52 protein-coding genes and 5 pseudogenes (2 of these 57 cut by a window edge) are annotated in these 56,243 nt (G+C 74.9%); 35 read left to right on the top strand and 22 right to left on the bottom strand.

Annotated elements, in window-relative coordinates; genetic code table 11:
* A protein-coding gene (gene dhaL, locus HUT16_RS33855) for a dihydroxyacetone kinase subunit DhaL (RefSeq protein WP_176191818.1) crosses the window boundary here: on the bottom strand, positions 1-168 show its start. It extends 477 nt beyond the left edge of the window; the window shows 168 of its 645 coding nt (coding positions 1-168); it begins with the start codon at positions 166-168; the stop codon falls past the left edge of the window.
* Positions 169-265: 97 nt separating this feature from the next.
* Positions 266-1,255, bottom strand: coding sequence for a dihydroxyacetone kinase subunit DhaK (gene dhaK / locus HUT16_RS33850; protein WP_176191817.1), 990 nt, complete (start codon positions 1,253-1,255; stop codon positions 266-268).
* 120 nt (positions 1,256-1,375) lie between these two features.
* On the opposite strand from dhaK, the gene dhaM reads away from it, so the two are divergent.
* Complete coding sequence (dhaM, locus tag HUT16_RS33845) at positions 1,376-1,768, top strand: dihydroxyacetone kinase phosphoryl donor subunit DhaM (protein ID WP_176191816.1); 393 nt, start codon at positions 1,376-1,378, stop codon at positions 1,766-1,768.
* Between the two features lie 15 nt (positions 1,769-1,783).
* Here the strand turns inward: dhaM and HUT16_RS33840 are convergent.
* From HUT16_RS33840 to HUT16_RS33830, 3 genes and pseudogenes are all read right to left on the bottom strand, one after another.
* Positions 1,784-2,622 (bottom strand): annotated as a pseudogene (locus HUT16_RS33840) (IS5 family transposase).
* Positions 2,619-2,813: a hypothetical protein gene (locus HUT16_RS33835; protein ID WP_176191815.1), complete on the bottom strand. Its 195-nt coding sequence runs from the start codon at positions 2,811-2,813 to the stop codon at positions 2,619-2,621. Before HUT16_RS33835 ends, HUT16_RS33840 begins: the two are co-directional and overlap by 4 nt.
* A gap of 138 nt (positions 2,814-2,951) precedes the next feature.
* Positions 2,952-3,557 carry a TetR/AcrR family transcriptional regulator gene (locus tag HUT16_RS33830; protein WP_176191814.1) on the bottom strand — a complete coding sequence of 202 codons (606 nt, stop codon included), beginning with the start codon at positions 3,555-3,557 and terminating at the stop codon, positions 2,952-2,954.
* Between the two features lie 159 nt (positions 3,558-3,716).
* On the opposite strand from HUT16_RS33830, the gene HUT16_RS33825 reads away from it, so the two are divergent.
* A complete protein-coding gene (locus HUT16_RS33825; protein ID WP_176191813.1) occupies positions 3,717-4,226 on the top strand; it encodes a hypothetical protein in 510 nt (169 codons plus the stop codon).
* A gap of 66 nt (positions 4,227-4,292) precedes the next feature.
* Here the strand turns inward: HUT16_RS33825 and HUT16_RS37470 are convergent, their stop codons facing one another.
* A complete protein-coding gene (locus tag HUT16_RS37470) occupies positions 4,293-4,790 on the bottom strand; it encodes a GNAT family N-acetyltransferase (protein ID WP_217712201.1) in 498 nt (165 codons plus the stop codon).
* A 216-nt stretch (positions 4,791-5,006) separates the two neighbouring features.
* Between HUT16_RS37470 and HUT16_RS37465 the strand changes: the two genes are divergently transcribed.
* A complete protein-coding gene (locus tag HUT16_RS37465; RefSeq protein WP_217712132.1) occupies positions 5,007-5,549 on the top strand; it encodes a hypothetical protein in 543 nt (180 codons plus the stop codon).
* A gap of 169 nt (positions 5,550-5,718) precedes the next feature.
* On the opposite strand, the gene HUT16_RS33815 is transcribed toward HUT16_RS37465, so the two are convergent.
* Positions 5,719-6,432 carry a hypothetical protein gene (locus HUT16_RS33815; RefSeq protein ID WP_176191811.1) on the bottom strand — a complete coding sequence of 238 codons (714 nt, stop codon included), beginning with the start codon at positions 6,430-6,432 and terminating at the stop codon, positions 5,719-5,721.
* 129 nt (positions 6,433-6,561) lie between these two features.
* On the opposite strand from HUT16_RS33815, the gene HUT16_RS33810 reads away from it, so the two are divergent.
* The gene (locus tag HUT16_RS33810; protein WP_176191810.1) at positions 6,562-7,683 is read left to right on the top strand and encodes an NADAR family protein; all 1,122 of its coding nucleotides are present in this window, start codon (positions 6,562-6,564) and stop codon (positions 7,681-7,683) included.
* Between the two features lie 173 nt (positions 7,684-7,856).
* Entirely contained in the window at positions 7,857-8,297 is a 441-nt protein-coding gene (locus HUT16_RS33805) for a hypothetical protein (protein WP_176191809.1), read from the top strand.
* A 22-nt stretch (positions 8,298-8,319) separates the two neighbouring features.
* On the opposite strand, the gene HUT16_RS33800 is transcribed toward HUT16_RS33805, so the two are convergent.
* The 3 genes from HUT16_RS33800 to HUT16_RS33790 form a co-directional block, all read right to left on the bottom strand.
* Positions 8,320-8,853 (bottom strand): hypothetical protein, encoded by a 534-nt coding sequence (locus HUT16_RS33800; protein WP_176191808.1) that lies wholly within the window; start codon positions 8,851-8,853, stop codon positions 8,320-8,322.
* Between the two features lie 403 nt (positions 8,854-9,256).
* Positions 9,257-9,601, bottom strand: a complete 345-nt coding sequence (locus HUT16_RS33795) for a hypothetical protein (RefSeq protein WP_176191807.1) — start codon at positions 9,599-9,601, stop codon at positions 9,257-9,259.
* A gap of 13 nt (positions 9,602-9,614) precedes the next feature.
* Complete coding sequence (locus HUT16_RS33790) at positions 9,615-11,093, bottom strand: lipopolysaccharide assembly protein LapB (RefSeq protein ID WP_176191806.1); 1,479 nt, start codon at positions 11,091-11,093, stop codon at positions 9,615-9,617.
* Between the two features lie 294 nt (positions 11,094-11,387).
* Between HUT16_RS33790 and HUT16_RS33785 the strand changes: the two genes are divergently transcribed.
* Positions 11,388-12,338: a beta-ketoacyl-ACP synthase III gene (locus HUT16_RS33785; RefSeq protein WP_176191805.1), complete on the top strand. Its 951-nt coding sequence runs from the start codon at positions 11,388-11,390 to the stop codon at positions 12,336-12,338.
* Positions 12,339-12,417: 79 nt separating this feature from the next.
* Here HUT16_RS33785 and HUT16_RS33780 read toward each other — a convergent pair whose 3' ends face one another.
* Positions 12,418-12,777, bottom strand: coding sequence for a hypothetical protein (locus tag HUT16_RS33780; protein ID WP_176184182.1), 360 nt, complete (start codon positions 12,775-12,777; stop codon positions 12,418-12,420).
* Positions 12,778-12,959: 182 nt separating this feature from the next.
* On the opposite strand from HUT16_RS33780, the gene HUT16_RS33775 reads away from it, so the two are divergent.
* Entirely contained in the window at positions 12,960-15,470 is a 2,511-nt protein-coding gene (locus HUT16_RS33775; protein WP_176191804.1) for an RNA helicase, read from the top strand.
* A 10-nt stretch (positions 15,471-15,480) separates the two neighbouring features.
* Here HUT16_RS33775 and HUT16_RS33770 read toward each other — a convergent pair whose 3' ends face one another.
* Positions 15,481-16,149 (bottom strand): hypothetical protein, encoded by a 669-nt coding sequence (locus HUT16_RS33770; protein WP_254898122.1) that lies wholly within the window; start codon positions 16,147-16,149, stop codon positions 15,481-15,483.
* Between the two features lie 90 nt (positions 16,150-16,239).
* On the opposite strand from HUT16_RS33770, the gene HUT16_RS33765 reads away from it, so the two are divergent.
* Positions 16,240-17,028, top strand: a complete 789-nt coding sequence (locus tag HUT16_RS33765) for an aminoglycoside phosphotransferase family protein (RefSeq protein ID WP_176191802.1) — start codon at positions 16,240-16,242, stop codon at positions 17,026-17,028.
* A 14-nt stretch (positions 17,029-17,042) separates the two neighbouring features.
* Here the strand turns inward: HUT16_RS33765 and HUT16_RS33760 are convergent, their stop codons facing one another.
* On the bottom strand, positions 17,043-18,530 hold the full coding sequence (locus HUT16_RS33760; protein ID WP_176191801.1) for a multicopper oxidase family protein: 1,488 nt from the start codon (positions 18,528-18,530) through the stop codon (positions 17,043-17,045).
* A 54-nt stretch (positions 18,531-18,584) separates the two neighbouring features.
* On the bottom strand, positions 18,585-19,448 hold the full coding sequence (locus HUT16_RS33755; RefSeq protein WP_176191800.1) for a helix-turn-helix transcriptional regulator: 864 nt from the start codon (positions 19,446-19,448) through the stop codon (positions 18,585-18,587).
* 180 nt (positions 19,449-19,628) lie between these two features.
* Between HUT16_RS33755 and HUT16_RS33750 the strand changes: the two genes are divergently transcribed.
* Entirely contained in the window at positions 19,629-20,402 is a 774-nt protein-coding gene (locus tag HUT16_RS33750) for an SDR family NAD(P)-dependent oxidoreductase (protein WP_176191799.1), read from the top strand.
* A gap of 137 nt (positions 20,403-20,539) precedes the next feature.
* Here HUT16_RS33750 and HUT16_RS38895 read toward each other — a convergent pair.
* The 3 genes and pseudogenes from HUT16_RS38895 to HUT16_RS33740 all read right to left on the bottom strand — a co-directional run.
* Positions 20,540-20,746 (bottom strand): annotated as a pseudogene (locus tag HUT16_RS38895) (chemotaxis protein); the annotation flags it as partial.
* Positions 20,747-20,877: 131 nt separating this feature from the next.
* Positions 20,878-20,943 (bottom strand): annotated as a pseudogene (locus HUT16_RS38890) (hypothetical protein); the annotation flags it as partial.
* A 45-nt stretch (positions 20,944-20,988) separates the two neighbouring features.
* Positions 20,989-21,588 carry a TetR-like C-terminal domain-containing protein gene (locus tag HUT16_RS33740; protein ID WP_254898121.1) on the bottom strand — a complete coding sequence of 200 codons (600 nt, stop codon included), beginning with the start codon at positions 21,586-21,588 and terminating at the stop codon, positions 20,989-20,991.
* Positions 21,589-21,734: 146 nt separating this feature from the next.
* Here HUT16_RS33740 and HUT16_RS33735 point away from each other — a divergent pair, with 146 nt between their 5' ends.
* Entirely contained in the window at positions 21,735-22,757 is a 1,023-nt protein-coding gene (locus HUT16_RS33735; protein ID WP_176191797.1) for a zinc-binding dehydrogenase, read from the top strand.
* Between the two features lie 120 nt (positions 22,758-22,877).
* Here HUT16_RS33735 and HUT16_RS33730 read toward each other — a convergent pair whose 3' ends face one another.
* Positions 22,878-24,092: an MFS transporter gene (locus HUT16_RS33730; RefSeq protein ID WP_176191796.1), complete on the bottom strand. Its 1,215-nt coding sequence runs from the start codon at positions 24,090-24,092 to the stop codon at positions 22,878-22,880.
* Between the two features lie 128 nt (positions 24,093-24,220).
* Here HUT16_RS33730 and HUT16_RS33725 point away from each other — a divergent pair, with 128 nt between their 5' ends.
* The 5 genes from HUT16_RS33725 to HUT16_RS39510 all read left to right on the top strand — a co-directional run bounded on the left by HUT16_RS33725 (position 24,221) and on the right by HUT16_RS39510 (position 30,203).
* Positions 24,221-25,204 carry a DUF5937 family protein gene (locus tag HUT16_RS33725; protein WP_176191795.1) on the top strand — a complete coding sequence of 328 codons (984 nt, stop codon included), beginning with the start codon at positions 24,221-24,223 and terminating at the stop codon, positions 25,202-25,204.
* Between the two features lie 137 nt (positions 25,205-25,341).
* Positions 25,342-25,863, top strand: a complete 522-nt coding sequence (locus HUT16_RS33720) for a carboxymuconolactone decarboxylase family protein (RefSeq protein WP_176191794.1) — start codon at positions 25,342-25,344, stop codon at positions 25,861-25,863.
* Between the two features lie 12 nt (positions 25,864-25,875).
* On the top strand, positions 25,876-26,664 hold the full coding sequence (locus HUT16_RS33715; RefSeq protein WP_176191793.1) for a helix-turn-helix domain-containing protein: 789 nt from the start codon (positions 25,876-25,878) through the stop codon (positions 26,662-26,664).
* Between the two features lie 64 nt (positions 26,665-26,728).
* Positions 26,729-27,022: a putative quinol monooxygenase gene (locus HUT16_RS33710; RefSeq protein WP_176191792.1), complete on the top strand. Its 294-nt coding sequence runs from the start codon at positions 26,729-26,731 to the stop codon at positions 27,020-27,022.
* A gap of 232 nt (positions 27,023-27,254) precedes the next feature.
* Positions 27,255-30,203, top strand: coding sequence for a discoidin domain-containing protein (locus HUT16_RS39510; protein ID WP_176191791.1), 2,949 nt, complete (start codon positions 27,255-27,257; stop codon positions 30,201-30,203).
* A 274-nt stretch (positions 30,204-30,477) separates the two neighbouring features.
* Here HUT16_RS39510 and HUT16_RS33700 read toward each other — a convergent pair whose 3' ends face one another.
* On the bottom strand, positions 30,478-31,392 hold the full coding sequence (locus HUT16_RS33700) for a class I SAM-dependent methyltransferase (protein WP_254898120.1): 915 nt from the start codon (positions 31,390-31,392) through the stop codon (positions 30,478-30,480).
* A 22-nt stretch (positions 31,393-31,414) separates the two neighbouring features.
* Here HUT16_RS33700 and HUT16_RS33695 point away from each other — a divergent pair, with 22 nt between their 5' ends.
* The 6 genes and pseudogenes from HUT16_RS33695 (at position 31,415) to HUT16_RS38870 (ending at position 35,479) form a co-directional block, all read left to right on the top strand.
* The gene (locus HUT16_RS33695) at positions 31,415-31,636 is read left to right on the top strand and encodes a hypothetical protein (protein ID WP_176191790.1); all 222 of its coding nucleotides are present in this window, start codon (positions 31,415-31,417) and stop codon (positions 31,634-31,636) included.
* Between the two features lie 308 nt (positions 31,637-31,944).
* Complete coding sequence (locus HUT16_RS33690; protein ID WP_176193007.1) at positions 31,945-32,967, top strand: glycoside hydrolase family 11 protein; 1,023 nt, start codon at positions 31,945-31,947, stop codon at positions 32,965-32,967.
* A 163-nt stretch (positions 32,968-33,130) separates the two neighbouring features.
* Entirely contained in the window at positions 33,131-33,547 is a 417-nt protein-coding gene (locus HUT16_RS33685; protein WP_176191789.1) for a (2Fe-2S) ferredoxin domain-containing protein, read from the top strand.
* Positions 33,548-33,649: 102 nt separating this feature from the next.
* On the top strand, positions 33,650-34,141 hold the full coding sequence (locus HUT16_RS33680; protein WP_176191788.1) for an Rrf2 family transcriptional regulator: 492 nt from the start codon (positions 33,650-33,652) through the stop codon (positions 34,139-34,141).
* 119 nt (positions 34,142-34,260) lie between these two features.
* Positions 34,261-34,587, top strand: a pseudogene (locus HUT16_RS38875) (MFS transporter); the annotation flags it as partial.
* A 121-nt stretch (positions 34,588-34,708) separates the two neighbouring features.
* Positions 34,709-35,479 (top strand): MFS transporter, encoded by a 771-nt coding sequence (locus tag HUT16_RS38870; RefSeq protein ID WP_254898119.1) that lies wholly within the window; start codon positions 34,709-34,711, stop codon positions 35,477-35,479.
* On the opposite strand, the gene HUT16_RS33670 is transcribed toward HUT16_RS38870, so the two are convergent.
* Positions 35,466-36,200, bottom strand: a complete 735-nt coding sequence (locus tag HUT16_RS33670; RefSeq protein ID WP_176191787.1) for a hypothetical protein — start codon at positions 36,198-36,200, stop codon at positions 35,466-35,468. The genes HUT16_RS38870 and HUT16_RS33670 overlap by 14 nt on opposite strands.
* A 252-nt stretch (positions 36,201-36,452) precedes the next feature.
* Between HUT16_RS33670 and bioB the strand changes: the two genes are divergently transcribed.
* The 3 genes from bioB (at position 36,453) to bioD (ending at position 39,815) form a co-directional block, all read left to right on the top strand.
* The gene (gene bioB / locus HUT16_RS33665; RefSeq protein WP_176191786.1) at positions 36,453-37,676 is read left to right on the top strand and encodes a biotin synthase BioB; all 1,224 of its coding nucleotides are present in this window, start codon (positions 36,453-36,455) and stop codon (positions 37,674-37,676) included.
* Positions 37,676-39,019 (top strand): adenosylmethionine--8-amino-7-oxononanoate transaminase, encoded by a 1,344-nt coding sequence (locus tag HUT16_RS33660; protein ID WP_176191785.1) that lies wholly within the window; start codon positions 37,676-37,678, stop codon positions 39,017-39,019. The genes bioB and HUT16_RS33660 overlap by 1 nt, the downstream gene beginning before the upstream one ends.
* Before the next feature lie 67 nt (positions 39,020-39,086).
* Positions 39,087-39,815, top strand: a complete 729-nt coding sequence (bioD, locus tag HUT16_RS33655) for a dethiobiotin synthase (protein ID WP_176191784.1) — start codon at positions 39,087-39,089, stop codon at positions 39,813-39,815.
* A gap of 88 nt (positions 39,816-39,903) precedes the next feature.
* On the opposite strand, the gene HUT16_RS33650 is transcribed toward bioD, so the two are convergent.
* A complete protein-coding gene (locus HUT16_RS33650) occupies positions 39,904-40,500 on the bottom strand; it encodes a Dps family protein (RefSeq protein ID WP_254898118.1) in 597 nt (198 codons plus the stop codon).
* 177 nt (positions 40,501-40,677) lie between these two features.
* Here HUT16_RS33650 and HUT16_RS33645 point away from each other — a divergent pair, with 177 nt between their 5' ends.
* Positions 40,678-42,054, top strand: a complete 1,377-nt coding sequence (locus HUT16_RS33645) for a mycothione reductase (protein ID WP_176191783.1) — start codon at positions 40,678-40,680, stop codon at positions 42,052-42,054.
* Between the two features lie 122 nt (positions 42,055-42,176).
* Here HUT16_RS33645 and HUT16_RS33640 read toward each other — a convergent pair whose 3' ends face one another.
* On the bottom strand, positions 42,177-43,646 hold the full coding sequence (locus HUT16_RS33640; protein ID WP_254898117.1) for a glucose-6-phosphate dehydrogenase: 1,470 nt from the start codon (positions 43,644-43,646) through the stop codon (positions 42,177-42,179).
* A 169-nt stretch (positions 43,647-43,815) separates the two neighbouring features.
* On the opposite strand from HUT16_RS33640, the gene ligA reads away from it, so the two are divergent.
* The 10 genes and pseudogenes from ligA to HUT16_RS33590 all read left to right on the top strand — a co-directional run.
* On the top strand, positions 43,816-45,900 hold the full coding sequence (gene ligA / locus HUT16_RS33635; protein ID WP_254898116.1) for an NAD-dependent DNA ligase LigA: 2,085 nt from the start codon (positions 43,816-43,818) through the stop codon (positions 45,898-45,900).
* A gap of 312 nt (positions 45,901-46,212) precedes the next feature.
* Positions 46,213-48,111 carry an ATP-binding protein gene (locus HUT16_RS33630; protein ID WP_176191780.1) on the top strand — a complete coding sequence of 633 codons (1,899 nt, stop codon included), beginning with the start codon at positions 46,213-46,215 and terminating at the stop codon, positions 48,109-48,111.
* Positions 48,112-48,130: 19 nt separating this feature from the next.
* Positions 48,131-48,775, top strand: a pseudogene (locus HUT16_RS39920) (nucleic acid/nucleotide deaminase domain-containing protein); the annotation flags it as partial.
* A gap of 160 nt (positions 48,776-48,935) precedes the next feature.
* Positions 48,936-49,451, top strand: coding sequence for an SUKH-4 family immunity protein (locus HUT16_RS33620; RefSeq protein WP_176191779.1), 516 nt, complete (start codon positions 48,936-48,938; stop codon positions 49,449-49,451).
* Between the two features lie 737 nt (positions 49,452-50,188).
* Positions 50,189-50,956: a dienelactone hydrolase family protein gene (locus tag HUT16_RS33615; protein ID WP_176191778.1), complete on the top strand. Its 768-nt coding sequence runs from the start codon at positions 50,189-50,191 to the stop codon at positions 50,954-50,956.
* Positions 50,957-51,112: 156 nt separating this feature from the next.
* Complete coding sequence (locus HUT16_RS33610; RefSeq protein WP_176191777.1) at positions 51,113-51,313, top strand: hypothetical protein; 201 nt, start codon at positions 51,113-51,115, stop codon at positions 51,311-51,313.
* A gap of 512 nt (positions 51,314-51,825) precedes the next feature.
* A complete protein-coding gene (locus tag HUT16_RS33605; protein ID WP_254898115.1) occupies positions 51,826-52,815 on the top strand; it encodes a TauD/TfdA family dioxygenase in 990 nt (329 codons plus the stop codon).
* 536 nt (positions 52,816-53,351) lie between these two features.
* The gene (locus HUT16_RS38865; protein ID WP_254898114.1) at positions 53,352-54,098 is read left to right on the top strand and encodes an ROK family protein; all 747 of its coding nucleotides are present in this window, start codon (positions 53,352-53,354) and stop codon (positions 54,096-54,098) included.
* A gap of 71 nt (positions 54,099-54,169) precedes the next feature.
* Positions 54,170-55,780: an ABC transporter substrate-binding protein gene (locus HUT16_RS33595; RefSeq protein ID WP_176191776.1), complete on the top strand. Its 1,611-nt coding sequence runs from the start codon at positions 54,170-54,172 to the stop codon at positions 55,778-55,780.
* A gap of 3 nt (positions 55,781-55,783) precedes the next feature.
* Positions 55,784-56,243, top strand: partial view of an ABC transporter permease gene (locus HUT16_RS33590; RefSeq protein ID WP_176191775.1) — the beginning only. Its footprint extends 485 nt past the window's final position; the window shows 460 of its 945 coding nt (coding positions 1-460); its start codon is at positions 55,784-55,786; its stop codon lies beyond the right edge, outside the window.

The raw sequence follows: 56,243 nt of genomic DNA, 5'->3' as shown, positions 1-56,243 counted from the left end.
GAGCGCGGCGAGGACGGCGGTGAAACCGCGGCGGAGGTTGCTGCCGTGGTCGCCGTCGCCGATCGCCGTGTCGAGTTCGGTGAGCTGCGGCTCGGCCTCCTCGACGGCCGCGGCGGCGGCCCTGATCCAGTCCTCGGCAAGGGCGGTGTCGAGGGTGTCGTGCGCCACGGTGCGTCGCCTCTCTTCCTGTTCTGCCTACCGGCCTGCGGCCTGTGGCCTGCGCCTACTGGCCTGCCCGTCCCAGGGCCTACATGTGGACCAGGGTCTACGCGCGGACCAGGGCGGGCGTGTTCGCGGGGGCGTCCCACAGCTCCAGCATCCGGCGGTCCGCGGCGGTCAGGGTGAGCGAGAAGCCCGCCATGTCGAGGCTGGTGACGTAGGAGCCGACCAGGGTGCGGGCGGGTGTCACCCCGTGCTCGGCGAGACGGGCGGTGACGGCGGCGCACACCACGTACAGCTCGATCAGCGGGGTCGCGCCGAGGCCGTTGACCAGGACGATCGGCCGGTCGCCGGGGCCGGGCCGGTGCCCCTCCAGCACCGCGTCGACCACCGTCGCGGCCAACTCGTTGGCGGGGCGCAGCCGTTCGCGGCGCCGGCCGGGTTCGCCGTGGATGCCGACGCCGACCTCGATCTCGTCCTCGGCGAGGTCGAAGCCGGGGCGGCCGGCCTCCGGGTTGGTCGCGGCGGTGAGCGCGACGGCGAAGGAGCGGGACGCCGCGACGACCCGCTCCCCCAGCTCCCGCACCTCCTCCAGGTCGGCCCCGAGCTCGGCGAGCGCGCCGCAGATCTTGTGCACCATCAGGGTCGCGCCGGTGCCCCGGCGGCCGGTCGCGGAGTCCTGGACGGCGACGTCGTCGTCGACCAGAACGGTGGCCACCCGGTGGCCCTGCTCGGCGGCGAGTTCGGCGGCCAGCCGGAAGTTCAGCACGTCGCCGGTGTAGTTCTTCACCACGAACAGCACGCCCGCGCCGCTGTCGGCGGCCCGGGCGGCGGCCAGGATCCGGTCCGGCGGCGGCGAGGTGAACAGGTCGCCGGGGCAGGCGGCGTCCAGCATGCCCGGGCCCACGAACCCGACGTGCAGCGGCTCGTGGCCGGAACCGCCGCCCGACACCAGCGCCACCTTGGGCCCCGCCGGGCGCACCGCCCGGGTGACCACCCGCAGGCCGAGGTCGACCGCGAGCGCGGGGTGGGCGGCGGCGAGCCCGGCCAGGGCGTCGTCGACGACGCTCCCCGGGCTGTTGATCAGCTTCTTCACGGCGGTCGGGCTCCTTCGTCCGTGTCCGGCCGACGCTACCCCAGCTCCCGCGCGGCACGGCCGAACCGCACCCGCGCGGCGCGCCCGACGCCGGACGCGGCCGCCGGTAGGCTGCGGCGCATGCGCGGTCCGGTCGGCCTGGTCCTGGTCTCCCACAGCGCGCTCCTGGCCCGGGGCGTGCACGAGCTGCTCGCCGAACTGGCGGACGGTGTCCCGGTGTTGCTCGCGGCCGGCACCGAGGACGGCTCGCTCGGCACCAGCTACGACCTGACGGCCGCCGCGGTGCGCACCGCGGCGGAGGGCGGCGCGGGCGTCCTGGTCCTGGCCGACCTCGGCAGCTCCGTCCTGACCGCCACCCTGGTCCTCGCCGACCTCGCCCTCCCGGACACCGCCCTCGCCGACGCCCCGTTCGTCGAGGGCGCGGTCGCCGCCGCCGTCACCGCCTCCACCGGCGCCCCGCTCCCCGAGGTCCTGGCCACCGCCGAGCAGGCCCGCGAGTTCCGCAAGCGCTAGGCAGTTTCGTTTGGATCACCGTGCTGACCGGAGGAAGATGCCCGCGATGTGGAGCCCGGCCAGGTAGACGGTTGCGGTCTTCTCGTAGCGGGTGGCGATGCCCCGCCTCTGCTTCAAGCGGTTGATGCAGCGTTCGACGGTGCTGCGCTGCCTGTATGCCTCGCGGTCGGATGCGGGTGGCCTGCCGCCCCGGCTGCCGCGCCGCAGCCGGTGGCCCCGCTGATCGGCCGGAACGGGAATGACCGCCCGGATACCGCGCTTGCGCAGGTGCTCGCGGATCGCGCGGGAGGAGTAGGCCTTATCGGCCAGGACCACATCCGGCCCGGTGCGGGGCCGGCCTCGCCGTCGAGGGACGCGAAGGCGGGCCATGACGTGAGCGAGAGAGGGTGCGTCACCGGCCTGTCCGGCGGTGAGCACGAAGGCCAGCGGCCGGCAGTGGGCATCGGAGGCCGGGTGGATCTTCGTAGTCAGTCCGCCGCGGGACCGGCCGATGGCATGGTCTGCCGGTTCGCCGGCCGGGGCCCCTTTTTACGGGCTCCGGCCGCGTGTTGGCGTGCGCGCACGATAGTGGAGTCCATCGAGACAGCCCAGTTGAGATCGTCGTCAGCGTCGGCCTGCGCCACCGGCGCGATGAACACCCGCTGCCACGTGCCGTCGACGGCCCACATCCTCAGCCGGTTGTAGACGCCCCGCCAGTTGCCGCACTTCTCCGGGAGGTGGATCCACTGCGATCCTGTCTGGAACTTCCGGGCGATCGCGTCGATCACTTCTCGGTGGTCCCGCCACCGGCCGTCCCGCCGCGGTGTCCGATCCGGGAGTAACGGCTCGATTCGCGCCCACTGCGCCGCTGTCAGACAGTCGGCCCGGTGCGAAGCCGCCGCACGTCCCGCACGAGCGCGTACGAAGCGCTGAGGAAGATCACGACGCCAGCCACGAGCCAGAGCACCGAGGCCCCAGAGCGGTACTCACGAACGGCAAGAACGAGCAGCATCACGCCGGCAAGGACGCCGAAGGCCGAAATCAGAGCGCTGATGCGGTTGGTCACACGGACATCATCAACGACAAGCTCGGCCAACGGAAGTGATCCAAACGAACCGGCCCGGGTGTTACGTCCGGTGCGGTGGGGGGCGCGGCCGGCGGGCGGCTCTTCCCGAAGCCGAAGGGGCTGCGGCGGCGGGGCCGCTCAGGCGGGCAGCAGGCGGTCGAGGGCGCGGCGGGTGCGGGTGGCGGCGAGGGGGTCGCGGAGGAGTTGGAGGGCCTGGTTGAGGGCCAGGTAGATGCCGGTGAGCTCGTGGACGACCTGCTCGGGGTCGGTGTCGGCGGGTAGTTCGCCGGCCTCGACGGCGAGCCGGACCTCGCCGGCCAACCGGCGGCGCCAGACCATCAGCAGCCGGGCGACGTTGCGGCGGACCGGTCCGTCGTGGGCGTCGAACTCGACCGAGGCGGTGGTGAACAGGCAGCCGCCGGGGAAGACCTCGCGGGCGTGGTCGAGGTAGTCGATCCAGTTCTGGCAGACCGCGCGCAGGCGGCGCAGGCCGGGTTCGACGGCGGCCGCCGGGTCCCACACCAGAGCGGTGAAGAGGGCGGAGGCCCGTTCCAGGGTGGCCAGTTGGAGGGCTTCCTTGGTGCCGAAGTGGCCGAGCACGCCGGCCTTGGACAGCCCGAGGTCGCCGGCCAGCCGCCCGATGGTGAGCCCTTCCAGCCCGTCCACCGAGGCCAGGGCGACACTCCGGTCGATGATCCGGGCCCGGGTCCGGCGGGCCTCGGCCACGGTGCTGCGCGGACTCATCGCCCCTCCTCGGTGCTCCCTCTCGCCCGAAATCCTACGTGCTGCACCCCCGGGGCGCGGTGGATCGCACCCGCCCTGCTTTTCGTCCAGCCGACGAGAAGTGTTATCGTCCATCTGACGCTAATCGCTGCCCGGCACCCGCCCCCAGGAGGACGCCACATGGAGGACGCCATGGAGGAACACCCGGAGGAGCACACAGAGGAGCACGCGCGGGCGGAACTGCCCTGCCGCGCCGTCTTCACGCCCGGCTGCGACCGGATGCTTCGCGCGCCCGACTGGCAGCACCCCGATGCGCGGACCGCCGACCGGCACCGGTGCGCCGACCGGCACCGGCGCACCGGCCACGACCTGCGGGAGGACCTGCCGGAGCACCTGCTGCGCACGCTGGCGAGCAGCGAGGACGCCGAGATCCTCGTCGCGCTGCTCAACCACCCGCGGGTGCCGTCCGACCTGGTGGACGGGATGCTCGACGACCCGTCGGAGGACATCCGGCGCGCCGCCACCTACCGGACCGGGGACGTCGACGCGCTGTGGCGGGCGACGGAGGACGTCTGGACCGTCCGCCTGGCCGTGGCCTCGAACCCGCGTACCCCCGCCGACCTGCGCCGTCGCCTCGGCGCGAGCATCGCCCCGGGCCCGGCCGCCTTCGTCGGCGACCCGGTGTTCTGAACCCGAGCGCCGACGGGCGGACAGCGACACGCCACGCCACGCCACGGCACGACAGGGCACGACACGTCACGTCACCGGGCGGTACTCCAGCAGCAGTTCCCCGTCTCCGCCCCCGCCCGCCACCCGCCGGAAGCCGGCCTTCTCCCAGGCGCGCACGGCCCGGACGTTCGCCGCCGCCGGGTCGACCGTCACCCGGCGCCATCCCGACTCCCCGCACAGGTGGGCGAGCAGGGCCCGGGCGGCGTCCGGCCCCAGGCCCCGGCCCCGGGCGGCCGGGAGCAGGACCAGGTCGATGCCGCCACCGTCCGGCCCGGCCCGCCAGTACTGGGCGTAGCCCACCGGCACTCCCCCGGCGAGCACCAGGAAGGACTCCACCTCCGGACGGCGCCGTCCCAGGTACTTCGCGGCGACCTCCGCGCGCGGCAGCGGCGCCCCGCCCCAGTGCTCGACGAACGCGGGGTCGGCGAACCACCCGGCCAGCAGGTCGAGGTCGTCCTCGCGGGTCGGGACGAGCCGGGTCAGCTCCCCCGCCAACTCCGGTTCCCCGCAAGGCTTCCCGTCCAGCCCCCTGTCCAGTCCCCCGTCCAGTTCCCCGTCCGATGCGAAGCCGTCGCTCACGGGCCCTCCTCCGTCGCGGTGTTGCGCCCCGGGCCCCGGCCGTGGGCGGCCCGGTCGGTACACTGCCCGAACTTTCGCACAGGGGGTCGCGATGCGCGCGGACAGGACCGGCACCGCGCCCCGGACCGGCGTGCCCGGGCCGGGCCGGACGGGGTGCGACCGTTGAGCGCCCGCAAGCCCCACCGCCCGCCGGACGTCGGCTGGCGGCCGCGCGGCGGGGGCGCCCCGACCCGCACGGTGCGCCGCCCACGGGTGCGGGCGGTGCTGCGCGCGCTGCTGTGGTGGCTGATCCTGCTGCTGGGCCTCCTGCCGGCCTGTGCCGCCGCGGGGGTTCCGGAACCGTCGGCGCCGGTCCGGTCCGCGCTGGCCGTCGGGATGGTGCTGCTGTTCGCGCTGCCGCTCCGGTCGGAGCTGCGGACCTCGGTCGGACTCCGGAACCGCGAGCTGGTGGTGACCAACGCGTTCACCCGGCGCACCCTCAGCTCCGAGGACATCCGGTCCGTCAAGTACGCCTCCGGGCTGCATCAGCGCGAACGCCTTGAGCTTTCCCTCGTCAGCGGCCGGTGGGTCACCCTGTGCGTCAGCGTCGGTCTGTCCCCGCAGCGCCGCACCGAGCTCTGCGACCTCCTGCACGACTGGGCCCGCGCCAACCGCGTGCACACGGACTTCCGGGTGCTCGGCCCGAAGCACCGCTGGTCCGACTGAGCCCGTCCCGGCCCCTGCACAACAGGCCACCGGGACGGCCGGGGCGGGGGCCCGTCCGGCAGCAGGCCGACGCGGCGGGCCGTCAGCAGCGCCCAGCCGCCGATGTTGCCGGTCGGCCGAGCCAGCAGCTCCGGCGCACCTGCACTCCGGCGCTCCGGCAGCAAAGGCTTCAGCAGTCGAGGTTCCAGTGGCAGGGCCTGACGTCCCGGACGCCGGGCAGGGCGGCGATCAGACCGCGCAGGGCCTCGGTCTCGGCGGGGGTGGCGAAGCGGTAGTAGACGGTGAGCACCCGGCCGGGCCGTCCGGACGGCTCGTCGAGGACGACGACCGTGGCGCCGTGGCCGAGGCCCGACCCGTCGTACCGCAGCGCGGGGGGTTCCGGGTCGGTGCGCAGCAGCGGGCTGTCCTCCCGGACGGTGGCGGTGAACGCGTCGGGCTGCGGGGCGGACGCGCGGTCCCCCCACTCGTCGAGGAGGAACCAGCCCGTGAGGCAGCAGGTCGCGACGGTGACCAGGACGCCGATGGCGAGCGGGACGAGGCGCGACCGGTCGGAGCGCCGCCCGGGGCGGGCCCGGCCGCCCGCGGCGACGAGCACGAGCGCGGCCGGGGTCAGGGTGAACATCCCGAGGATGGCGCCCCACAGCGAGAGCCCGAACACGAGCCAGCCGATGGTCAGGCAGAGCGTCCGGAACGTCCCCGCGTCCCGGAGGAACAGCGGCACGGCGATCAGCAGCACACAGACCAGTACCAGGAACCCGACACCGTTCGCCGCCCCGAACGTGAGGACCCCCCACCCCACCGCAGGCGCACTGCACAGAACCGCCAGCCGGGCCAGCACCCGCGCCGCCCCGGGCACCGGGCGCTCCTCCTCGGAGTCCGCCACTCCCCCACCCCCACATTGAACGCGTTCAAATATGACGGGAAGAACGTACCAGAACCATCCACCGCGCACCGGCGGCCGGCCGGAGGAAAATCGCGGTCCGCGCGGTGGGCGCTGCGGCACAATCCCAGGATGATCGGCAACCGGATCACCCATCGCACGGCGGACGGCGTCCGCGTACCCGGCACCTGGCGCCACGCCTTCATCCGCAACGGCGGCCACTACTTCCTCACCGACCTGTTCGTCTATGCCGACGGGCTCATCGACTGCTGGGGTCTGGTCACCGTCGAGGAGTTCGAGGAGAAGCTGCGCACCGGCTGGGTGGCCACCGGCTTCCCCGAGGGCGGTGAGGCCTCCGCGCACGAGCTCGCGGACTGGAAGTTCGGCGAGCCGGAGAGCTGGATCACGCCCGAGTCGCTGGTCGCCGAAGTCCGGGACACCATCGACCGGTTGAACGGCCGACCCGATTCGACCGGCCGCTGCCTGGCCGCCGTCGAGGTCTTCCTCGCCGACCGGACCGAGGAGAACCGGTCCGCGGCCCGCGCCGCCTTCCTCGCGATCCCGGAGACGCAGCGCCGCTACGCGCTGGGCGACATGGACAGCAAGGACCGGCCGCTACGGGTCCTGGTGGCCGGCCCCGGCGGCCGGACCTACCTGCCGTTCGACGGCACCGTCACGCAGGAGGCCTACGACGGCGCCCTCGCGTACTTCGCGGAACGGGCCCGGTGGACGGCCGAGCGGTCCGAACGCGTCCCCGCGGACGGACCGGCGACCCCGCACGCCCCGGCGGTCCACCTCGCGCAGACGTTCTCCGCGGAGCCGGTGGACGATCCCGGCCGGCGCGGCCTGCGTCACGACTACCCGGCCCCGATCACGGTCGCCGGGGCGGACTACCCCTCCGTCGCCCACGCCTACTGGGCCCGGTCGGTCGCCGACCCCGAGGCCCGGCACGCGATCGCGACGGCGCGGACCGCCGCCGCGGCGCGCACGCTCGCGGCCGGGGCCCCTCGCCGCGCGGGCTGGGAGCACGCCCGCACCGCCGTCATGGCCGAGCTGCTGCGCGCCAAGTACGACCAGCACCCCGAACTGGCCGAAGTCCTGCTGGCGACGGACGACGCCACCGTGATCTACGACGACATGGACTCGCTCTTCTGGGGCGACAACGCGGGCCGGGGCCGCAACTGGTCCGGGCGCCTCCTCGAACTCGTCCGCTCCGAACTGCACGCCCGACGCACCGGCACGGCCGGAGCATGAGCGCACCGCGGGCGCGGTCGCGCCGACACCGGTCCCGCCGAAAACGCGTGCGTCCCTCGCCCCCCGTACGGGCACGATCGGCCGGCGGACCTCCCCCTGCTGCCGGCCGCCGCCGGACTCGCCCTCCGAAATTCTCGTGCCCTCCCGCCGGGTCGTCTGCCATCCTCGGGCGCGTGCCAGCTCGTAACCGCCGCCTGCCGCGGCACCTGTCATGGCCGCTCACCTCGACGGACATCGCTTCCGCCCTCGGCGAGCCGCCGTCCGACGCCCTCCGGCTCAGCTTCTTCGACCACCACTGGACGGACGGGACGCTCCTCAAGGCGGACTGGGTGCCGCCGATCGGCTCGAACCACGGCGCCGGACTGCCTCCCGACTGGTGGTCCAGCGTCTTCATCACCGTTGCCCCCGTCCCGGGCGGCGAACGAGCCACCACCCGCCGGATCCTGCGCGAGCAGGCGCTCCCCGAACTCCGGCGGTGGATCGACGACGCCCGCCACCGGTCGCAGGCGTGGGCGCTGAGCAGGCACAGCATCTCCTGGCGGCTCGCCGGCCGGTCCCTGCACCTCAGCCACGACGGACGGCCCTACCGGCCGGTCGAGCCCCTCGGCCCGTGATGCGGTCGACGGTCGGCCCGCCTCAGCTGCCGGGCGTGCACATGAGACGGGCGGCCTGCTGCTGGGCCGCGCCCTGGGGATCGGCGCAGTTCACCGTGCCGCCCAGGGGGAAGTCCGGCCAGAAGCTGGTGACGGTGCCCACGGCGTCGCGCCCTGCGGCCGGGCCGGGGCAGCTGCGGACGAAGGAACTGGTGACGACCTGGTTGGCGGCGTAGCGGACGTACCGGCCGGGTGGGACATTGAGCCGCTCGACCGAGTCCTGGTAGGGCGTCAACGCCGTGCCGTACTGCGGCAGGCCGGCGCGGGCGGTCGGCTGGGCGAGGAACGCGGCGTACGCCCGGCGGGCGTCCACCTCGCCCGCGCTCGATGCCGCGGTCGCGGTGAGCGGTTGGACGGGCAGTGCGGCGGGGTACTCCAGCCGCCCTCCCCCGGGGGCCGTGACGGTGGCGGACGGGGTGACGTACGTGAGCGCCTCCGTCTCCACGGCCGGGGTGAAGGTGTAGACGCAGTCGCTCGGCCCAGCCGTCGACGCGGCGGGGGACGGCGCGGGCGGCACCGCCCCGCGATCCGGCGCACTGCAACCGGCCGCGGCCAGTGCCAACACGACGGCCCCCGCACACCGGACGAGACGGTTGTTCTCCAACTCTCCCCCTTGGATCCCCACTTCGGTCCACCGGAGCATGACGCAACACCGATGCGGCGGACAGCCCCCGTGATCATGTCGGTACCGAACACGAACAGCCCGGTCGCAAACGACCCCGACGGCAGGACCGGGCAGGCGAGCGGGCAGAGCCGGACGTCTCAGGGCGCGGTGGCCGAACTTCGATGAGCCGGGTCGGACTTCGGCGAGACGGGTCAACTGACCTTTGACAGGTGGCCTTGACCGATTGCCGAGTGATCTTGACCGGTCGAGCCGATCTGCGACCTGGTTGCGCATCAGGGCGTCGCGACAGGGTCGGTCAGGGCTGCCGAATTGCCGTCTCGCGCCGTTCGAGCCACTCCAGGTACCAGGTGCCGAAGGTGCGGCGGCGTCCGTGCCCGTCAACGTACGGCTCGAAAGCAGGATGGACGGCGCAGTCACGGCCCCGGAGCTCTCCGCGGTGCGGGCCGACCACGATGAGCCAGCCGGTCGTGCCGCATCCGTTGTCGCTGATGTGGATCGCGCCCCGCCCGCGTTCCAGGTGCCAGATCTCGTCGCCGGAGTCGCCGGATGCCCCACGGTAGTCTCCGAGGTAGTCGTGGTCATCGTCGCGGACGGTGGGCTCGCGGCCTGCGGCGCGGATGGTCGCCATCTGCCGTTCCACCCAGTCCTCCGTCTCAGCGAAGTTCGACCGTGGCGCTCTGACTAGAACGGGGCTCCACACTGAACCCGTCCGTAGTGGCCCAGGGATCGTCCGGCTCCCGCCGCTCCGCCGCCTCCCGTTCGCGTTCCCTCTCCCGGCGTTCGGCGGCGGCGCGGCTCTCGGCGATCGTGGGGATGGCGTCGAGGGCCTCGGCCGGGCGGCCGTGCCTGATCAGCATGTCGGGCAAGTCGTGGTGGACCAGGTAGTGGGTGGAGGAGCGGAGCAGTGCGAGGGCTTCCTCAAGCCGTCCGTCGCGCTCCAGCAGTCGCGCCAGCGCGGGGTCCCACATGCCGGGCTCGCGCTCGTTGAGGGCGGTGGCCTCCGCGATGCCCTCCTTGTAGCGGCCGGCCTCACCCAGCAGCCAGAGCCGCAGGGAGCGGACGTGGTCCGGGTGCTCCCTGACGTATTCGTCGGTGCGCTCGTCAAGGAGTTCGAGTGCCCGGTCGGGTCGGCCGTCTTCGACGAGCAGTTCCAGTGCCCACTGGAGGAAGTTCCAGCAGTCGTAGTACTCGTAGGTGGGCCGGCCGATCTCGACGGCTTCGTCGACCCGCCCCTGGCGGACGAGCAGGCACATCAGCGCCGCCCGGTCCTTCGGGTGGTCGTGGGCCTCGATCCCGTCGCGCAGCACGGTCTCCGCCTCGTCTGCCCGCTCCGCGTCCTCCAGCGCCTTCGCGTACACGTCGAGGGCCGAGCGGTGGTCCTCGGCGGCCAGGGCCCCGAGTTCGTCGATCAGGCCCTGCCGGGCGAGGAGTTCCGCGTACTCCTTCGGGAAGTTGCCGGGGTGCCGCCGGCCCGAGGCCCTCGCGGCGCGCAGGACCTCGACGGCTTCGTCCGTGCGCCCGGTCCGCTCCAGCACCCGGGAGATCAGCAGCAGCACGTCCCACCGGTCCATCGGACCCGTTCCGCAGATCTCGCCGCACCGCTCGCACCCCGCGCTCTCGATGCGCTCCAGGCGCTCCTCCTCCCGCGTGAGCACGTCCAGGACCAGGTCGTCGCGTCCCTGCCCCTCGGTGATCTCGACCAGAAGGGAGCGGAGCCAGTACTTCCCGAGGTGGGGCGTGAGCACGTCGACAGCCTCCTCGACCCGGCCGACCTTCGCCAGGAGTTCGGAGTAGGGGGCGCACACGTGGCCGTCGCGCAGCTCGGCCGGATCCGGGCGCACCCTCGCGAGTGCCTCGTCGCCCTCGCCCCGGTGGATCATGATTTCGGCGGTGAGCCACTCGGCGGGCCGCCAGCCGATCTCCGTGAACGGACCCACCAGCGCCAGCGCCCGATCGCACTCCCCGGCCGCGCACAACTCCCGGGCCGCCGCCTGCGCGCAGTTCCAGTCCTCGCGCTCCCGTGCCGCCCGGGCCAGCAGCTCAACCTGCCCCAGGTCGAGGAGGGTCCGCACCATCCGCGGGTAGACGCCACCGTGGTGCCACGCCTGCCAGGAAAGATCGTCGATGTTCACGCGGGCACCCTGCGAACCGCCGCCGACAGCCTCCGCCCAACTGAAGCCAAGACGCTCCCGGCAGGTATCTGACCTACGACCTCAAGTTGCGATGAGACAAGTTCGCACCAGTCAAACTTCGTTGAGACAGATCAACCTTCGTTGAGACAGATCAGCCTTCGTTGAGACAGGTCAGGCCTTCCTCGCCGGCCGTGTCCGCCCTTCGGGCCGCCGTATAGCTTCCGATCGGTCGGTTGCTATATTCCAGGCCGTCGCCCCGGCACCGGCCGGGTGCCGTCGCGGAAGGGGAACGCCATGCCCGGAGTCCGGATCGCCGCTCTCGGCCACCACCAGCCCAGCCGGGTGCTCGGCAACGACGAGCTGGCGACGATGGTGGACACCAATGACGAGTGGATCCGGCGGCGCACCGGGATCGTGACCCGGCGGATCGCGGGGCCGGACGAGTCGGTGACCGACCTGGCGGCGGGGGCGGCCGCGAAGGCGCTGGCCGCGTCCGGGCTGGACCCGGCGGACATCGGGCAGGTCACGGTGGCGACCTGCAGCGCGGTGGACCGCTGCCCGTCGATCGCCGCGCAGGTCGCGGGCCGGCTGGGCATCCCGTCCGCCGTGGCGTTCGACCTGAACAACGGCTGCGCGGGCTTCTGCACCGCGCTGTCGGTAGCGAGCCACTCGCTGCTGGCGGGCGGGGCGAAGCACGCGCTGGTGATCGGCGCGGAGAAGATGTCGGACCTGGTCGACTGGACGGACCGGCGCAGCTGCATCCTGCTGGGCGACGGCGCGGGCGCGGCGGTGCTGTCGGCCACCGAGGGCGCGGAGAGCGGCATCGGCCCGGTGGTCTGGGGCTCGGACCCGTCGCGTTCCGGCGCGGTGCGGCTGCTGGACGCGTGGCACCCGCAGTTCGAGCAGGACGGTCAGGCGGTGTTCCGCTGGGCCACCACCGAGCTGCCCGCGCTGGCCGAGCAGGCGTGCCGGGCGGCCGGGCTGAGCCCGGCGGAGCTGGACGGGGTGGTGACCCACCAGGCGAACCTGCGGATCATCGAGTCGCTGGTGCAGAAGCTGGGCCTGTCCGAGGACGCGGTGATCGCCCGGGACGTGGTGGACTCCGGCAACACCTCGGCGGCCTCCGTCCCGCTGGCGCTGGCGAAGCTGGTGGAGCGCGGCGAGCTGCGTTCCGGTGCCCGGGTGCTGCTGTTCGCGTTCGGCGGCGGCCTGTCCTGGGCCGGCCAGGTGGTCACCTGCCCGTGAGGCCGGGCGGCCGTCCGGACCGGCGGCCACCCGGACCGGCGGCCACCCGTCCGGCCCGGTCGGCCGGGCCGGGGGCGCGTCAGCAGTCGCGGTGGCAGACCACGGTGATCGCGATGCTCTCCGGCGGCGGCGGGGAGTCGAGGTAGGGGGCGATCCAACCGGCCGCGCCGTTGAGGACGCCGTCCTCGAAGACGCCGGTCATGTGCCAGCGCTGGTCGGGGGCGAGCGGGCTGCCGTCCCCGTCGGTGATCCTGGCGCCGTCGGCCGTCCACCCGTGCGGGCAGCGCACCTCGACGCCGCTCGGGGAGCCGACGGCGGTGACCGTCTCGGTGTCGGCGTCGACGGCGGCCGCCGGGGCCGCCGTCACCGCCGCCAGAGCCGCCAGGGCTGCCGTCAGGGCCGCCGCCGCCAGGGCGGTGCCCGCCGGTCGTCCGCGCATGGGAGTCCTTCCGTCGCTCGCGCCCCCGTCCGTACGGGGACGATCGACCCGGATCATCTCCGTCACGCAGCGTGGTGTCACGGGCGCGCGGGGCGACCACTCGTTCGGCCGGAGCGCGGGAGCGAACCGCGGTGCGCGCCCGAGCTTTGCCCGCGGTGATCGAGTACGGGCAAGATAGCGGGGTGACCCTCCTGGACCTGATGCCGAAGCCCGCCACGCCCGACTCGCTGTTCGAGACCTTCGCCGAGTGGGCGTCGGAGCGCGGCATCACCCTCTACCCCGCCCAGGAGGAGGCGCTGATCGAGCTGGTCTCCGGGAACAACGTGATCCTGGCGACGCCGACCGGGTCGGGCAAGTCCCTGGTCGCGGCGGGCGCGCACTTCGCCGCGCTGGCCGAGGGCAAGCGGACGTTCTACACCGCGCCGATCAAGGCCCTGGTGTCGGAGAAGTTCTTCGACCTGTGCAAGATCTTCGGCACCGAGCAGGTCGGCATGATGACCGGCGACGCCTCGGTGAACCCGACCGCGCCGATCATCTGCTGCACCGCCGAGGTGCTGGCGCAGATCGCCCTGCACGACGGCCCGCGCGCCGACATCGGCCAGGTCGTGATGGACGAGTTCCACTTCTACGCCGAGCCGGACCGCGGCTGGGCCTGGCAGATCCCGATCCTCGAACTCCCGCAGGTGCAGTTCCTGCTGATGTCGGCGACGCTCGGCGACGTCCGCCGCTTCGAGGAGGACCTGACCCGCCGCACCGGCCGCCCGACCACGGCGGTGCGCTCGGCGACGCGTCCGGTGCCGCTGTTCTACGAGTACCGGCGCACCAACCTGCACGACACGCTGGAGGAGCTGCTGACCACCGGCCAGGCGCCGGTGTACGTCGTGCACTTCACCCAGAAGGAGGCGGTGGAGCGGGCGCAGTCGCTGATGAGCATCAACATGTGCTCGAAGCAGGAGAAGGACGCGATCGCCTCGCTGATCGGCAACTTCCGCTTCACCACCAAGTTCGGCCGCAACCTGTCCCGGTACGTGCGGCACGGCATCGGCGTGCACCACGCGGGCATGCTGCCCAAGTACCGCCGCCTGGTGGAGCGGCTGGCGCAGGCCGGCCTGCTGAAGGTGATCTGCGGCACCGACACCCTCGGCGTGGGCGTCAACGTGCCGATCCGCACCGTGCTGTTCACCGCGCTGTCCAAGTACGACGGGCAGCGGGTGCGCATCCTGCGGGCCCGCGAGTTCCACCAGATCGCCGGGCGGGCGGGCCGGGCCGGGTTCGACACCGTCGGCCAGGTGGTGGCGCAGGCGCCGGAGCACGTGGTGGAGAACGACCGGGCGCTGGCCAAGGCCGGGGACGACCCGAAGAAGCGCAAGAAGGTGGTCCGCAAGAAGGCCCCGGACGGCTTCGTGTCCTGGACCGAGGAGACCTTCGAGCGCCTGATCGGGGCCGACCCGGAGCCGCTGGTCTCCCGCTTCAAGGTCAGCCACGCGATGCTGCTGTCGGTGATCGGCCGCCCGGGCAACGCCTTCGAGGCGATGCGCAAGCTGCTGACCGACAACCACGAGGACCGCGCCGCCCAGCGCCGCCACATCCGCACCGCGATCGCCATCTACCGCTCGCTGCGGGAGGGCGGCGTGGTCGAGCAGTTCGACGAGCCGGACGCCGAGGGCCGGATCGCCCGGCTGACCCTCGACCTCCAGGAGAACTTCGCGCTCAACCAGCCGCTGTCCACCTTCGCGCTGGCCGCCTTCGAGCTGCTCGACCCGGAGTCGCCCTCGTACGCCCTCGACGTGGTCTCGGTGGTGGAGGCCACCCTCGACGACCCGCGGCAGATCCTCGCCTCGCAGGAGAACAAGGCCCGCGGCGAGGCCGTGGCCGAGATGAAGCGCGACGGGATCGAGTACGAGGAGCGGATGAACCGGCTCCAGGAGATCAGCTACCCGAAGCCGCTGGAGGAGGAGCTCGGCAACGCCTACGAGGTGTACCGCCGGGCGCACCCGTGGATCGGCGACCACCCGCTGCGGCCGAAGTCCGTGGTGCGCGACCTGTACGAGCGCGCGATGACCTTCACCGACTACGTGGGCTTCTACGAGCTGGCCCGCACCGAGGGCATCGTGCTGCGCTACCTGGCGGGCGCGTTCAAGGCGCTGGAGCAGACCGTCCCGGACGACATCAAGACCGACGACCTGAAGGACGTCATCGCCTGGCTGGGCGAACTGGTCCGCCAGGTCGACTCCTCGCTGCTGGACGAGTGGGAGGCGCTGGCCAACCCGACCGAGCCGGAGGCCGCCGAAGTCCGCCTGGACGACAAGCCCGCCCCCGTCACGGCCAACGCCCGGGCCTTCCGCGTCCTGGTCCGCAACGAGCTCTTCCGCCGGGTCGAGCTGTGCGCCCTGGAGCACTACGACGCGCTGGCCGAGCTCGACGGCGAGGACGGCTGGAACGCCGACCGCTGGGCCGACGCCATGGACGGCTACTGGGAGGAGTACGACGACCTCTTCACCGGCCCGAACGCGCGCGGCCCCAAGATGCTGCTGATCGAGGAGGTCGAGGACGAGGGCCTGTGGCGCGTCCGCCAGATCTTCGACGACCCGAACGGCGACCACGACTGGGGCATCTCCGCCGAGGTCGACCTCTACGGCTCCGACGAGGAGGGCCGCGCCGTCGTCAAGGTCACCTCGGTGGGCGCGCACTGACGGCAGGCGTTCAGGCCCCCGGCTGCTGCTCCGCGTAGTGCGCGAGGTACGCCAGCAGCCGGGGGTCCTGCGGCTCGTCGCCGTCCAGGTAGGCCCGGCAGATCCGGCTCTCCACCCAGTAGCGGTGGGCGAACTCCTCGAACGAGCGGGCGCACCAGTGGATCGCCGCCGGGTCGGACAGCTCCTCCCGCGGTTCCTCGCCGTCCTCGATCCACTCGAACTCGGACTCGTAGTCGAGCCACGAGTGGACCACGAAGACCTCGCCGCCCGGCCGCAGGTACAGGTACCAGATCACGCAGTCCTGCTGGTCGCGGAAGAAGCGGACCAGGTGGGCGCCGGGCTCGACCGGGCTGGGCAGCGGCGCCGAGAAGTCCTGCCAACCGCCGGTCGGTGACACGCTGTCGAGTTCCCGGAGCAGCCGCGCGTCGCGGTGGTAGGTCAGGAAGTCCGCCGGCAGCGCCAGCCCGAGGGCGGCCACCGCCCGTTCCAGGCCGGCGAGTTCGGCCGCCTGCCCGGACGGCTCGCCGCTCGGGCCGCCCAGCCAGTCGAACGCCCCGGTGAACAGCGCGGCGTCGAGCGGAGGCACGCTGTCGTACGGGTAGCGCTCGTAGGTGTAGGCGCAGTCCCGGTACGGGCCGAGATCGGTGTTGCACCAACTGGCTTCGAAGCGGACGGTCATCGGGGCCTCTGCGGTTCGGCGGGGTGTCGGTGTCCCGCGCAGGCTAGCGGCCCGCACCGACACCCCGGTGCGTGCCCGTACGATGGGGCGGTGGAGGAGTGGGAGCGGGTGCCGTCGGGGGTTCGGGAGCGGTTCGGCGTTCGGTTCGGGGCGCAGGTGGCCGGGTGGTGGGACGAACTTCCCGGCCTGGTGGGTGAGTTGGCCGGGCGGTGGGGGCTGGAGGTGGTCTCGGCGGGTGGGGGCGGTACCTCGCGGGTGTTCCGGTGCGTGCGGGGTGGTGCGGTGGTGTGGCTGAAGCTGACGCCGGAGCCCGCGATCGCCCGGGAGGAGGCCGAGGCGCTGCGGCGCTGGGCGGCGGTGCCGTCGGTCGTCGCGCTGCTCGCGGCGGACCTCCCGGCCGGGGCCCTGCTGCTGGCGGACGTCCGGCCCGGTACGACGCTGCGGGAGCTGGGCTGGAGCCTGCCGGAGGTCGCCGCCCTGCTGCGGGACCTGCGCGTCCCCGGCGGCCCGGGGGCGGACTCGGTGCTGCGGCCGCTCGCGCACCGGGTCGGTTTCGTCTTCGACCTGGCCGAGCGCCGGGGCCGGACCGGTCTGGCCGAACACCGGGCGGCGGCACTGGAGTTGGCCGCCTCCGGCCCGGTCGGGCTGGTGCACGGGGACCTGCACCCGTCGAACGTGCTGGCCGGCCCGGGCGGCCGCCCGGTGGCGATCGACCCGCGGCCGTCCTGGGGCGACCCGGACTTCGACGCGGTCGACTGGGTGCTGACCGGCCCGGGCGGCCTGGAGCGGCGGATCGCCGACCTGGCCGCGCTCGTCCCCGGCCTCTCCCCCGAGCGTCTGCACGCCTGGTGCCGGGCCCTGGCGCCGCTCACCGGCTGAGGCCGGCTCACGGCTCAGTGCCGGTGCCCGGCCGTCCCGGGCAGGGTGCGCGGGACGGTGTCCTCGGTGCCCGGTTCGACCAGGACGAACTGGCCCATCATGCCGGAGTCCTCGTGCCGCAGGATGTGGCAGTGGTACATGTACGGCGTGGTCGGGTCGGTGGTGGTGCCGAAGCGGACGGCGAGCCGGACGGTGCTCCTGCCCGGGACGAACACGGTGTCCTTGGGGCCGCCCGCGTACCCGGGCGCCGGTCTGCCGTCGGCGCCCAGGAGCTGGAACCCGGCTTCGTGCAGGTGGAAGTTGTGGGAGTAGACGTTGTTGCGGACCTCCCAGATCTCGACGGCCCCGGCCGGGACGACCTCGTCGATCCGGGACAGGTCCATCGGCTCGCCGTTGATCGCGTCGTGCCCGTTCAGCGTGAAGCGGCGCACCTTCGCCCCGGCCGGGACGGCGATCGGGGTGAACGCCGAGAGGACGGCGGGCAGGGCCGGGGAGGGGGCGGGCCGGGCGGTGGCGACGAAGCGGATCAGGTCGAGGTCGCCCGCGGCGAGGTCCGTGCCGTCGTCCAGGGTGCGCAGCAGGACGTCCTCGCCGGGGGCGAAGGCGACCACGACCTCGGCGCGTTCGCCGGGGCTCAGCGGGAGGAGGTCGGTCTCGACCGGCGCGGCGAGCAGTCCGCCGTCGGTGCCCACCACGTGGAAGCGGCGGCGGTCGGCGAAGGCCAGGCGGTACAGGCGGGCGTTGGAGCCGTTCAGCACCCGCAGCCGGACGCGTTCGGTGCCGACGTCGAAGCGCGGGTTGTGGGTGCCGTTGACCAGGACGTGGTCGCCGAGGATGCCGAAGGTGCCCTTGAGCGGGTCGCCGTCGAGCGCGCCGTCGGCGGTGAACTTCTTGTCCTGGAGGATCAGCGGGACGTCGTCCACGCCGTAGGCGGCGGGCAGTCCGGCGTCGTGGTCGTCGTCGAGGAGGAACAGCCCGGCCAGGCCGCGGTAGACGTGCCGGGCAGTGGCCCCGTGCGGGTGCGGGTGGTACCAGGTGGTGGCGGCGGGCTGGTCGACCGTCCAGGCCGGGGACCAGGCCCCGCCGGGGGCGATCGGCTGGTGCGGGCCGCCGTCCATCGCGGCGGGCAGCCGCATGCCGTGCCAGTGCACGGTGCTGGCCTCCGGGAGGGTGTTGCGGACGGTCACCGCGACCCGGTCGCCGCGGCTCGCCCGCAGGGTGGGGCCGAGGAAGGGCCCGTTGAAGCCCCAGGTGTCGGTCGGCTTCCCGGGCAGCAGTTCGGAGCGGCCCGCCAGCATGGTCAGTTCGTAGCGCCGCACGCCGTCGGCGTCCGGCTCGGGGTGCAGCAGCGGCGGGATGCGCAGCGGGACGGACGGGCCGAGCGGCGGCGCCGGGCGCCGGTCGGGGCCCGATCCGGCGCCGGAACCGCAGCCGGAGAGCAGGCCCGCGGTGCCGGCCAGGCCGGAGAGGGCCGTGAGGGTGAGGAAGGCTCGTCGGTTCACGATCCGTCACCGTAGCCGCGCGGCACCGCCGACCCGGCGGTTCTCGGGGGTGGTTCAGGGCCGTCCGGGGGACGGATCGGGGCCGCCCCCGGTGCGGTGCGCGGCGGCGAAGGCGCGGCGGGCCCGGCTGCCGGGCGGGGCCAGGCAGGCGAAGACGTACCGGCCGGGTTCGGGGAGCGCGAGGACGGTGTACTCCAGCACCTCGGTGTCCAGCTCGGGGTGGCGCACGTGCAGGCGGCCGGGGCGCGGCGGGCCGGCCCGGTGCTGCGACCAGAGCGCGGCGAAGGCCGGGCTGGCCGCGGAGAACCGGCCGACCAGGTCGGCCAGCGCCCGGTCGGCGGGGCGGTCGGCGTGGTGGGCCCGCAGCGAGGCGACCAGGTCGGCGCCGATCGACCGCTCGGGGGCGTGGTTGTCGGCGCTGCGCGAGCCGTACGGGCAGCAGAACACCTGCCAGAGCAGGTTCCGCTCGTGCGGGGGACGCCGGGCGGGCTCGGCCATCAGCAGGGCGGCGGGGCGGTTCCAGGCCAGCAGGTCGAAGGTCGGGCCGGTGACGAACGCCGGTGCGGCGTCCAGGGTGTCGAGCAGCGCCAGGGTGCTCGCGGAGACCGCCTCCCGCCGGGGGCCGGGCGCGGGCGTCCGGGGGTGGCGGTGGGCGGCCAGCCGGTGCAGGTAGGCCCGTTCGGCGTCGGCGAGGTGCAGGGCGTCGGCGATCCCGTCCAGCACCGGCCCGGTCGGCACCCGCTGGCGCCCCTGCTCCAGCCGGGCGTAGTAGTCCGGCGAGATCCCGGCCCGGGCCGCGACCTCCTCGCGCCGCAGCCCGGGCGTCCGCCGCCGTCCGGCCGCGGCCAGGCCGACGTCGGAGGGCACCAGCCGGGCACGGCGGGCGCGCAGGAACGCCCCCAGCGGAGTCTCGGGCATGCGCGCCACCCTGCCACAGCCGCCACCGCCCAGCCAGGACCTGCCGGGTCCCGGCTGCCGGTCCGCCCCGGCGGCCTCCCGCCCGGCCGGGACCGGCCGGGACCGGCCGGGTCCCGGATCGGCGGTCCCCGGTCGGGGTGGCCGCTGGTGGGGCGGGGCGGGAGCGGCGAGCCTCGGGGCATGGGACTTCTCGAGGACAAGGTCACGATCGTCACCGGCGCGGGACGCGGCATCGGGGCGGCGGCCGCCCGGCTGTTCGCGCGGGAGGGGGCGGCGCTGGTGCTGGCGGCGCGGAGCGGGGACGAGGTGGAGGCGCTGGCCGCCGAGCTGCGGGCGGGCGGGGCGCGGGCGGTGGCCGTGGCGGCGGACCTGACCACGGCGGCGGGCGCGGACCGGGTGGTGGACGTCGCGCTGGACGCGTACGGCCGGCTGGACGCGGCGTTCGACAACGCGGGCAACGGCCTGCCGCCCGCGCCGCTGGGCGAGCGCGCCGAGGAGGACTGGGACGGCGTCCACGCGCTGAACCTGCGCGGCACCTGGCTGTGCCTGCGGGCGCAGCTCGCGGCGCTGGTGGCGGGCGGGCGGGGCGGGTCGATCGTGGTCAACTCGGGGGTGGGGGCGCTGGTCGGCGGGTTCGGGGACGGGGTGCAGCAGGCCGCGAAGCACGGGCTGACCGGTCTGGTGCGGGCGGCGGTGCCGGACTACGCACCGCTCGGCATCCGGGTCAACGCGGTGGCGCCGGGCGTGGTGCGCACCCCGGGCACGGCGGACTTCTTCGCGCTCGGCCCGGCCTTCGCCGACCTGGTGGCCCGCTCGACGCCGCTGGGCCGCCCGGCCCGGGACGAGGAGGTCGCCGAGGCCGCGGCCTGGCTGCTCAGCGACCGCGCCTCGTACGTGACGGGCGTGACGCTGCCGGTGGACGGCGGGATCACCGCGACCCGCCGCTTCGACTGACCGCCGGGGCGCGGTGACGGCCCGTCAGCGTCCGTTCCCGAGCCGGTCGGCGACGGCGCGGGCGCAGGCGGCGGGCGGGCGCGGGCGCAGGCGGCGGGCGGGGTGCGGGTGGTGTCGACCACCAGGTCAGGGTGGACGCGTTCGGCCTGATCAGCGGCCGGGCCGGCGGTGCGGTCGGCGCGGGCCGACGTGCGGGCGGCGGCGACGGCGGGGTCGCGACGGACGGCCGCCCGGAGCACGTCCAGCCCGTGCAGGGCCTCGCGCCGACGCTGCCGGGAGGCGGGGCCGGCGCGGAACGCGCCGTCGACGAGGACGGGGGCGCCGGCCCGGGCGGTGGCGGCCACGCCGGTCGTCCGGGCGGTGGCGGCCACGCCGGTCGTCCGGGCGGTGGCGGCCACGCGCCGAGGTCGAGTCCTTCGGCGGCCGGGGGCACCGCCTCGATCAGGCCGTCGGTGCCGATGAGCGGCCGGGGCTCCGGCCGGAGGTTCCGGAGCGCTCGCGCGAGGGTGCTCCTGCCGCTGCTGGAAGCGCCGTCGAGCACGGCGCCCGGGTCGTCGCCATGGCCCCACCGTGGCGGCGTGCGGGCTCAGCGCGGGGCGAGGCCGTCCAGGACGAGGTCGACCAGGGCGGTGACGTAGTCGGGGGTGACCGGTTCGCCGAGCAGCAGGTGGCGGGCGAACAGCGGGCTCATCAGGGCTTCGACGGCGGTACGGGGGTCGGCGTCGGGGCGGATCTCGCCGCGGGCGGCGGCCCGGTGCAGGAGTCGTTCGGCGCGGGCGAGGCGGTCGGCCCAGTAGGCGTCGCGGCCGCTGCGGGTCTCGGCGGTGGCGGGGGCGATGCTCAGGTGCAGCAGGGCCGGGCCCTCGGGGGTGTCGAGGAACGCGCCGAGGGCGGTGAGCAGTTGGCGCAGGTCCTCGCGCAGGCTGCCGGTGTCGGGCAGCGGCAGGGCCTGGTCGGTGTAGTCGGCGAGGGCCTCGCGCAGCAGGTCCTCGCGGGTGCCCCAGTTCCGGTAGACCGAGGTCTCGTGGACTCCGGCGGCGGCGGCGACCGCGGCGACGCTGGCGGCCTCCAGCCCGCCCTCGGCGAGCAGGCGGACGGTGGCGTCGAGCACGGCCCGGCGCATCGCGGCGCCGCGGCGGCGCAGCGGGGCGGCGGCCTTGACCTGGGGAGTCTCGTCCTGGGGCACCCTCCGAGCCTAACGCAAGGCTCCTTGCGTTGCATCGGATCGCGACGTAGCCTCGACAACGCAAGTCACCTTGCGATACCCCGCCGGGGCGTCGCGAGCGGCAACGAGGCCGCCGACGGCTCGCCGCCGGCCGGAGAGGAACCACCATGGCTACGATGCGCGCCGTCCGCCTGCACCTGCCCACCCGCACGCTGAGCGTGGAGGAGGTGGAGCGTCCGGTGCCCGGCCCCGGCCAGGTGCTGGTGAAGGTCGAGGCGGCGGGCGTCTGCCTGTCCGACGTCCACCTGGTCGACGGCTCGCTCACCCCGCTGTACCTGCCCGGCGAGAGCGTCACGCTGGGGCACGAAGTCGCCGGCACGGTCGCCGAACTGGGCGCCGAGCCGGACGCCGGGTCGGGCCGCTGGCAGGTCGGTGACCGGGTGGTGCTCCAGGCCGGCGAGAAGCGCGACGGGATCACCTGGACCCGCGGCGTGGACTACGACGGCGGCTGGGCCGAGTACGCGCTGGCCCGCGCCGACACGCTGTTCGCGCTGCCCGACTCGATCCCGTTCGAGCAGGGCTCGATCATCCCGGACGCGGTCTCCACCCCGTGGGGCGCGGTGACCACCACCGGCGGCGTCCGCCCGGCCGAGCCGGTCGGCGTCTGGGGCGTCGGCGGCCTGGGCGCGCACGGCGTGCAGCTGCTGCGGGCGATCGGCGCCAACCCGATCGTCGCGGTCGACCCGGCGCCCGCCGCCCGCGAGCGCGCCCTCGCCTTCGGCGCGGACCTCGCCCTGGACTCGGCCGATCCCGAGCTCGCCGCCAAGATCGGCGCGGCCACCGGCGGTGCGGGCCTGGCCGCCGCGTTCGACTTCGCCGGTGTGCCCGCCGTCCGCGAGCAGGCCGTGACGGTGCTCGGCGCGGGCGGCCGGCTGGTGCTGGTCGGCCTCACCGACCAGCCGCTGACGGTCACCCACAGCATCCGCTTCTCGTACCTCCAGCAGCAGATCCTCGGCCACTACGGCTCCGAGGACACCGCCGTCCCCCAGCTGATCGCCCTCGCCGCGGGCGGCCGGCTGGACTTCTCCCGCTCCGTCAGCGAAGTCCTCCCGCTGGAACGGGCCGCCGAGGCGGTCGAGCGCCTGCACACCAAGCAGGGCAACCCGATCCGGCTGATCCTCAAGCCCTGACGGGCCACCGGGGGGCGCCGCCCGGGAGTGGGAGACGGTCGAGCACAAGGACGCCGCTGCCGTCGCCCCGCGTGCCCGTCCTGGAGGACCCGGGCCCCCTGGCCTCCGGGGAGTGGCCGCTCAGGCCGCCCCGGCCGGTTCCACCAGCCCGGGGGCCGGGGTCGGGCGGTGCCAGGTGGCGATCCACAGGGCGGTGAGGACGGCGGCGGCGCCCGCGGCGGCCATCGCGGGGCCGGTGCCGGTGAGGACGGCCAGGGTGCCGAAGAGGGCGGGGCCGACGCCCTGGAGGGTCATGTTGCCGGAGCCGAGCAGGGTGAAGGCCTGGCCCTGGCCGTCCGCGGGGAGGGCGTCCAGGAAGGTGCGTTGCAGGCCGAGCGCGTAGGCGAAGCCGAAGCCGGCGGCCAGCAGGGCGGCGGCGCACAGCGGGAGCGGGACGGGGAGGGCGAAGACCAGCAGCGGGAGGCCCATCAGGGCGGCCAGCGGCGCCACCAGGCGCTCCCGGGTGGCGGGGGCGGCGAAGCGGCCGACCAGCAGGTCCCCGGCGAGCATCCCGATCGGGAGGCAGGCCAGCAGGAAACCGTAGCCGCCGGTCCGGAACCCCCGGGCCCCCGCGTACGCGATGACCAGCGACTCGGCGCCGGTCACCGCCGCGGACGGCAGCCACTGGGCGAGCAGCAGGCGGCGCACCGCGGTGCCGCGCAGCAGTTCGCCGTTGCCGCGCCAGCTCTGCCGGACCACCGACCCACCGGCCCCCCGCGGGGCCGGCAGGTCGGGCAGGCGCAGCCGGATCGCGAGGGCGTTGGCGAGGTGCAGGGCGGCGGCGGCCAGCAGCGCGCCGCGCGTTCCGAGCAGGGCGACGGTGACGCCGCCGCCGGCCAGGCCGAGCAGTTGCGCGCCGGAGGCGGCGACCTGGGTCAGCGACCGGCCGAGGACGTAGGCGTCCCCGTGCAGGGTCTGCGCGACCAGGCGGCCGGAGGCGCCGTTGAAGAGGGGGGTGAGCACGGCGACCGCGCCGACCAGCAGCAGGCTGGCCGCGACCGGCATCCGGACCAGCGCGAGCAGGGCGGCGGCGGCCGCGTCCAGCAGGTAGCCGGCGGTGATCAGCGCGCGCGGGCGCAGCCGGTCGGCGAGCGAGCCGAGCAGCATCGAGCCGAGCAGTTGCGGCAGGAAGCCGATCCCGAAGGCGACGGCGCTCAGCAGGGCCGAGCGGGTGCCCGCGTAGATCAGCACGGCCAGGGTGGTGATCCGCAGCGAGTCCCCGACGATGCCGAGGGTGCGGGTGGTGAACAGCAGTCGGAATCGCGGGTCGCCGAGCACCTCGCGGTAGGTCGTCATGCCGGAGAGCCTGGCCGCCGGGGCCCGGGCGGGCGAGAGATTCGTCCCAGGACGTAAGGTCGCGGGGTGCGCGGGGTGCGCGGCGCCCCCGGGGTGCGCAGGGGACGGCGGGCGGAGGGAGCGGGGCCGTGTTGAGGTACGAGGTCGCGGCCGAGGATCTGGCGCTCAGCCGGTTCGGAATCTCGCCGGCGTTCGAACTCGCCACTCTGCTGGGGCTGTTGGAGCGGGGCGGGGAGCGGGCGCTGCCGCCGGGGTGGCGGGAGCGGCTGGGGCCGGAGTTCGCGCGGCTGCGGGCGGACCCGGCGGTGCGGGCGGCGCTGGCGCTGCACAATCCGCGCTTCGGGGCGGACTTCATCGCCATCCCGCCGCGCGGCATGGAGCAGACCTGGGCGGACGACCTGGCCGCGATCCTGGCCGCGCCGCCGGAGGCGGCCCGGGCCGAGATCCGGGCCTGCCTGGCGGCCCGGCCGGAGACCGACCGGGAGGCCCGGGCGGTGCTGGACGCGCCGGACGCCGTCCCGCTGGTCGCCCGGGCGCTGGACCGGGCGTGGCACGGGCTGCTGGCCCGGGACTGGCCGCAGCTGCGGGCCCTGTGCGAGCGCGACGTGGTGCACCGGGCGGGCGAGTTGGGGCGGCGCGGGTGGGCGGCGGCGCTGGCCGGGCTGCACGAGAACGTCCGCTGGCGGGACGGCGGCATCGACATCCCGCCGTTCGACGAGACGACCACCTACTCGTTGCGCGGCGGGGGGCTGCTGCTGGTGCCCTCGGTGTTCGTCTGGCCGGGTTTCGCCGCGCACCACGAGGAGCCCTGGCCCTGCACGCTGATCTACCCGGCCCGGGGCATCTCCGCGCTGTGGGAGCCGGGGACCGCCGTGCCGCCGGAGGCGCTGGCCGCGCTGCTCGGCCGGTCCCGGGCCCGGATCCTGGTGGCCCTGGACAGCCCCGCCAGCACCACCCAGCTGGCCCGCACCCTGGGCCAGGCCCCGGGCGCGGTGGCCGACCACCTCGCGGTCCTGCGCGCCGCCGGGCTGCTCTCCCGGGCCCGGGCGGGCCGCTCGGTGCTCTACCGGCGCACCCCGATGGGCGACGCGCTGATCGGTTCGGCGGGCTGAGACGTCCGGCCGGACGGGCGGCGGGTCGGGCGGTCCGACCGGGCGGCGAACCGGCTTGCTTTGGAGCGCGCTCCAACTCCTAGTGTTTCCACCGTTCGCACCGCGACCAGGAACCGCACGAGACCCGGGAGCCCGCCATGACCGCCACCGCCGCCGCCACCACCACCTTCACCGCCGCCGCCGATGCCGCCACCACCCGGCAGGAGCGGCTGGACCACGGCCTGGAGGTGCTCGGCCGGATCGACGGCGACGCCGGTGAGGCGGTGCTGTCCTCGCTCTCCGACGTCTCGCCCGAGCTCGCCCACCAGATCGCCGCCTGGGGCTTCGGCGAGATCTACGCCCGCCCGGAGCTGGCGCCCCGCGACCGCCAGCTGGTCACCCTGGGCATGCTCACCGCGCTGGGCGGCTGCGAGCCCCAGCTCCGGGTCCACGTCAACGCCGCGCTGAACGTCGGCCTGTCCCCGCAGGAGATCGTCGAGGCCCTGCTGCACAGCGCCGTCTACTGCGGTTTCCCCCGCGCGCTGAACGCGACCTTCGCCGCCAAGCAGGTCTTCGCCGAGCGCGGCCTGCTGCCCGTCACCCCGGCGACCCCGGCCACCGCGACGGGCCCGGCCGCAGCCACCGCCCTGCCCGCCACCGCCACCGCCACCGCGGCCTGAGCGGCCGACCCGGTGCACGTCGTCCACCTCCGCCCCGGCCACCCGGCGCTGGCTTCGCAGGTGGAGCGCCTGTGGCGGGGCAGCGCACCGGCCGGGCCGCTGCCGCCGCTGTTCCCGGGGACGGGCGCCGAGCTGTGGTTCCACCGCGGGGCGGTGCCGCGGCTGCGGGCGGCGGACGGGTCGGCGGTGGCGCTGCCGGCCGCCCACCTGGTCTGCCTGCGCGCCGCCGCCTGGCAGTTGGAGGCCACGGGGCCGCTGGAGGTGCTGGTGGTCCGGTTGCGGGCCGGAGCGCTGGCCGGGCTGCTCGGGCCGCGGGTGGACCGGCTGTGTGACACGGTCGTCGACCTGGGCCGGCTGTGGGGCCTGCCGGGCCCGCACCTGACCCGGGCGGCTGCCGAACCGGCGCTGCTGGAGGGGCTGTTGGCCGAGCTGTCGGCCCCGGTCGAGGAGCGGCTGCGCGCCGCCGAGACCGCCGTCCGGCTGCTGCGCGGCGCGCCGGCCGGGCCCGGGATCGAGCTGCTGGCGGCGCGGCTGGGCACCAGTGCGCGCACCCTGCAGCGCACCGTCCCGGCGGTCGCGGGCGTGGGGCCGCACCGGCTGCGGTCGCTGGCCCGCTTCCAGCGCTTCGCCAGGTCGGTCCGGTTCGGCACGGAGGGGCCGGGCCACCTGGCGCGGGCGCTCGCCGCCGGGTACTACGACCAGAGCCACGCGATCCGGGAGGTCCGCCGGCTGACCGGCCGCCGTCCGGGCGCGCTGGCCGAGCCGGGCGTGTCGTTTTTCTCCTATCCGCCGCTGGACTGACCGCGCGAGGCTGCTCGTACCGCGCGACCGCGCCGGTACCCGTGCTCGACCGAGGAGTCCCGCCGTGTCCGTTCTCGTCCTCGCCGTCCTCCGGGCCCGCCCCGAGCGGGCCGACGCCCTGGAGTCGGCGCTGCTCGCGCTGGTCGGGCCGACCCGGGCCGAGCCCGGCTGCCTGGCCTACACCGTCGCCCGCGCCGGGGAGCGCTTCCTGGTGGCCGAGCGGTACGCCGACGCCGCCGCCCGCGACGCGCACTTCGCGGCCCCGTACGTCACCGCGCTGCTCGGCCGGTTCCCCCAACTCCTGTCCGGTGAGCCGCTGGTGGAGAGCGCCGACGTCCTCGACCGCCCCGGCGGCTGAGCCGCGGGCCGTGGGCGGGCGTCGCTCCGGCGCCGTGATGACCGCCCCCGCCTCCGCCCCCGCATACCCCGGACGCGCGTAACAGTCAGGTTTCATCAATCCTTCACAGCTGATCTTGCATCAATCTGTATCTTTTTTGCGTTCACCCGTGGACTTCCTGCTGGGGCGGCCCTACGCTCGGCACGCCCGGCCACCACCCGGGTCCTCCCCCATGCAGGAAGCACGGTCACCCATGCAGAATCCCCCCACCCGCGTCAGGCGGACCGTCGCGTCACTGACCACCCTGGCGCTGGGCGCCACCGGCCTGTTGGCGGTGGCCTTCGTCAACGCCGGTTCGGCGCACGCCGCCGCGGTCCCCGCGCTGTCCCCCCTGGCAGTGCCGAACCGCGGCGCGAGCGTCCCGTTCATCGAGCAGGAGGCCGAGTACGCGGCCACCAACGGCACGGTGGTCGGCCCCGACCGGCTCTACGGCCACCTGCCCTCGGAGGCCTCCGGCCGACAGGCCGTGACGCTGAACGCGACCGGCCAGTACGTGGAGTTCACGCTCACCGCGCCCGCCAACTCGATCGACTTCCGCTACAGCCTGCCGGACACCTCGGACGGCAAGGGCCGGGACGCCTCGATGGACCTGCTGGTCAACGGGCAGAAGCTGAAGAGCGTCGACGTGACCTCCAAGTACAGCTGGTACTACGGCGGTTACCCGTTCAACAACAACCCGGGCGACACCAACCCGCACCACTTCTTCGACGAGACCCGCACCCTGCTGGGCACCACCTACCCGATCGGCACGAAGATCCGGCTGCAGGTGTCCTCCACCGCGCAGTCGCCGAGCTTCACCATCGACCTGGCCGACTTCGAGAACGTCGCCGCGCCGATCGCCAAGCCCGCGAACGCGATCGACGTGGTCGCGGACTTCGGCGCCGACCCCACCGGCGCCACCGACTCCACCGCCAAGTTCCAGGCGGCGGTCAACGCCGGTGCGGCGCAGGGCCGGACGGTCTACATCCCGCAGGGCAACTTCACGCTGTACGACCACGTGGTGGTCGACAAGGTGACGCTGGCCGGTGCGGGCCCCTGGTACAGCGTGCTGGGCGGGCGCGACCCGATCAACCGCAACCGGGCGGCCGGCATCTACGGCAAGTACGTCTCGGGCGGCGGCTACGGCGGCGCCGTCCGGCCGCAGGAGGCCGGCGGCCCGAGCCAGAACGTCACGCTGAAGGACTTCGCGATCATCGGCGACGTGCGCGAGCGCGTCGACGACGACCAGGTCAACGCGCTGGGCGGCGCGATGTCCAACTCCACCGTGGACAACCTGTGGATCCAGCACACCAAGGTCGGCGCCTGGATGGACGGTCCGATGGACCACTTCACCATCAAGAACAGCCGGATCCTCGACCAGACCGCGGACGGCGTCAACTTCCACACCGGCGTCACCAACTCGACGGTCACCAACACCTTCCTGCGCAACACCGGTGACGACGGCCTGGCCTCCTGGCCGGAGCGGCAGGCGAACGTCAACGACAGCTTCACCCACAACACGGTGGTCCTGCCGATCCTCGCCAACAACATCGTCACGTACGGCGGCAAGGACTTCACCATCTCGGACAACGTGATGGCCGACACCATCACCAACGGCGGCGGCCTGCACATCGCCAACCGCTACCCGGGCGTCACCTCCGGCAACGGCACCGCCGTCGCGGGCACCATCACCGCGGCCCGCAACACCATGATCCGGGCCGGAAACAGCGACTACAACTGGCAGTTCGGCGTCGGCGCGCTCTGGTTCGACGGCCTGAACGAGCCGATCGCCGGCGCGACCATCAACATCACCGACACCGACATCCTGGACAGCTCCTACGAGGCGATCCAGACCATCGACGGCAGCTCCAGCGGCATCAACCTGACCAACGTGAACATCGACGGCGCGGGCACCTACGCCATCCAGGCGCAGGCCAACGCCCAGATGAAGTTCACCAACGTCAAGGCCAAGAACATCGCGCAGGCCGCCACCCCGATCCACAACTGCGTGGGCACCGGCTTCCAGATCACCGACGGCGGCGGCAACTCCGGCCTGAGCGGCACCACCTGCACCGGCCAGTGGCCCGCGCCGGTCTGGACGTACAACGGCGTCCCGGTCGGCGGCGGCAACGGCGGCACCTCCTCGCCGTCCCCGTCCCCGTCCACCTCGACCCCGGCCTCGCCGTCCCCGTCCCCGTCGACCTCCACCGGCCCGACCTGCCCGAGCGGCACCGGCAACATCGCGCAGGGCCGTCCGGCCACCGCCTCCGGCACCAACGCCGGCCTGGGCGCGGGCAACGCGGTCGACGGCGACGCCAACAGCTACTGGGAGAGCGCCAACGGCGCCTTCCCGCAGTGGATCCAGGTCGACCTGGGCTGCTCGACCAGCCTGACCAAGGCCGTCCTGAAGCTGCCCCCGGCCACCGCCTGGGCCTCCCGCACCCAGACCATCACCGTCCAGGGCTCCACCGACGGCACCAACTTCACCACCCTGGTGGGCTCGGCCGGCTACACCTTCGACCCGGCCACCGGCAACACCGTGACCGTCAACCTCCCCGCCACGCCGACCCGTTACCTGCGACTGACCGTCACCGGCAACACCGGCTGGCCCGCCGCGCAGCTCTCCGAGTTCCAGGTGTTCGGCGGCGGCAACGGCACCTCCTCGCCGTCCCCGTCCTCGTCCCCGTCCTCGTCCTCCTCGCCGTCCCCGTCGGCCTCGGCCACCGCCACCTGCCCTGCGGGCAGCGGCAACCTGGCGCAGGGCCGTCCGGCCACCGCGTCCGGCACCAGCCAGAACTACGGTCCCGGCAACGCGGTCGACGGTGACGCCAACAGCTACTGGGAGAGCGCCAACAACGCCTTCCCGCAGTGGATCCAGGTCGACCTGGGCTGCTCGCGCGCCCTGTCCAAGGCCGTCCTGAAGCTGCCCCCGGCCACCGCCTGGGCCTCCCGCACCCAGACCATCACCGTCCAGGGCTCCACCGACGGCACCAACTTCACCACCCTGGTGGGTTCCGCCGGCTACACCTTCGACCCGGCCACCGGCAACACCGTGACCGTCAACCTCCCCGCCACGCCGACCCGTTACCTGCGACTGACCGTCACCGGCAACACCGGCTGGCCCGCCGGACAGCTCTCCGAGTTCCAGGTGTTCGGCGCCTGACCCGGTCGCTGCCGGGGCCCGCACGGGCGGGGAGCCTCCACGGGCCCCGGCGGCGACCGACCACCACCGATCCCCGCCCGGTTCCTGACGACCGGGCGGGGATCGGCATGTGCGGACGACCGGCGTTCCCGGCCGTTGCCGCCTCCGGCCGGGACGACAACGCCGCTCCCGAGCACCGCAGTTGCGGCCCCGGCTGAAGTGATCGACCGCGGCCGCCACCACCCCGACGAAGAACGGCACCGGCCCGACGGATCGCCGCCCGGCGGAGCAGGCCCTAGCGGGGCGGGACTTCGGCGCGGGCCAGTACCGAGAGCTCGAACGGCCGCAACGCGTCGGTGCGCCGCCAGAGTTCGGCGGGGACGGTGTCGTGCTGGCGCAGGTACGCCAGCGGGCGCAGGCCGGCGGCGAGCAGCAGGGCGTCCATCTCCTCGACGCCGAGGAAGGTCCGCCACGGCTCGCCGCCCTGCGCGGCGGCCTGCGCCACCTGCTCGGCGTACGCCTGCCCGGCCTCGTCGCGTCGGCCGGGCGGGAGCAGGTGCTCGGCGACCAGTTCGCTGCCCGGGGCGAGTGCGCCGACGGCCGCCAGGGTCTCGCGGATCGCGTCGAGGCCGAGGTACACGGTCACGCCGAGCCAGGCCACCAGCGCCGGCCGGTCCGGGTCGAACCCGGCCGCGACCAGGCCCGCCAGCAACTCGCCGCGCCCGCCGCCGCCTTCCAGGTCGACCGGGACGAACGCGACGGCGCCGGAGGCCAAGAGGCCCGCGGCGTCGAGCAGTTCGCGCTTCCACCGTTGGACGTCCGGCCGGTCGACCTCGAACACCCTGACGCGGGAGGCGAGTTCGGACCGGTAGGCGAAGGTGTCCAGCCCGGCCCCCAGCAGCACGTACTGGTCGGTGCCGCGGTCGGCGAGCTCGGCGAGGCGGTCCTCGACGAACCGGGCCCGGGTGAGCGCCGCCGTCCGGGCCCCGGCCAGGACCGGGTGGTCGCCGAACGAGCGGTGGTAGGAGAGCAGTTCCTCGGCCTGCTCGCCGAGCAGCGTTCCGGCCGCGGTGTCGGCGAGGATCACGGGCGGGCGGTCGACCAGGAGGTGGGCGGCGCGGGCGGCGGCGGACATCAGGGCCGTCCGGCTGGGACGGGCGGGCGCGTTCACGGGCGAATGACTGACCATGACCCGGAACAGTAATGCCAATTCCTGACAGTATATCACATTCATGAATATTTCGGAAGATATCGCCGATTCGCTTTCCGCAACGATTTCCGCCCGCATTCCGGCCCCGCGCCTCGACCCGCGCGCCGCCGTAGCGATCGATGACCGATGCGAAAGTTTCGAGAAAAACGACCCTTCCGGTTGGCCGCCCTTCCGGGCCGCCGACGCCCAGCTCCCGCTCGAACTCGCACCGCCGGGCAGCCCGCCGCCCGCAAGAAGTCCCTGAGCAGGGAACTCTCTTCCAGAGCAGATCCCGAGCCGACCCTTGGCCATTTCGCAAGCCTGTCGAAAGTGTTGACAGCCCGACAGCCGCGGGCCAGCATCATCGCCATCGGCAGGCCCACGACTGCTGATCCGAGTCGACCACCGCGACCGGTCCCCGGTGTTCCCCCGGCCACGGCATCGACCGCGCCGGGTCGGGCCGCGTCGCACCTCCTGCCGACCCCCACCGAAGAGGAAGCACACGTGAAGCCCATCCGCCCCGTCCGAGGCAGCCGCTTCGCCCGGCTCGCCAGCAAGGTGTCCGTCCTCGCCATGGCCGTCGCGGCCGTGCTGGTCATCCCCACGTCCGCGAACGCCGACACGACCGTCTCGTCGAACAGCACCGGCACCAACAACGGGTACTTCTACTCGTTCTGGAGCCAGAACAGCGGCCAGGCCGCCATGACCCTGGGCTCCGGCGGCCAATACAGCACCACGTGGAACAACGTCACCAACTTCGTCGCCGGCAAGGGCTGGAACCCGGGCACGACCGACGCCGTGACCTACTCGGGCACGTTCAACTGCAACGGCAACTGCTACCTGTCGCTGTACGGGTGGACCACCAACCCGCTCATCGAGTACTACATCGTCGACAACTACGGCAACTACAACCCGAGTTCGGGCGCCACCAAGCTGGGCTCGGTGGTCAGCGACGGCAGCACGTACGACCTGTACTCGACGCAGCGCACCGACGCCCCGTCCATCGAGGGGGACCACTCGAACTTCACCCAGTTCTGGGCGATCCGGCAGTCGAAGCGCACCGGCGGCACCATCACCGTCTCCAACTTCTTCACCGCGTGGGCGAAGGCGGGCCTGAACCTGGGCACCCCGAACTACGAGATCCTGGCCACCGAGGGCTACGGCAGCAGCGGCAGCTCCAACATCACGGTCAGCCACGGCACCGGCGGCGGCACCGGCAGCCCGTCGCCCAGCCCGTCCGCCAGCGCCAGCCCGTCGCCCAGCCCGTCCGGCAGCACCGGCGGCGGCACCGGCAGCGGCTGCACCGCGACCTTCGCCAACGCGTCCGACTGGGGCTCCGGCTTCACCGGCGCGGTGACCGTCAAGAACAACGGGTCCACCGCCACCAAGGGCTGGAAGGTCACCATGACCTACGCCGGCAACCAGACGGTCACCAACCTCTGGAGCGGCAGCTACAGCCAGTCCGGCAAGGTCGTCACGGTGACCAACGCCGCCTACAACGGCGCCGTCCCGGCGGGCGGCAGCACCGGCTTCGGCTTCAACGCCGACTACAGCGGCGCCAACGCCGCCCCGACCCTCGCCTGCACCGCGAGCTGATCGGACGCCACCGGCACCGGGCCGCCCGGCCGCTCCCCGAGGGGACGGCCGGGCGGCCCGGTGCCGCTGCGGTGCGCGGCCGGGGCCGAGGCCGGTGCGCAGGGGCGGCGCGGGGTAGGGTCACCGCCGTGACCACCATGATCGAGAACGCTGGAAGTGTCTGATGAGCCGTCGCGCCCGCACGAAGGCCACCGACGTCCCCGCGCAGGGCGGGGCCGCCCGGTGCACCGTCTCGGTCTGCCGGGGGTGCTGCTGCGGCACGCCGAAGGTGCCGCGGGTCGACCACGCCGCGCAGCTCGCCGAGTTGCGCGGTGCCCTCGCCGAGGTGGCCACCGTGCGCCCGGTGGCCTGCCTGGACGCCTGCGAGCACGCCAACGTGGTCGTGGTGCAGCCCTCGGCGGAGGGGCGGCGGGCGGGCGGCCGACCGGTCTGGCTCGGGCTGGTGAACGACCGGGACGCGTCGGCCGACATCACCGCCTGGGTCGAGGCGGGCGGCCCGGGCCTGGCCGAACTGCCCGCCATCCTGGACCTGTACGTGTTCTCCCCGTCCCGGCGGGTGCGGGAGCACCTGGAGGACTGAGCCGGTGCCCGCCCGGGCCGCCGGTGCCCGCCCGGGCCGCCGGTGCCCGCCCGGACCGCCGGTGCTGGCACGGGCGGGTTCCGGATGGCTACCATCCCGAATATGCGGACGAGCGAAGGCGTGGAGTGGGGGCTGCACTGCTGCCTCACCCTGGTCTGGGTGGGCGGCGCGGACCCGGTGCCCTCGGCCCGGCTGGCGGCGATGTTCGAGCTGTCGCCGACCTACCTGAACAAGGTGCTGCAACGGCTCACCCGGGCCGGGCTGTTGACGTCCGCGCCGGGGCCGCGCGGCGGGGTGCGGCTGGCCCGGGAGCCGGAGCGGATCACCGTGATGGACGTGGTGGCGGCCGTCGAGGGCCCGGACCCGCTGTTCACCTGCGCCGAGATCCGGCAGCGGGGGGCGGGGGCGGAGGGGGCGGCGGCCCGCGAGTTCGCCCGCCCGTGCGGGGTCTCCACCGTGATGCGCCGGGCCGAGCTGGCCTGGCGGCGCGAGCTGTCCGCGCAGACCGTGGCCGACCTGGCCGCGGGCACCCCGGCCGCGTCGGTGGCCCGGGTCCGCGCCAACTACGGCCGACTGGCCGGAAGTTCCGCCTGACGCCCGAGCGTCCGCCTGCCGGATCCGGGCTTCCGCGTCCGGCAATTGTGGATACAGTGTGTCCCGAATAATTCGGGACACGACATGTCCCGAATACCTCCCGTCCGAAGGGATCCCCGGTGACCGACGCGCTCAAGGCCCCACCCGCCCCGACCGCCACCGCTCCCCCCGCCGGGGCCGGCCTCGGCCTCGCCGCCGTCCTCGCCCTGGGCACCTTCGCGGTCGGCACCGACGCCTTCGTCACGGCCGGCTTCCTGCCCGCGGTGGCCGCCTCGCTGCACGTGTCGACCTCGGCCGCCGGCCAGTCGGTCAGCCTGTTCGCCGCCGTGTACGCGCTCGCCTCGCCGCTGCTCGCGGTGGCCACCGCCCGGCTGCCCCGGCGCACCCTGCTGACCGGCGCGCTGGTGCTGCTGGCCGCCGCGAACGCGCTCACCGGGCTCGCCCCGAACTACCCGGCGCTGCTGGGCGGCCGGGTGCTCGCGGCGCTCGGCGGCCGCGTTCACCCCACCGCGGGGCCACCGCGGCGGCGCTGGTGCGGCCGAGCGGCGCGGCCGGGCACTGGCGGTGGTGATCGGCGGGCTGACGGCGGCCACCGCGCTCGGCGTGCCGCTGGGCCGGGTGGCGGCCGTCGGGCTGGGCTGGCGGGCCGCGCTGGGGGCGGTCGCCGCGCTGACCCTGCTGTGCGCGGTCGCGGTGCGCCTGGCCCTGCCCGCGCTGCCGGGCACCGAGCCGGTCCCGCTGCGCACCCGGCTGGCGGCGCTGCGCCGCCCGGGGGTGCTCACGGTGCTGCCGCTGACGGTGCTCGGGATGACCGCCTGCTACGTCCCGTACTCGTACAGCGTGCCGGTGCTGGACGCCGTCGGGGTCTCCGGGCGGGCGGCGGTGGTGGCGGCGCTGCTGCTGTACGGGGCGGGCGCGGTGGCGGGGAACCTGCTGGCCGGGCGGTTCGCCGACCGGCGGGGGCCGGTGCGGGTACTGACCGCCGGGTACGCGGCGATGGCGGCGGCGTTCGCGCTGCTGGCCGGCCTGGCGGCCGGGCACGTCCGGGCGGGGGCGGCCGCGGTCGGGGTGCTGGTGTTCCTGTGGGGGGCGAGCAGCTGGTGCCAGACGCCGCCGCAGCAGCTGCGCCTGCTGTCGGCCGCCCCCGAGCAGGGGCCGCTGCTGGTGTCGCTGAACGCGTCCGGCATCTACCTGGGCATCGGTGCGGGCAGCGTGCTGGGCGGGGTGGTGCTACCGCTGGGCGCGGCGCCGGTGTTCGCGCTGGCGGCGGTGCTGGCGCTGGCCGCCGGGCTGCTGCTGCGGGTGACCGCGCGCGGCCGCGGCGCTACATCCACATGAACGGCAGGCCCGCGACGGCGGCGGCGGCCCGGTTGCTCGCCCGGAGCACCTCGTCCGGCGCCTCGCCGGCCCGCTGGTCGAGGTACCGGGAGACGGTCAGCGTGATGTGGTGGCCGACCAGTTCGATCTTGGTCGCCGACATCGGCTGGGCGTTCGCCGCCGGGGCCAACAGGCCGTCCGGGTAGGTGAACTCGAAGTCCCCGGCCTTCTCCCGGACGGTCTGCAGGGCCTTGGCCGCGGCGCCCGCGTCCAGGAAGCGCAGCACCGTGACGCTGGAGACCACCGGCTGGTCGCCCCGGGTCAGCGCGACCCCGATCCAGCCCTGGCAGGCCAGGTCGGCCAGCACGTCGCGGGTCTTGTCGCCCTGGACGTCCTTGCAGTCCGTCCCCTCCCGGGAGGCCGAGCGGTGCGCCCGGTAGTTGTCGTACTCGTAGGCCCGCTGGGCGGGGAAGTACCGCTCCGCGACGAAGGACTGGGACTCCGTCAGCGGCGGCGCGGGCTGGCCCGCGACGGCCGGGGCGGTGACGGCCTTGTCCCCGGAGGGGGCCGCCGCCCCGGCGTTCCGGTGGTCCGGGGTCGAGACCACCCAGACCCCGCCGGCCGCGAGCACCCCGACGACGCTCCACAGCGCGGCCAGCCGACGCCGCTCGCCGACCGCCCGGTGCCCCGCCACCGGCTGCTCGTCGTCCGCGCGTCCGTGTGCGTCCCGCTGGATGGTCATGGCCGAGATTCTATGCAGTTGATCGGACCGCCCTCCCTTCGGGTCGGACGCACGCGCACTTCGGATCGGACGCACCCGCACTTCGGATCGTTCCCGCCCGCCGCCGCCCGCCACCGTCCGCCCCGGTCGGCGGGTCACCGGTCCGGACGATCACCGTGAGCCGCGACACTGTGACAACTCGCACAGCCCACGGGCGATCTTCTGGCGGGTTCCCTCTGGCGGACGCCGGGGCGGGGCGGGCAGGATCGGGCCATGGACCTCCTCGACATCCTGACCGACAAGGGCCTTCGCCGGGAACTGCCCACCCGGGAGGAGGCGCTGGCCGTGCTGGCCACCACCGACGACCAGTTGCTGGACGTGGTCGCGGCCGCGGGCCGGGTGCGCCGGCAGTGGTTCGGCCGCCGGGTGAAGCTGAACTACCTGGTGAACCTGAAGAGCGGGCTGTGCCCGGAGGACTGCTCGTACTGTTCGCAGCGCCTCGGCTCGAAGGCGGAGATCCTCAAGTACACCTGGCTGAAGCCGGACCAGGCCGCCGAGGCGGCGGCCGCGGGCGTGGCGGGCGGGGCGAAGCGGGTCTGCCTGGTGGCCAGCGGGCGCGGCCCGACGGACCGGGACGTCGACCGGGTCGCGGACACCATCGCGGCGATCAAGGACGCGGACGGGAGCGTCGAGGTGTGCGCCTGCCTCGGCCTGCTCTCGGACAACCAGGCCGAGCGGCTGAAGGCGGCCGGCGCGGACGCGTACAACCACAACCTGAACACCTCCGAGGCCACCTACGGCGACATCACCACCACCCACACCTACGCGGACCGGGTGGACACCGTGAACAAGGCGCACGGCGCGGGCCTGTCGGCCTGCTCGGGCCTGATCGCGGGCATGGGCGAGAGCGACGAGGACCTGGTCGACGTGGTGTTCGCGCTGCGCGAGCTGGACCCGGACTCGGTGCCGGTGAACTTCCTGATCCCGTTCGAGGGCACCCCGCTCGCCGAGGAGTGGAACCTCACCCCGCAGCGCTGCCTGCGCGTGCTGGCGATGGTCCGGTTCGTCTGCCCGGACATCGAGGTGCGGATCGCGGGCGGCCGCGAGGTGCACCTGCGTTCGATGCAGCCGCTGGGCCTGCACATCGCCAACTCGATCTTCCTGGGCGACTACCTGACCAGCGAGGGCCAGGCCGGGCAGGCCGACCTCGACATGATCAAGGACGCCGGTTTCGAGGTGGAGGGCGCCGAGCAGACCACCCTCCCCCGCCACCGCGCCCGCGCCGCCGCGGGCTGCGGCGGCCACCGGGAGGAGGACGCCTGCGGCACCGGCGGCGGCTGCGGCCCGTGCGGCGGCCACGGCGCGGCCCCGGACGCCACCGCGGCCCCGGAGACCGTCGCGGCCCCGACCGCCGGGGACACCGGGGACGAGGCGCGCACCGACCTGGTCCGGGTGCGCCGTCGCGGCGCCGGCACCGAGCTGGCCCCGAACGCCTGATGGATCGTCAGCACACCCCGGAAACCGCCCGGTTGCTCGAACTGGACCGGGCGCACGTCTGGCACCCGTACGGCCCGATGCCCGGGACGGCGCAGCCCCTCGTGGTGGAGTCGGCCGCTGGCGTGCGCCTGCGGCTGGCCGAACCCGTGGGCGGGCACCGGGAGTTGATCGACGGCATGTCGTCCTGGTGGGCGGCGGTGCACGGCTACCGGCACCCGGTGCTGGACGCGGCCGTGCGCGACCAGCTCGACGCGATGAGCCACGTCATGTTCGGCGGCCTCACCCACCGTCCGGCCGTCGAACTGGCGGTCAAGCTCGTCGAGTTGACGCCCGAGCCGTTGCAGCACGTGTTCCTCGCCGACTCCGGTTCGGTGGCGGTCGAGGTCGCGCTGAAGATGTGCCTGCAGTACTGGCGCTCGCTCGGCCGGCCGGAGAAGCACCGGGTGCTGACCTGGCGCGGCGGCTACCACGGCGACACCTTCCACCCGATGTCGGTGTGCGACCCCGAGGGCGGGATGCACCACCTGTGGGGCGGCGTGCTGCCCCGGCAGCTGTTCGCCGACGAGCCGCCCGCCGGGTACGACGCCCCGGCGGACCCGGCGTACGTCGCGCACCTGGCCGAGCTGATCGGGCGGCACGCGGGCGAGCTGGCCGCCGTGATCGTCGAACCGGTGGTGCAGGGCGCGGGCGGGATGCGCTTCCACTCCCCCGCGTACCTGCGCGTGCTGCGGGAGCTGTGCGACGCGCACGACGTGCTGCTGGTCTTCGACGAGATCGCCACCGGCTTCGGCCGCAGCGGGGAACTGTTCGCCGCCGACCACGCGGGCGTCTCCCCGGACGTGATGTGCCTGGGCAAGGCGCTGACCGGCGGCTACCTGACGCTGGCCGCGACGCTGTGCACGAGCCGGGTCGCCGAGGGCATCTCGCGCGGCGAGGTCCCGGTGCTCGCGCACGGCCCGACCTTCATGGGCAACCCGCTGGCGGCGGCCGTCGCCAACGCCTCGATCGGCCTGCTGCTGGAGCAGGACTGGCGCGGCGAGGTGCAGCGGATCGAGTCCGCGCTGCGCGCCGCGCTCGCGCCGTGCGCCGGACAGCCGGGGGTCGCGGACGTCCGGGTGCTGGGCGCGATCGGCGTGGTCCAGCTGGACGCGCCCGTCGACATGGCCGCGGCGACCACGGCCGCGGCCGAACAGGGCGTGTGGCTGCGGCCGTTCCGCGACCTGATCTACACCATGCCGCCGTTCGTCACCGGGGACGCGGACCTCGCCGCGATCGGCCGAGCCGTCGCCGCCGCGGCCGCCGCCTCCACCGCCGCGACCACCGCGACCGGCACCGACGACTAGCGGCCACCGGGCCACTCCCTCAGTAACCCCAGCACGCCCAGCACCCCCAGCCAGGAGCACCGACGCCATGTCCCCCGTTCTCTTCGTCACCGGCACCGGCACCGAGGTCGGCAAGACCCTGACCACCGCCGCGGTCGCCGCGCTGTGCCCGGAGCCGGTGGCGGTGCTCAAGCCCGGCCAGACCGGGCTCGGGCCGGACGAGCCGGGGGACGTCGCCGAGGTGGCCCGGCTGGCCGGGCCGCTGGTGCACACGGTCGAACTGGCCCGTTACCCGGAGCCGCTCGCCCCCGAGACGGCCGCCCGCCGGGCCGGGCTGCCGACGCCGACCCCGGAGGACGTCGCCAAGACCGTGGCCGCCCTGGCCGCCGAGTACGGCACCGTGCTGGTCGAGGGCGCGGGCGGGCTGCTGGTCCGCTACGACGAGCGCGGACGCACCCTCGCCGACCAGGCCCTCGCCTGCCGGGACCTCGGCCTGGACGTCGGGTTCCTGCTCGTCGCGGCGGCCGGGCTGGGCACCCTGAACGCCACCGCGCTCACCGCCGAGGCCCTGCACCACCGCGGCCTGCCGCTGCGCGGCGTGGTCGTCGGCTCCTGGCCCGCCGACCCCGACCTGGCCGCCCGCTGCAACCTCGCCGACCTCCCCACCGCCGCCAGCGCCCCCCTGCTCGGCGCCCTCCCGGCCGGCGCCGCCGCCCACGCCCCCGCCGCCTTCCGTTCCTTCGCGGCCGCCGCCCTCGCCCCCGCCCTGGGCGGCACCTGGGACGCCGCCGCCTTCACCGCCGCCCACCCCGCCTGACGCCCCCGCCCTGCGCACCGGACGGGGACCACAGGTGCGCCGAAGGCCGCCCCGGCGAGGGGGCGGCCTTCGGCGGGGGGTGGGGCGCTCAGCGCGCGGGCTTGGTGGTCTTGCGGGCGGCCTTCTTCGCGGCGCGCTGCTCGGTGGGGGCGCCGGCCGTGGCGAGGGTGCCGCTGGAGCTCTCCAGGTGGGCGCGGACGAACCACTGGTACTGCTCCAGGTCGCGCAGCTGCTCGATGAGCAGGTCCTCGGTGGCGGGGTCGATCTTGCCGGCCAGCTCGACCGCGTGGCGCAGGTCGGTGATGACGCCGGTGTAGACCAGGTCGAGGGCTCCCAGGTGGGCGATGGCGTCGGCCCGGCCGACGGCGTAGTCGTCCCAGCCGCGCTCGGCGACCAGGCGTCCGGGCGTGCCGTGGGCGACGCCGCCCAGGGTGGCGATCCGCTCGGCGACGTCGTCGGCCATCAGGCGGACCCGGTCGACCTGGGGGTCGAGCATCTCGTGGACGGCGATGAAGTGCGGGCCGACCACGTTCCAGTGGATGTGCTTCAGGGTGAGGTGCAGGTCGTTCAGCGCGTGCAGCCGTTCCTGCAGCGCGACGATCAGCTCCGCGCCCTGGTCGGTGGTCAGGCCGGGGACGGTGTAGGCGGGGCGGTTGGCGGCGCGGGCCATGTCGGTTCTCCTCATTCGCGGTGATCATGGTGTCGGTCCTGAACGGTGCTGACCTACGCCTCCCCGATTCCGCGCGAGTCATGGGTGCCGATCCGCCGAACGGGTGAACGTCTCTCCTCCCGCCCACCCGGTGGGCCGCCCGCGCCGACCGGCGTCCGGAATGGTCCGGCCCGGAACGGTTACGTTCCGGACATGCGCCATCACGATCTCCTGATCCTCGGAGCGGGCTCCGGGAACGCCGTCCTCGACGACCGGTTCGCCGATCTGGACGTCGCCGTCGTCTCCGCCGGCCCGTTCGGGGGCACCTGCCTCAACGCGGGCTGCATCCCCAGCAAGATGCTCGTCGCGACCGCCGACGTCGCCGACACCGTCCGGGACGCCGGGCGGCACGACGTGGACGCGCGGCTGCGGGAGGTGCGCTGGCCGGACGTCCGGGAGCGGGTCTTCGGCCGGCTGGACGCCGCGGCCGCCGAGGGCGAGCAGGGGCGCCGCGACGCCCCGGGCACCACCGTCTACCGGGGGACCGCCCGGTTCACCGGGCCGCGCCGGATCACCGTGGACACCGCCGACGGGCCGGTGGAGCTGACCGCGGACCGGATGGTCGTCGCGGCCGGGGGCCGTCCCGTCGTGCCGCCCGTGGTGGCGGACTCCGGGCTGCCCTACCAGACCTCCGACACCGTGATGCGGCTGCCCGAGCGGCCCGAGCACCTGGTGGTGCTCGGCGGCGGCTACGTCGCCGCCGAGCTGGCGCACGTGTTCGACTCGGCGGGCAGCCGCATCACCGTGGTCGAGCAGGAGGAGCGGCTGCTCGGGCAGCAGGACGAGACGGTGTCCGCCGCGTTCACCGAGGCGGTGCGCGGCCGCTGGGACCTGCGGCTGGGCCGCGAGCTGACCGCCGTCACCGGCCGCCCCGGCGACCTGCGGCTGACCCTGGACGACGGCACCGAGCTGCGCGCCGACACCCTGCTGGTGGCGGTCGGGCGCCGCCCCAACAGCGATCTGCTGGACCTCGACCGGGCGGGCATCGCCACCGGGGAGGACGGCCGGATCACCGTCGACGCCCAGCTGCGCACCACCGCCGACGGGGTGTGGGCGCTCGGCGACATCGCCACGCCCGTCCCGCTCAAGCACGTCGCCAACCGGGAGGCCCGGATCGTCGCGCACAACCTGCTGCACCCGGGCCGGGAGCGCGCGATGGACTACGCGGCGGTGCCCTCCGCCGTCTTCACCCACCCGCAGGTCGCCCGGGTCGGCCTCACCGAGCGGCAGGCGCGCGAGCAGGGGTTGGACGTGGCCGTCGCCGTGCACCGGTACGCGGACGTGGCGTACGGCTGGGCGCTGGAGGAGACCGAGGGCTTCTGCAAGGTGCTGGCCGACCGCCGGACCGGGCGGCTGCTCGGCGCGCACCTGCTCGGGCCGCAGGCCGCCACCCTGGTCCAGCCGCTGGTGGTCGCCCTCGCCACCGGGATGACGGCCCGCGAACTCGCCGAGGGGCCGCTGTGGATCCACCCGGCGCTGACCGAGGTGGTGGAGAACGCGCTGCTCGACCTGCCGGTGCCCGAAGACTGACCGGCCCGGACCCGGCCCGCGCCCGGTCCGCGCCCGGTCCGCGCCCGGCCCCGACCGCCGAGCACCCGGGCCTGGCCGGGCCGCCGAGCGCCCGGCCCGGGCTCAGCCCGTCCGGCCCGGGCTCAGCCCTCCCGATCCGGCGTCGGCGGCTTCGGTCCGGCCGAGCCCTGCGGGTAGGGGGTGGCGGGCGGCGGGTCGGCGAGGACCGGCGCGGCCAGTTCCCAGAGCCGCTCGACCTCGGCCGCCGTGGTGAACACCCGGTGGTCGCCGCGCAGGGCGTGGTGGAAGACCTGCGCGTAGGCGCTCAGCGAGTCGTCGGCGCCGGGCAGCGGGGCCAGGCCGAGCACGCCGTCCACCGCGCCCGGCCGGGGCCCGGGGCGGCTGAGCCGGACGCCGAGCTCGACGTCCGCCGCGGCGCCCAGGCCCACCACCAGCTCGGTCCCGCCGCCCTGCGCGGCGTCCTCCGGGCCGCCCTGCGCACCGCCCTGCGCACCGCCCTCCGCGCCGCCCTGCGCACCGCCCTCCGCGCCGCCCTGCGCGCCGTCCTCCGCCCGGAAGCGGACGATCAGCCGGTGCGCGGCCGAGTCCAGGGACTTGCCGGTGCGCAGCAGGAAGGGGACGCCCTGCCAGCGCGGGTCGTCGATCCGGACCTCGACGGCGGCGAAGGTCTCGGTGGTGGAGTCGGCGGCCACCCCGTCCTCGTCCCGGTAGCCCTCGTACTGGCCGAAGACCGTCCGCGCCGGGTCGAAGGGCCTGGTCCGCTCGAACAGCCGGAGCCGGGCGGCGCGTTCGGCCTCGGGGTCGGCGGAGCCGGGCGGCTCCATCGCCACGGCCGCCAGGACCTGGCACAGGTGGGTGGGGACCATGTCGCGGAAGGTGCCGGTGTGCTCCATGAAGGAGGCCCGGCCCTCGATGCCGATCTCCTCCGGGACGTCGATCAGCACCGAGGCGATGTGCCGGGCGTCCCAGGACGCGGCGAGCCAGGGGTTGGCGGTGCGCAGCGCGAGCAGGGCGCGCACCGACTCCTTGGCGAGGAAGTGGTCGATCCGCAGGATGCGCTCCTCGGGGGCGAGCGAGGCCAGCAGCGCGTTGAGCGCGCGGGCGGTGTCGACGTCCTCGCCGACGGGCTTCTCCACCATCAGGGTGGCTCCCTCGGCGAGGCCCTCGCGCCCGGTCATCCGGAGCATGCCGTCCGCCTGGCCGGGCGGGACGGAGAGGTAGAGGAAGGTCCGGCAGTCCGCGCCGAGCTCGGTGCGCCGCTCGCGCACCGCCGCGGCGAGGCCGGAGCCGTCCTCGGCGGACGCCGTGGCGAAGCCGATCCGCCGGGTGAAGCGCTCCAGGGCCCCGGGGTCGGCTCCGTTTGCAGCCCCGGCCACCGCCTCGGCGACCTGGCGGCGGAAGTCCTCGTCGGTGCCGGGCGAGTGGCGGCCGGAGCCGATGACCGCGAACCGGTCGGGGAGCAGGCCGCGCTCCCAGAGTTCGAACAGGGCGGGGAAGAGCATCCGCCGTGCGAGGTCGCCGGTGGCGCCGAACAGGACGAGGAGGGCGGGCGCGCCGTCGGCGCGGGGGGCGGCGGTGGGCGGGGGCGTCACGGCAACGGCTCCAGGGGGTCGGCGGGGGGTCGTTCGCCGTGCCTTCCCCGCTTTCGCGATCCCAAGCTCCTCCGAACGGGTGAGCCCCCGGCGGCACCGGGCCTGACGGTGCGCCGGGCAGCCGGTCGGAGGCGGTCGGTTGTCAGTCCCGAACGGAAGGATGACGGTCATGAACAAGGCCGATCTGCTCTCTTCCGGCGACTACGCCGACGCCGTCGCCACTGCCGCCCGGGCCGCCGCCGCCTACTACGGGGACGGGACGACCACGCTCGGGGACGACGAGTACGACGTGCTGGTGCGGGCGATCGCGGCCTACGAGGAGGCCCATCCGGAGGAGGTGCTGGCCGAGTCCCCGACCGGGAAGGTCGCGGGCGGCGCCGCGCAGGGGGACGTCCCGCACAGCGTGCCGATGCTCTCGCTGGACAACGTCTTCTCGGGGGAGGAACTCGCGGACTGGGCGGCCTCCTTGGAGCGCCGCCTCGGGCGGGCGCCGGCCGGTTGGTGCGTGGAGCCGAAGCTGGACGGGCTGGCGGTCGCGGCCCGGTACGAGGCGGGCGTGCTGCGGCGGGTGCTGACCCGCGGCAACGGCCTCGCGGGCGAGGACATCACGCACACCGCGGGCGACGTGCTGGGCCTGCCGGCCCTGCTCGCCGAGCCGGTGGACGTCGAGCTGCGCGGCGAGGTGCTGCTGACGAACGCCCAGTTCGAGCGGGCGAACGAGATCCGCACGGCGCACGGCGCGGTGCCGTTCGCCAATCCGCGCAACGGCGCGGCGGGCACGCTGCGGGCCAAGGACCGGCCGTACCGGATCGAGTTGACGTTCTTCGGGTACGACGCCGTGGGCCTGGACGAGGAGTCGGCGCACAGCGCGCTGCTGGAGCGGCTGGCGGCGCTCGGGGCGAACACGGCGGCGTCGACGGCGGCCGCGCCGCTGCGCTGCGGGAGCGTCGAGGAGGTGCAGCGCCGGGTCGAGGAGATCGCGGGGATGCGGGCCGCGCTGCCGTTCGGCATCGACGGCGTGGTGGTGAAGGCCGACGACGCGGCCGACCAGCGGGAGGCCGGTTCCGGTTCGCGGGCGCCGCGCTGGGCGGTGGCCCGCAAGCTCGCCGCGGAGCACAAGGTGACCAGGCTGCTGGGCGTGGAGTGGGCGGTCGGCCGGACGGGCGTCATCGCGCCGCGCGCCGTGCTGGAGCCGGTGGTGATCGACGGCGTGACGGTGTCGTTCGCGACGCTGCACAACCCGGCGGACATCGAGCGGCGCGGCCTGATGCTGGGCGACCGGGTCTTCGTCTACCGCGCGGGGGACGTCATCCCCCGGGTGGAGGCCCCGCTGGTGGCGGAGCGCACCGGCGCGGAGCAGCCGATCGTCTTCCCGACCGCCTGCCCGCGCTGCGGGGAGGCGATCGACACCGGCGAGCAGCGCTGGCGCTGCGTGCGCGGCCGCAACTGCCAGGCGGTGGCGTCGATCATCTACGCGGCGGGCCGCGACCAGCTGGACATCGAGGGCCTGGGCTCGACCCGGGCGGTGCAGCTGGTGGAGGCCGGTCTGGTCCGCGACCTGGCGGACGTGTTCACGCTGACCCGCGAGCAGTTGCTCTCGCTGGAGCGGATGGGCGCCACCAGCACCGACAACCTGCTGGCGGCGATCGCCACCGCCCGCACCCGTCCGCTGAACCGCGTGCTGTGCGCGCTGGGCGTGCGCGGCACCGGGCGCAGCATGTCGCGGCGGATCGCGGCGCACTTCGGTTCGATGGCGGCGATCCGGTCGGCGGACGCGGAGACCCTGGCCGCCGTGGAGGGCATCGGCCCGGAGAAGGCCCGCCTGGTCGTCTCCGAACTCGCCGAGCTGTCGGCCCTGCTGGACCGGCTGACCGAGCTCGGCGTGGGCGTCCAGGTCACCGAGCCGACCGCTCCCGTGCTCGTCCTGGCGGCCGGCGCGGCCGGGGCGGCCGAGGGCACGGAGGGCACGGAGGGCGCCGGGGTGCCCGTCGGCGGTCCGCTGGCCGGTGAGGCGGTGGTGGTGACGGGCAGCATGACCGGCCCGCTGGCCGCGCTGTCCCGCAACGAGGTGAACGAGCTGATCGAGCGGGCCGGCGGCAAGGCGTCGTCCTCGGTCTCCAAGCGCACCACGCTGCTGGTGGCCGGGGAGAAGGCCGGTTCGAAGCGGGCGAAGGCCGAGGAGCTGGGCATCCGCGTGCTCGCCCCGGAGGAGTTCGCCGCGCTGGTCGCCGAGCACCTGCCCGTCGCGGTCTGACCCTCCCCCGGCCTCCGGGGCGCCAGGACTCCGGGTCCCTCGGTCGCCGCACCACGGAGTCGTAAAGGGGAGGCCAAGCGGAGGACATCGATCGGCTAACATGGCGGCTCGGGACAACGGGGGCGTCGTGCCGCAACGGACCGCACGGCAGCGGTCGGTGAGGATTTCCCGACCGCTGTGAAGAACCTGCCGAGAGGGTTCCGGCGGCCGGGGAGCGGCGGATATGCAGGGAACCGCGGCTCGGATGACGCTCCGCTGCCCGCCGAGCCACCGACCGTTTCCCGACCTTCCTCGTACCGGAGAACCCCCGACGTGACCGACTCCAGCACCCCCACCGTCCACCAGCCGTACCAGCCGCACCCGTACCTGGGCGGGCGGGCGGTGGCCCTGCGCGCCCTGGCGGCCTGGCGCTCCGGCGGGGTCGGGGTGCCCCGCACGGTGCTCGTCACGGGTGGTTCCGGCAGTGGCCGGTCCCGGTTGCTGACCGGTTTCCTGATGCTCTGCGAGCCGTCCCACCGGGAGCGGTTCGACGTCTCCGCGCTGGACCCGGCCACCGTGCCGCCGGCCGAGCTGCCCGCGCCGCCGGTGTTCGACGCCACCGGGCTGACGGCGCTGCAACTGCGCTGGCTGGTGGCGGACCACTTCGCCCCGGGGGCGGTCCGGGCGGAGGAGCTGGCGGCGCGGCTGGCGGGGATCGGGTCGCCGGAGCAGCCGCTGACGGCCGTGGTCGCGGACGCGGACCGGGCGGGCGTGCTGCCGAACCTGGACGAGGCGGCCCGGGTCACCGAGGAGGTGCTGCGGCCGCTCGCGCTGGCGCCGGGGGTGCGGCTGCTGGCCGACGTGGACCGGGCCGAGGCGGACCGGCTGGCGAAGGAGCTACCCGCCGACCAGCTGCTGGTGATCGACCTGGACCGGGACCCGTGGCGGGACGAGGAGGGGCTGCTGCTGCAGGCCGAGCTCTCCCTGCGGGATGCGGCGGGTGCGGAGCAGTTGGCGCGCACCGCGGCCGGTCCGCTGGTGGTCCGGCTGGCCGCCTGGTCGTCCCGCAGCGTGCCGGACGGGCCGACTCCGGTGCCCCGTACGGTCGGTGACGCGCTCGACCTGCAAGCCGAGCTGCACGGGGTGGACGAGCTGACCCTGCGCCGGCTGCTCGCCCCGCTGGCCCTGGCGGGCGCCGGTGAGCCGCTTCCGCTCGACCTGTGGGCGCCGCTGGCCTCGGCGGTGGCGGGCAAGGACCTCGGTCCGGCGCTGGCGGGCGGCCAGCACCTGCTGCTGCCGTTCTTCGACCTGATCACGGCGGAGGGGCTGCCCCCGGCCGTGCGGATCGTGCACCCGGCGCTGGCCGCGGAGCTGCGCGAGCGTTTCGGCAGCACCGTCCGCGAGGTGCAGCGCCGACTGGCGACCGCCCTGCTGGCCACCCTCGACGGGGCCGGCCCGGGCCGGTGGGCGCGGGCCGAGCCGTACGTCCGGGAGCAGTTGGTCGGCCACGCGCTGGAGGGCGGTCTGCTGCCGGGGCTGCTGGCGGACCCGGGGTTCCTGCTGCACGCCGAGCAGGTCCGGCTGCGGGCCGCCGTCGAGCACCTGGTCGCGGGCGGGGCGGAGTTGCCGCCGCTGGCGCGCACCTGGCTGCGGCTGGCGCCGCTGTTCATCCGCCAGGAGCTGGGCCCGGACGTGCGGGCGGCCCTGCTGGAGCACGGGGCCCGGCAGGACGGCGTGCCGGTGCCGGAGTTCGGCGTCGAGCTGCCGTGGCGCACGCTGTGGGCGCGACCGCTGGCGGGGGTGCGGGCGGTCACGGCGGCCGTGCTGCCCGCGGGCGGTGCCGCGCTGGTGGCGTACCGGCCGGGCGGGGAGCCGGAGTTGACGGCCTACGACGCGCTGACGGGCGAGCCGGTGGAGGGCGACGCCGACGCGCTGGCCCGGCCCGCCGAGGAGGAGCGCGCGGCCACTCCGCTGGGGATCAGCACCGGCGGCGACTACCTGCGGCTGTGGGAGCGGGGGGCGGACGGCCGGGTGGGGGCGCAGGTCGCGGTGTTCCTCTCCGCCGAGCGGCTGGGCGGCGCCGACCTGACGCCGGAGGGCCTGCTGCTGCTGGCCGACGCCCGGGGGGTCGCGGCGCTGCGTCCGACCGCCCTGGCCGCCGTCCTCTCGACCCCGGCCGCTCCCGCGGCTCCGGCTGCTCCCGCGGCTCCGGCTGCTCCGGCCGTCGGCTGAGGCGTACCGCTGCACTACTGTGAATCCTGTCCGACCGGCCTTGAAGGAGAACGACCGCGTGACGACCCGTGAGCAGGCGATCGAGGCGGCCCACCAGTGGATCAACGGTGCCAAGCCCGAGGAGCAGTGGCACCGGATCGGCGTGCACGAGTTCGATCTGGGGTGGGTGCTGTGGCCCGTCCTGCCCGCCGCCGAGCCGGACCCGGAGACCGGGGCGCGCCGGGCGCCCGTCGAGATCGGCACCGCCTGCGCGGTGGTCGACCGGGAGTCCGGCGAGTTGACCCATTGGCCCTCGGTGCCGGTGGACGAGGTGGTCCAGCTCTACCGGGACAAGCTGGGCGCCGGCTCGTACGACCCCTCTCGCCCGCCGCTGGTCGGCCCGGGCGCCTCCGCGGTGCTGGCCTACCGGGACGCGCGGGGCGAGGAGCAGAGCCTGTTCGTGCTCTCCGCCCCGGGCACCGGCCACCCGGAGGTGCGGGCCTGGCGGACGTTGCAGGAGCAGGGCGTGCGGCCGGAGGACGTGCTGTCGGTCTACACCGACCTGCGGCCGTGCGAGCTGCCCGGCGGTTACTGCGCGGCGGTGCTGCTGGCCGAGCTGCCGGTGGCGACCTTCTCCTACGGGCACGACTACGGTCCGCGCTACGACCGCCGGGCGGCCGCGGTGCGAGCGCTCACCGACGCCACCGAGGCGTCCTTCCGGTCGGCGGGCCGTCCGGTGCCGCCGCGGCCCAACCGGGTGCCGTTCCCGCGCGCGGTGCCCGCCGCCGGGCCGGAGGGCGACGCCGAGCTGGGCGCCCGCCTGGCCGGGCGGTTCGGCGCCGAGGGTGCACCGCTTCGACGCGGACGAGGCGGCGGCCACCGCGCTGCCCGAGGCGGCCCGGCGGACGCTGGTGGAGGCGGGGCTCCCGGTCCGGGTCGCGTCCTTCTTCGAGCTGCTGCCCGGCCTGCCGGACGTGGCGGGCCACCTGGCGGCGACCGGGCGCGGCGAGCGGGTGTCCGAGCAGGCCCGGGCGGTGCTCGCCGAGTACGTCGCGCTGGGCACCGACGGCCGGGCCGTGATCGCCGTGCAGTGCACCGCCGAGGGCGCCGGCCGGGTCTGGGCCGTCGACCCGGACAACGGCACCGGCCGCTACCTGAACGCCGACCCGAACGCCTACCTGCGCTGCCTGCTCCTGCTCGCCGAGCGCCGGCCCGCACTGGCCGGGCTGGACCCGCGGGCGGCGGGCGCGGTGGTCGAGGCGCTCCAGCGCGACCTGGCCGCCGTCGACGGCAGCGTCTTCGGCGACCCGGAGAACTGGTGGGCCGTCGTCGTCGAGCAGCTCTGGGACGGGCTGCTCTGACGGGCCGGTGACGGCCCGGCCCCCGGTGGCCCGTCGGCTCGCGGCGGTGGTGTCCCCGCCCGCGAGCAGGCGGGCCACCGGTGCGTCCGCCAGGTCCGCGCGCCGGTCGGGGGTGAACGGGGCGGGCGGGGTGGGCCGTTCGAGGACCGGCCGGTCGGGAGCGCGGACCGACCGGTGGACGGTGGTGGTGGCGCCGGGCGCTCCGGCGGCGCGCCGGTCGGCGGCGCGGGGACCGACACCCCCGACCGACGCCCCCGACGGCGCTTCGCCACCGTGCCGACGGGCCTGGGCGCCTGCCGCCCGGGGCTGGACCCGGGCCGGTCCGGCCCCTGCCCGCACCTGGCGCAGTACGTGGTCTCCGGCTCGCTGCCCGGCGTGGACGACCCGGCCGTGCGCCTGGTGCGCGCCGATCCGCCGGTCCCGGTCCGGGAGTTGAAGCGGCAGCCGGGCGACGGGGGCCTCCGGCGGTCCGGCGGCGACCGACGGGCGGTCGACCGGCGGCCGAACTGCCGCCGGAGCTCGGCGAGTTGGCGCTCAAGCGGTACCCGGTGGTGGCGGGCGGCGGCGCCTCCACGTTCGCCGGTCCGCTGCGCCCGCGCCCGTTCGCCCCGGTTTCGCCCCGGTGGGGACGCCGGCCTCCACACCGCGGCACCGTCACCACCCGCCGTCCGGCCGGGTAGCGTGGACCCGACGAGTCCCGGCCGAGCGCCGGGCCCTATCAGGGGGAGCAACCAGCCATGAGCACAGCCGATGTGACGACCCGTTGGGTGCGCCCGCAGGAGGGCGGTCCGGAGCTGTTCCTGGCCGCGCCCGCGGACGCGGCGCCGGCGGCCACCGTGGTGGTCGGCCAGGAGCTGTTCGGGGTCACGGCCTGGGTGCGCGGGGTGTGCGAGCGGCTGGCCGCCGCCGGGTACGCCGCCGTCGCCCCGGACTTCTACGGGCGGAAGGCGGCGCGGGTCGAGCTGCCGTACGACGACGCGGGGCGGGCGGAGGGCTTCGCGCTGCTGGGCACCCTGACCGCCGAGCAGGTCGCCGCCGACACGGCGGCGGCGCTGGCCCTCGGCGCGTCCCTGAGCGGCGGCCCGGGCCGGGCCTTCGCGGGCTTCTCGGTCGGCGGCCACCTGGGCCTGCTGGCCGGCACCCGGCTCCCGCTGGACCTGGTGGCCGCCTGCTACCCGACCTGGACGCTGGAGGACACCCCGCTGGCCGACGACCACCCGCCGCTCGGCGAGCAGGGTGCGGCCGCGCTGGCCGCGCACGGCACCACCGTCCTCGGGCTGGTCGGCGCCGAGGACCACGTCGTCCCGCCCGAGCAGTGGGACCGGATCACCGAGCGGCTCACCGCCGCGGGCGTCGGGCACGAGCTGGTCACCTACGCGGGCGTCCCGCACGGCTTCCTGTGCGAGGACCGCCCCGCCACCCACCGCCCCGAGGAGACCGCGGACGCCTTCGCCCGCATCCTGGCCGCGCTGGCCGCCCTGGCTACCTTGTCGCCGAAGAACTGACGGCGCAACGCCCCGCTCAGCCCAGCCCCGTCCGGCCGTCCGCCGGGCGGGGCCGCTGCTTTCCCTGCGCCGAACGGACGACCCTCCGTCACCGCTCCCGGCACCTCCGCGTTGAACCGGCGTCAGCCACACCCCCGACCCCGAGGAGCCGCCCCCGTGCGCACCGCCCTCAGTACCCTCGTCCTCGCCGCCGCCCTGCTCTCCCCCGCCGCCACCGGCACCGCCTTCGCCGCGGAGGCCCCCGCGCCGGTCCCGAACCAGGGCTACAGCATCCCGGTCGGCGCGATCACCGACCTGGGCGCGCTCCCGATGCTGGGCGGCCTGGGCAACGACTTCGCCCACCTGCTGGGCCAGTAGGACGCCCTCCCGGCGCGGGGGGCGCCGGGCCGGAGGTGGGCAGGGGGGTGGGCAGGGGGGTGGCGGGGTTGTTTCCGCTCCGAAAGTTTTGCCCGGCCGGGGCGCGGCGACAAGGGGTGACGGGGGTTCGTCGCGGGGTCGTCACCGGCCCGCAACACGTCGCAATACTCCGCAACACCCGCTCCCAGCTGGGAAGATGACGATTGACAGCGGGCGTTCGGGCCGAGCACGATGAGCGCCGAGCCCAGTCGCAGCGAACCGGAAGGAGGGCCGATGCGTACCGTCGTTGTCGTCTGTCGTCCGTCGTGCCCGGCCCCGGTGGGTCTGCGTCCCCGTGGCTGTTGTCGGCGCTGCTGCCTGTAGTCGGCGCGCGCTCTCCCCTCTCCTTTCTCCCCTCTCCCTCCGTCACGGCGGTGCGCCCTGTGGGCTGCCCGATCGCCGTGCGGTGTCCGGCCGTTGTGGCGGCACCCGTGCCGCCGTCGCCGTTCCCACCTCCCCGAAGGAGTCCCACCATGTCCGTTTCCACGTCCACTCCCGTCCTCACCCCGACCGAGCTGCGGCTGACCCCGGCGGCGGGCCGGATCGGTGCGGTCGTCCACGACGTCAAGCTGGGCGGCGACCTGCCGGCCGAGACGGTGGCGGCGCTGGAGGCCGCGCTGTACGAGCACAAGGTGCTGTTCTTCCGCGGCCAGGCGCACCTGGACGACGCCGAACACGAGGCGTTCGCACGGCTGTTGGGGCAGCCGGTGTTCCACCCGACGGTGCCGAGCGCGGACGGGCGGTACATCTTCGAGCTGGACGCCACCAAGGGCGTGCGGGCGAACAACTGGCACACCGACGTGACGTTCGTGCCCTCGTACCCGAAGGCGTCGATCCTGCGGGCGCTGGAGCTGCCGCCGGCGGGCGGCAGCACGGTGTGGGCGAACACCGCGGCCGCGTACCAGGACCTGCCGGCGCCGCTGAAGGCGCTCGCGGAGAGCCTGCGGGCGGTGCACACCAACGACTACGACTACGCGGCGAACCTGGCGCTGGCGCCGGAGCTGGCCGACAACGCCGAGGTGGCGAAGCTGTTCCGGCAGGTGTTCGTGTCCACCGCGTTCAAGACCGAGCACCCGCTGGTGCGGGTGCACCCGGTGACGGGTGAGAAGCACCTGCTGCTGGGGTCGTTCGCGCAGAAGATCGTCGGGGTGTCCGGCAAGGACAGCCGGGCGCTGATCGAGCTGTTCCAGCGGTACGTCGAGCGGCTGGAGAACAGCGTGCGCTGGGACTGGCAGGTCGGCGACGTGGCGATCTGGGACAACCGGGCCACCCAGCACTACGCGGTGAACGACTACGGCGACGAGCCGCGCCTGGTGCGCCGGATCACCCTGGACGGCGACCTGCCGGTGGGCGTGGACGGGCAGCCGAGCCGGCTGCTGGAGCCGGCCGACCCGCCGCGGGTGGCGGGCCTGGTCCCGGCCGCCGAGCTGGAGGCCGAGGCGCTGTCCGGCCCCGTTTCCTGACCGGTCCACCCGGCAGAGCAGAGGAGTCGAATCCGTGAACGGCACCGTCCGCAGCATCCCGGCCGTCCCCGTCCCGCGCCCCGCCCCACGACCGGCGACCCGGCCCGGGGACGACCGCCGGGAGGCGAACGCGGCCACCGTGCTGCGGGCGGTGCTGGACCACGGGCCGGTGGCACGCAGCACGGTGGCCCGGCTGACCGGGCTGAGCGCGGCGGCGGTCTCCCGCCAGGTGGTGGATCTGCTGCGGCTCGAACTGCTGGCGGAGCGACCGGAGTTGGCGGTCGCCGCGCCGGGGGTGCGGGGCCGTCCGCAGCTGCCGCTGGAGGTGGACGCGGAGCGCCTGGCGGTGGCCGGGCTGCACGTGGGCCTGCCGTACAGCACCTTCGCGCTGCTGGACCTGCGCGGCCGGGTGCTGTTCCGGCAGGAGCTGCCGAACGGCGGGCGGCGCGGGTCGGCGGTGCTGAAGGCGCTGCTGGCCCGGCTGCCCCGGCTGCTGGCCGCGGCTGCAGGCCGCGCCGGCCGGGAGCGGTCGGCGGGTGCTGGGGCTGGGCGCGGTGACCGGCGGCGCGGTGGACGCCGAGCGCGGGGTGACGGTGCGCCACGAGCCGCTGGGCTGGCGGGAGGTGCCGTTGCGGGAGCTGCTGGAGCGGGCGACCGGGCTGCCGGTGCGGGTGGACAACCACGCCCGGGCGCTGGCCGCCGCGGAGGTGCTGTTCGGCGATCCGGCGGCCCGGCGCTCGATGGTGCAGCTGTTCGTGGGCCACGTGGTGGACGCGTCCATCTCGGTGGCCGGGACGGTGCACCAGGGTCCGCCGTCGGTGACCGGTGACGGCGGCCACCTGCCGGTGCCGGGCAGCACGGCGCGATGTCACTGCGGCCGCAGCGGCTGCCTGTCGGTGGCGGCCTCGGACGACACGCTGTTCGAGGCCGCCACCGCGCAGGGGGTGATCGCCCGGCCGGACCGGGGGCTGCTGCTGGCGGCCGTCCGCTCCGGCGATCCGCGGGCCGACGCGCTGGTGCGGGAGCGGGCCCGGGTGGTGGGCGGGGCGCTGGCCCTGCTGGCCGACGTGGTCAACCCGGACCTGCTGGTGCTGACCGAGACCTTCGCGCTGGCCGACCCGGTCTACCTGGACGCGGTGCGCGCGGAGTTCGCACTCCGCTCGCACCTGCACCGGGACGCCTCGCTGCTGGTGGCGCAGCGCTTCGGCGCGGACGCGCTGGCGGTGGCGGCCTGCGCGCCGGTGCTGGCCGAGCTGTACGCCCGTCCGCTGCCGGGCCGCTGACTCCGCGGACCCCCGATCCTCCGAAACCCTCCGACCCATCCGAACTCGCTTATTCCGAAGGACTATTGATCATGAACGCGTTCTCCGCCGGCTCCGGTGGCCCGCTCCCCCTCTCCGCGATCTCGCGCCGGGCGCTGCTGCGCGGCGCCCTGGCGGGTACCGGTCTGCTGGCGCTGTCGGCCTGCCGTTCGGCGGCGGACGCCTCGCCGGGGGCGGACGCGGCGTCGGGCGGTGCGGCGTCGCCGCGCCGGGGCGGGGTGCTGACGGTGGGCGTCGGGGTCGACTTCACCCCGGCCCTGCTGTTCGCGCAGAGCGCCAACTCGCTGCTCCAGCGGCTGGTGTTCAACACGCTGACCCGCTACGACGAGCAGTTGCGCCCGCAGCCGGAGCTGGCGAAGAGCTGGGAGGTGGCGGCGGACGGGCTGAGCGTGACGCTGAAGCTGCGCGACGACGTCACGTTCCACAGCGGGCGGAGGTTCACCGCGGACGACGTGGTGTTCGCGATCAAGAACCTGCAGAACCCGGTGCGTTCGGCCCAGTTGCGGGCGACGGCGCTGACCGTGGCGGACTTCCGCAAGAACGGCGACTTCGAGCTGACGCTGGTGCTGGCGCACCAGGTGTCCAACCTGTTCGACCTCTTCGAGTTCATGATCATCCCGGATGCGGAGTCGGTCGAGGACGCGGTGGCGGGCACCAAGTTGATCGGCACCGGGCCGTTCACCTTCACCGACCGCAAGCCGGGCTCCTCGCTGAGCTTCGCCCGCAACGACAAGTACTGGAACCCGGGCCGCCCGTACCTGGACGGGGTGGAGATCAAGGTGATCCCGCAGGCGGAGACGCTGCTGTCCTCGGTGAAGACCGGCCAGACCCAGCTGACGTACGCGGTGCGCGGCAAGGACGTGGCGACGCTGAAGGACGACAAGCGGTTCCGGATCACCCAGTACGACACCGGCGCGGGCGCGTTCTACATCGGCGCGAACCTGTCCTTCCCGGAGGTCCAGGACAAGCGGGTGCGGCAGGCCATCGCCTGGGCGATCGACCGGGACCGGCTGGTGCAGCAGGCGCTGGGCGGGTACGCGACGGTCTCCTCGGTGCCGTGGCCGAAGTCCTCGCCCGCGTACCGGGAGGAGGACGCGAAGCGCTACCACCACGACCCGGAGAAGGCGAAGGCGCTGCTGAAGGAGGCCGGGGTGACCTCGCTGTCGCTGCCGCTGGCGCACCAGTCGGACGCCGGGTCGACGGCGGTCGCGCAGATCCTGCAGTACGACCTGAAGCAGGTCGGGATCGAGGTGCAGCTGCAGCCGGTGGACTCGCCGACCATGCAGAAGCAGCTGATCTCCCAGTCCATGCCGGCACTGTGGACGCTCAGCCACAGCTTCTCGCAGGCGCACCCGGCGACGCTGGCGGTCAGCGCGTACCCGTTCAACGAGGCGAAGAACACCTCGAAGTTCTCCTCCCCGGAGTACACCGCGGCGGTGCAGCAGGCCTGGAACCGCTCGGACGCGGACAGCCCGGAGGCGAAGGCGCTGTACCAGCGGGTGACGGACATCCTGCTGGACGAGCAGTTCATCGTCGACCTGGCGATCGCCGGCCTGGTGGAGGTCGCGGGCGCGCAGGTGCGCGGGGTGACGCTCAACAAGTACTCGTACCTGAACCTCGACGACGCGTACCTGGCGGGCTGAGCCGTGCGGACCTTCCTGTTCAAACGGCTGCCGAGCGGGCTGGCGGTGCTGGTGGCCGCCTCGTTCACGGTGTTCCTGATGCTGCGGCTGATCCCGGGCGACCCGGCGACCACGCTGGCCGGGCCGGACGCCTCGCCCGCGACCGTCGCGGCGATCCGGGAGCGGCTGGGGCTGGACGCGCCGCTGCTCTCGCAGTACCTGCACTGGCTGGGGCAGGTGCTGACGGGCGACCTCGGGCCGAGCTACGCGATCGGCGGGCAGGTGTCCGAGCTGATCGGGGACGGCCTGGCCGCGACCTTCCAGCTGACCCTCGCCGCGCTGCTGCTGGTGGTGGTGCTGGCGGTGCCGACGGCGCTGTACGCGGTGTCGGCGCGGCGGCGGGCCCTGGCGGGGGCGCTGCGGGCGCTGACCACGGGGGCGCTGGCGGTGCCGCCGTTCGTCACCGGGGTGCTGCTGGTGCTGG

It is taken from the genome of Kitasatospora sp. NA04385 (assembly GCF_013364235.1).
GTDB lineage: Bacteria > Actinomycetota > Actinomycetes > Streptomycetales > Streptomycetaceae > Kitasatospora.
The sequence above is the reverse complement of the archived record's forward strand: the minus strand, read 5'-3'. Positions and strand labels throughout refer to the sequence as shown.

Excerpts from the sequence above, each read along its gene's own strand:
- HUT16_RS33735 (WP_176191797.1), top strand. The coding sequence starts at position 21,735 with ATGGCTACGATGCGCGCCGTCCGCCTGCACCTGCCCACCCGCACGCTG.
- HUT16_RS33690 (WP_176193007.1), top strand. The coding sequence starts at position 31,945 with ATGGCCGTCGCGGCCGTGCTGGTCATCCCCACGTCCGCGAACGCCGAC.
- HUT16_RS33660 (WP_176191785.1), top strand. The coding sequence starts at position 37,676 with ATGGATCGTCAGCACACCCCGGAAACCGCCCGGTTGCTCGAACTGGAC.
- ligA (WP_254898116.1), top strand. The coding sequence starts at position 43,816 with ATGAACAAGGCCGATCTGCTCTCTTCCGGCGACTACGCCGACGCCGTC.
- HUT16_RS33720 (WP_176191794.1), top strand. The coding sequence starts at position 25,342 with ATGACCGCCACCGCCGCCGCCACCACCACCTTCACCGCCGCCGCCGAT.
- HUT16_RS33810 (WP_176191810.1), top strand. The coding sequence starts at position 6,562 with ATGATCGGCAACCGGATCACCCATCGCACGGCGGACGGCGTCCGCGTA.
- HUT16_RS33685 (WP_176191789.1), top strand. The coding sequence starts at position 33,131 with ATGAGCCGTCGCGCCCGCACGAAGGCCACCGACGTCCCCGCGCAGGGC.
- HUT16_RS33780 (WP_176184182.1), bottom strand. The coding sequence starts at position 12,777 with ATGCGCGGACGACCGGCGGGCACCGCCCTGGCGGCGGCGGCCCTGACG.
- HUT16_RS33755 (WP_176191800.1), bottom strand. The coding sequence starts at position 19,448 with ATGCCCGAGACTCCGCTGGGGGCGTTCCTGCGCGCCCGCCGTGCCCGG.
- HUT16_RS33645 (WP_176191783.1), top strand. The coding sequence starts at position 40,678 with ATGCGCCATCACGATCTCCTGATCCTCGGAGCGGGCTCCGGGAACGCC.
- HUT16_RS33670 (WP_176191787.1), bottom strand. The coding sequence starts at position 36,200 with ATGACCATCCAGCGGGACGCACACGGACGCGCGGACGACGAGCAGCCG.
- HUT16_RS33650 (WP_254898118.1), bottom strand. The coding sequence starts at position 40,500 with ATGAGGAGAACCGACATGGCCCGCGCCGCCAACCGCCCCGCCTACACC.
- dhaM (WP_176191816.1), top strand. The coding sequence starts at position 1,376 with ATGCGCGGTCCGGTCGGCCTGGTCCTGGTCTCCCACAGCGCGCTCCTG.
- HUT16_RS39510 (WP_176191791.1), top strand. The coding sequence starts at position 27,255 with ATGCAGAATCCCCCCACCCGCGTCAGGCGGACCGTCGCGTCACTGACC.
- HUT16_RS33770 (WP_254898122.1), bottom strand. The coding sequence starts at position 16,149 with ATGACCGTCCGCTTCGAAGCCAGTTGGTGCAACACCGATCTCGGCCCG.
- HUT16_RS33825 (WP_176191813.1), top strand. The coding sequence starts at position 3,717 with ATGGAGGACGCCATGGAGGAACACCCGGAGGAGCACACAGAGGAGCAC.
- bioB (WP_176191786.1), top strand. The coding sequence starts at position 36,453 with ATGGACCTCCTCGACATCCTGACCGACAAGGGCCTTCGCCGGGAACTG.
- HUT16_RS33615 (WP_176191778.1), top strand. The coding sequence starts at position 50,189 with ATGAGCACAGCCGATGTGACGACCCGTTGGGTGCGCCCGCAGGAGGGC.
- HUT16_RS33730 (WP_176191796.1), bottom strand. The coding sequence starts at position 24,092 with ATGACGACCTACCGCGAGGTGCTCGGCGACCCGCGATTCCGACTGCTG.
- HUT16_RS33595 (WP_176191776.1), top strand. The coding sequence starts at position 54,170 with ATGAACGCGTTCTCCGCCGGCTCCGGTGGCCCGCTCCCCCTCTCCGCG.
- HUT16_RS33830 (WP_176191814.1), bottom strand. The coding sequence starts at position 3,557 with ATGAGTCCGCGCAGCACCGTGGCCGAGGCCCGCCGGACCCGGGCCCGG.
- HUT16_RS33695 (WP_176191790.1), top strand. The coding sequence starts at position 31,415 with ATGAATATTTCGGAAGATATCGCCGATTCGCTTTCCGCAACGATTTCC.
- HUT16_RS33785 (WP_176191805.1), top strand. The coding sequence starts at position 11,388 with ATGCCCGGAGTCCGGATCGCCGCTCTCGGCCACCACCAGCCCAGCCGG.
- HUT16_RS33605 (WP_254898115.1), top strand. The coding sequence starts at position 51,826 with ATGTCCGTTTCCACGTCCACTCCCGTCCTCACCCCGACCGAGCTGCGG.
- HUT16_RS33680 (WP_176191788.1), top strand. The coding sequence starts at position 33,650 with ATGCGGACGAGCGAAGGCGTGGAGTGGGGGCTGCACTGCTGCCTCACC.
- bioD (WP_176191784.1), top strand. The coding sequence starts at position 39,087 with ATGTCCCCCGTTCTCTTCGTCACCGGCACCGGCACCGAGGTCGGCAAG.
- HUT16_RS33750 (WP_176191799.1), top strand. The coding sequence starts at position 19,629 with ATGGGACTTCTCGAGGACAAGGTCACGATCGTCACCGGCGCGGGACGC.